We start from the raw sequence: 57,671 nt of genomic DNA on the forward strand, positions 1-57,671 counted from the left end.
TGGATTCTCTTGTTTTTTTTTGCAACACTAAGATAAGTGAAAATTCTGACATGGCAAAATCCTGAGCAACTTTTTGTTGCTCAGGTACTTAAAAAGTTTAATTTATAATAGTGTTGCGGAATTAAGGGTATTTAAACAATGAGGATAATTAATGATAATTAACCAAAAAGACCTTTGTAAGCTATGTGGAGAGCTTTTAATTCTTAGTTTAAGCACATGTGGTTGCCTTAGAGAATGTATTAAGAAATTATCTAACAATTAATGACTAATATAACGCTAAAATCTCCCCTCTTTTATATCCAATATACAGGGTCAATGAAAGAAAGGTTTAAGAAAGAGTAAAATTACGCTTATTTTAATAGTAAATACTTGTTTATATGAATGATGATGATTATCTTTGCAGCCGGTTCAAAGGTTACTTTACTTCTGAATTATATGTACGAATGAATGATATAAACTGATTAAAGAAAGATAAATAAGGATAAATTCAAATACAACAGATATAAGAACAAAGTTAGTCAGTCTGTTTAATTGTGATATAAACAAAGGCAGTGTAGTAGCAAGAAAAGCGCAAGTAGTTATTGCTAATCACGCTTTAAGATATACAGGTTAGTTTTTTTAAAGGTAAAGGATAACACACTTGTTCTGGTTTTATGACGATTAATAAAATATGACCAGAAGCTTACAGTCCATCCTGATTCCATGTGAGTGGAATCAGGATTTTTGCTTTCTTCCTCTCTCCTACCCCTCTTCTCATTTTTCTTCTTTGCTTACAAGCAATGAAATAGTATATACTTTTTTATATTGGAGATGGTTTTTTTTCGTGAAAAGTTTGGAGATTTACGTTTAAGTCTATACTTTTGCAATCCGTCTGAAGGGCTTTTATCCATGCAGATATGCCAAAAAAACAAATTGATAGAGTAACATATATATGAAGCGACAAGGACAATCATTATCATTAAAGAATCTTACGAAGAGTAATGTTTGGGACATTCAGGAAAGCGATGTCTTCCGCCTTTGGGCGCAAGCAGAACGTGATGCAGACTTAAAGGATAACGAGCATCACTATATTGACGTGCTTAAAAGTGCCTTCACTATAGAAGAGGTAAAGGTAGATAAGCCTGAAGTTATAAAGAAGTATGAGGCTCGTGGCTGTCAAGTAGGTACGATAAGACTTGATGAAGGTACTGTTGTGAAGTGGGCATTGAAGAAGAAACCAATCCTTCGAATCACTGATTTGACATGGGAGAATATACATCATATATCTGCCCAAAAGCTCATTGAGGTGTTAGAACGTAATTTTGGTGGTGGTTGGGAAAGTCTCCCTCAAAGTGTACAAGACATAATTCAAAGTGGATTTGATATTAGTACAACTACCCTTCCTACTGATCGTTTAAAGAAGCCAGGAGGTCTGTATGATAAAAAGACTGCTGATGGTTTTGAAGTATTGGAAATATCAAAGGGTTCATGGACTGAGGCTATCTTTGCAAAAGAAAAGCCTATGGCAGCTGTTAATCACATTAAGTTCTCTCAAGCAGACGAACTAGAGAGTGATGAGGAGGAATTTGATAATTATGATGAAGATGAGGACTTATCAAAGGATATAAAGTCATCAGATGAAGAGGATGATAACGACTTTGACGATGATAAATTGACGGAAGAAAGTTATCGTACAACATTCGATACGAATCCTGAAGAGCTGGAAATACAAGCAGAAGAAGTTGGAGAAGAAGATGACTTTTAAGTTCTCTCCACCTTATTTATATAATGATAAAACAAAAGAAGACCTTATTGAAGCGAATTCAATAAGGTCTTCTTTCTTTCTGTTTGTAATATTCTACCTTAATCTTGTTGGCATTTACATTAACTTCAAACCTGCTTCTGTAATGCCCAAATCACATGTCTAGACTCTATTAGCTACGTTTAATCTTACGAGCAAGAGCCTCACGACGTGCATTCTGAATCTGTAGGAAACGAGCATCCATGCTGCTATCGAATTCCTTGTTCATTGCAATAAGCTTGTCCATAATCTATTTGTTATCTTAAACACAACGTGCTGCAAAGATACACTCTTTCAATCAATTAGCAATAAACAAACCTCATTTTTTATCGACCAAGATTATATTTTTGATGATTGTCAATCATCTTGATTAAAATCAATAATACTGGATTAAATCTATAAATCAAGTAATATTATACCAATATGTAGGCTAATTGTCGTACCTTTGCAATGAATTTCGAGTTAAAATAAGTAATAACAGCAGAGCCAAAGGGGCTTCTGCACAAAGAAGAAAGGAAAATATTATGTTAACATTTGGTATTGTAACAATCGTTGCAGCACTACTTGCTGAGGTTTTAATTGTTTCTAAGAAGATTAATCTTGACTAGCAAGAGTAAAGGAGGAAGAAATCAAGTAAATAGTCATATACCGCTACATTATAGTGAGCTGGTTGATGATAATAAGTTTAAGAGCCGATACATTAATTAATGTGTCGGCTCTCTTTTTATTAAAGTTATATGAAATATCAAAGAATATCAAGGTCAGCTAGTGCCTTCTTTGCTATCATCTCCATCTCATTACCTAATTCGCAGAAACTTAAAACACAATTAAATGCAGCGTGCTTCAGTGCTATATTTTCTCCAGCAAGAGTTGTATGAGCTTGATCGAGGAACTCATTAATACCTCTCTCATTTGGTTCCATGCCCTTTGCAAATAGTCTTGCTAATAATTGATAACCACAGAGTTGATACATATCCTTGTCTGATGCTATCCATTGATAAGCCAAAGCTGGAGCAAAGTTGAGGTGTTGAAGAAGGTTGAAAGCCAATAGTTCTGCCATTTCTTGTGTTCGTAAGCGCTCCATCCACACGTCTACTAAATCTTCCGACATACGTTCTGCAGGCATAATTAGCGTTGCTAGTACTTGACACTCACGTATATCTTCTTTCCAAAGTTCAATGGCAAGCTCATAATCCTTACCATATTCCAGAGCCATCTTTTGTAGTTCCGGTACTGGTACGCCCCAGTTTATTTTATATGATAGTCCTTTCTCACGCATTGATTGTGATGCTACACCATTCATCAATAGGCGGAAGGATTGTTTAATTTGCATTAGTTTCTCGTGTGTCTGATCAGTCATCATTGTCTTATTATATAATATGTATCGGATTAAACTTTTGTTCACTTCATTGGATATAGATATCCAATCTCAAATTAAAGCTCTACAAATTTACAAGAAAAAAAGCAATTATTAATTATTTCTTCTTCGTTTTTCTCATAGTAGATTCAGTTCCTATTGTTCTCTAAAAAGCCCAATATAGTTTTAAAAGTGGTTGCTGTCACTTTTAATATATGCATCAACTGTATTATAATCAACACCTTATGAATGTAAATGGTGTGACAGGGATGACAGCAAAAATAAAGCTCTTAATTTGCACCCAACGTTTATTTCTATTTATCTAGTCCTAGATTGAGCATATTCATGTTACTTTATCGCACTTGTGTTTATGCCTAGCACCATACGTGTTTACCATCAACACGATCTCATTGAATGCTCTTCTCAATCGTAAGTATAGGTAAAGGGTGTAACAAATAATTGTTACACCCTTTACCTACTCACCTTTCAATGAGTGATTGAGCTTGACTTTTGGGTTGCCGCCTCACGGCGTCACCCAATCATCTTGCGTCGTTGTTATCCTTTAATCAATCTTATTTATTACCTTAACTAAACCTATCAACTATAATCCTGAACAATCTCTTTTGCTCTACCTTAATACTAAATAACTAAAAACCTAAATCTATTATTACTAACCTAAACAATCTATTTTATTTCTTTTGACGATGCAAAGGTACAATTGTTTGCGTACACAACAAAATAAATCGACGTTTTTTCTTTAAGAACTTGCATTTATTGATATGAATCAATAGGTTTTACATGAATATTAAAGAATGATACCTTGAAAGCAACAAATATCCATTTCCCATGAAGCCTAGTAGAACCTCACTTCTGTAATAATCATAGAACCAACTGCTGCGTTGAGTTTCTTCACCAGTTCTGACTGCATCATACTAAGATCAGCACGTAAGGCTGGGTTGATAATCTTCACGAATAAGGTTTGATTGCGTATGAATTTCTCTTGTGTATAACGTGCGACAGTCTTACCCGCAACCTCCTCCCATGCATCAATAAGGCGTTTTTGTAAGAGAGGTGCTTCGAGTCCTTCCTTCCTTAAGACCTGATTAAGTAAGGTGTCCAAAGTCTGTACTTTCCGTCTGAACATAGCTTTATTCCTTCTTCTCTTTTATTTCTCCCCCTTCAACGGAGAATAATTTATAACTAAAACTACTTCCATGAAGAATCTTATCAAGGTGGTCACGATTGGTATCAGTGATGAATATCTGACCGAAATCGTCGCCTGAAACCAAGCGAACAATTTGCTCCACCCTGCTGCTATCAAGCTTATCAAAGATGTCATCAAGCAATAATAAAGGTGTATTATTTCCTGATGTACGACGTAAGAAGTCAAATTGTGCCAGTTTTAAAGCTAACACATAAGTCTTATTCTGCCCTTGACTACCCTCTCTTCGAATAGGATAATCTCCTAACTTCATTACCAAATCATCCTTATGCACACCATGTAGTGAATAGCCCATAATGCGATCCTTTGCTCGATCACGCTGTATAACATCTAATAATGAGCCACGTTGGCAATGCGAAACGTACTCTAATGACACCTTTTCTCGGTTCTCACATATAGTTTGATAAATGCGTTGAAATACTGGAGTAAGCTCTTCCACAAATGCAGCTCGCTTCTTATAAATAGCTTCCCCATACTCTGCCATTTGCATTTCAAGCAATTCCATGAGTGTTGCATCAGGCTCCTCCTCTTGTTTTAAGAGTTTGTTACGTTGTTGTAAAGCTTTATTGTATCTGTTAAGGTCTTCTATGTAAGGTGTATCATATTGAGAGATAACAACATCCATAAGCCTTCTTCGTTCTTCACTTCCACCATCTATTAAGGTTGCATCAGCTGGTGAAACGAATATAAGAGGAACCAAACCGATGTGCATCGAGAGGCGTTTATATTCCTTTTTATTACGTTTGAAATGCTTCTTCGAGCCACGTTTCATACCACAATAAACCTGTTCTTTGTCTTCACTATCAGTGGTGTAATCACCTTCCAATACGAAGTAATCGGCCTCATGACGCATCACTTCAGAGTCCTTCGGATTAAAGGCACTCCTGCAAAAGGATAAGTAATAAACAGCATCCAATAGGTTGGTTTTACCCTCACCATTATGCCCTATGAAACAATTAAGCTTTGCCGACAAGTCTAAGGTGGCTGCTTCTATATTCTTATAGTTTATGATAGAAAGTTTGTTTAATTGCATCTCCTTTGTCTTTAATCACACTCTTCTTTCCTCTTATCAATCATCTGCAAAGTTACCCCTTTTCGTATCAATAAAAGAAAAAAGTCGTTGATAAATTTCAATATATCCGACTTTTTCCGTACTTTTGCGACGCTATTATGCACACATATAATATATAAGAAAGAAACAAAACATCATAACTTAAAATGGCAAACAACAAAGAACAGGGTACTTATGAAAATACCCTTAACAATTCTGAAGCCGCATTCTTGAAGTATAAGAAGCAGATTGCTATTGCAGTCATCGCTATTATTGTAATCATTGCGGGTGTTATCCTTTATAAGAATTACATCTCTGCTCCACGCGAGGCAGAGGCTAGTACTGAGCTTGCAAAGAGTCAGACATTCTTCAATGCACAGCAGTATGACAAGGCATTGACTGGTTTTCAGAAGGTACAAAGCGACTACAGTAACACTGATGCAGGTAATCTTGCTAACCTTTATGTGGCTCTTTGCTATGCACATCAGGCTCAACCAAACTGGGCAAAGGCTTTGGAAAATGCAGAGAAGTTTGATACTTCTAATGATGAGATGATTAGCCCAGCATCACAGATGGCTCTAGGAGACATCTATGCAAACAATAATCAGCTTGACAAAGCTGTTGATTGTTTCAAGAAAGCTGCTGACATGGCTAACGCTCAGGCTGAAGACAACATCAACCTTACCATTGCTCCACTAGCACTCCGTAAGGCTGGTATCCTATTGGAAAGCCAAGGTAAGAAGGCAGAAGCACTTGATATCTATAAGAACATCAAGAAGACTTATGTCAACTCTCCTATCTTCCAGGATATTGACAAGTACATTGAACGTGCTTCTAATTAATCTGTAGCCATGTCAACAGAACTTCATCATCTATCAGACTACAACGAGCAGAATGTTCCAGACGCTAGTAATATGTGCTTTGGAGTTGTCGTTGCAGAGTGGAATCCAGAGATTACTGGAGCATTGCTTGATGGTACTGTACGTACGTTGGAGAAGCATGGTGCTATCCCAGAGAACATTCACATCAAGACAGTCCCTGGTAGTTTTGAGCTTATCTATGGTGCACAACAGATGACAAAGAACGATGGCTTTGATGCTATCATTATCCTCGGAAGTGTCATCAAGGGTGAGACTCCTCACTTCGATTACATCTGTCAGGGGGTTACTTATGGTATTGCACGTTTGAATGCATCGCAGAATATTCCTGTTATCTATGGTCTTCTCACCACAAACGACTTACAACAAGCAAAGGACAGAAGTGGCGGCAGACTTGGTAATAAAGGTGACGAATGTGCTATTGATGCTATTAAAATGGCTAAGTTCTAGGTATTTTAGTTAATAAGAAATATTGGTTTAAAGGCAACGGAACGTGGGATTACACCACTATCTGTTGCCTTTTTTATTTGTGTTGAGGTCTACTCATTATATTCTCATTGCTCTTTTTGTGGGGAGTGAGATATTTTTTTGTATATTTGTAATCGATATTCACTCTTGTTGATTACCGACTTTTTATTTCTAAGTAGCGTATAATTCTAATTACCCCAATTAAAAACCTATATATGAAAAAGCTGTTGTTTATTACGCTTGCAGTGCTATCTTGCATTACGAATATCGATGCTCTGGTCGTAAAGAATCCCGTTGATTATGTTAATCCATTGGTAGGCACTGCTTCAAAAAGCGAACTATCAACGGGCAACACCTATCCCGCTATAGCATTACCATGGGCAATGAACTTTTGGACAGCACAAACAGGAAAGATGGGGGACGGCTGGACTTACGTTTACGGAGCCGACAAGATACGTGGTATTAAGCAAACGCACCAACCCAGTCCATGGATAAATGACTATGGGCAGTTCGCTTTCATGCCCATAACAGGCAAGAAAGTGTTCGACGAGGAAGGGCGAGCTAGCTGGTTCTCACATAAGGCGGAGACTGCTACACCTTATTATTATAAGGTCTATCTAGCCGATTATGACGCAACGGTAGAGCTTTCTCCGACTAGCAGAGCAGCCTCTGTTCGTGTCACCTACCCCACTACTAGCGAGGCTTACTTCCTTGTCGATGCTTTCGATAAGGGCTCTTCTGTGACGATACTACCTGACAAACGCACCATTGTGGGCTATACTACAAAGAACAGTGGTGGTGTTCCTGATAACTTTAAGAACTACTTTGTTCTCCGTTTCGACCATGATTTCGTTTATAAAGGATGCCTTTCTGATGGTAAACTAATCGATAATCAGCTTTCTGCAAGATGCAATCATGCGATGGCTTTTGTAGGTTTCCAGACCAAGAGGGGCGAACAGGTAAATGTGCAAGTAGCCTCTTCTTTCATCAGTGAAGAGCAAGCCTTTCGTAACTTAAAGGAGGTAGAAGGAAAGTCTTTCGAGCAAGTAAAGGCTGAAGGGAAAGCTGAATGGAACAAGGTGCTAGGGCGCATTGAGGTGGAAGACAATAATGTGGATCACCTCCGCACATTCTATAGTTGTCTTTATCGTTCCGTACTTTTCCCTCGTTCCTTCTATGAATTTGATGCCGACGGAAAGCCCATTCATTATAGTCCTTATAATGGAAAAGTACTCGAAGGATACCTCTTCACCGATACAGGATATTGGGATACTTTCCGTTCATTGTTCCCCTTGCTCAACCTTATCTACCCTTCTATGAATGAGAAGATACAGGCAGGTTTAGTCAATGCTTATCGTGAGAGTGGATTCTTACCAGAGTGGGCTAGCCCTGGACATCGAGACTGTATGGTGGGCAATAATTCTGCTTCTGTGGTGGCAGATGCCTATATCAAGGGACTTCGGGGTTATGACATTGAAACGTTATGGAAGGCGGTTGTGCATGGAGCTAACGCCGTTCACCCCACTATCAGTTCGACTGGGCGCAAGGGATTTGAGTATTACAATCGTTTGGGATATGTGCCTTATGATGTTGGTATCAACGAGAGTGTAGCACGCACCTTGGAGTATGCTTATGACGATTGGTGTATCTATCAGTTGGGATTAAAGCTAGGGAAGAGTGCCAAGGTACTGCAACCTTTCAAGGAGCGAGCCATGAACTATAAGAATGTATTTGATAAAGAGACTTGCTTAATGCGTGGTCGTAATGCGGACGGGAGCTTTCAGAAGCCCTTTAACCCATATAAGTGGGGAGACGCATTCACGGAAGGTAATAGTTGGCACTACACCTGGAGCGTGTTTCATGACCCGTCTGGTTTGGCACAACTGATGGGTGGTTACGATAAGTTCAACACGATGTTGGATAGTGTATTTAACCTACCGCCTGTATTCGACGATACCTATTATGGCTTCACTATTCATGAGATTCGTGAGATGCAGATAATGCACATGGGCAACTATGCACATGGTAATCAACCTATCCAACACATGATTTACTTGTATGATTATAGCGGTCAACCATGGAAGACACAGTACTGGATTCGTGAGGTTATGAATCGATTATATACAGCACAGCCTGATGGTTATTGCGGTGATGAAGACAATGGTCAGACTTCTGCCTGGTATGTTTTCTCGGCCTTAGGATTCTATCCAGTATGCCCTGGAAGTACGCAGTATATGATAGGAACACCCTATTTTCACAAGGCAAAAATACATCTAGAAAATGGTAAAATAATCACCATCAATACGGATAAAAACGATGATAATAATCGCTTCATACAGCGTATAATGATGAATGGTCAGCCTTATCAGCATTATTATTTGGAGCACAATAAACTAAAAGATGGTGTTTCTATCGATTTCATGATGGGTGATAAACCTTGTAAGTAATGTGCTGGTGAGAGAAAGAACCTAACTACATTCAAAAGACAAGAGCCTCCTCTGTATAGCAAAGGAGGCTCTTCTTGTATAAAGGAGAGCCTTGCTTCACAGCAAGGAAACGCCTTCTTTGTTTCAGATAAAAGTCTAATTTTGCTATGACAGATAGATTCATGTAGATGATGATACCCTTGTTTGTTCGCTCATACAGCCCTACTTCTTAACCAAATTCTTGTTTCTCTGAAGTTTTGTAGCTGTCCACACATTCGTAAAATTTGTGTGTTTTGTTATCAACATAAAACTTTTCTCATAAACAAAAAAGCCTTCCCTAATGTTAGGGAAGGCTTCTGGTTCTTTACTTAAATTAGATGATTAATTTATCCAACCATGCTTTTGAGATCCTCATCAACAGTTGTGATACCACCGAGTCCGAAGTTCTCAACAAGTACATTTAGTACGTTTGGAGATACAAAAGCAGGGAGCGTAGGGCCGATATGGATGTTCTTAATGCCAAGATAAAGTAGTGCCAAGAGAACGATAACAGCCTTCTGCTCATACCATGCGATGTTAAACTCGATAGGAAGATCATTGATGTCGTTAGCACCAAAGATCTCTTTTAGCTTCATAGCTACCACTGCCCATGAGTATGAGTCATTACATTGACCAGCATCCAATACACGTGGTATACCATTAATATCACCAAGGTTTAGTTTGTTATACTTGAACTTTGCGCAACCACTTGTTAGTATAACAGTATCCTTTGGGAGGCGACTTGCAAAGTCACAATAGTAGTCACGGCTCTTCATTCTACCATCACAACCACTCATCACAACGAACTTACGGATAGCACCAGACTTTACTGCGTCAACGACCTTATCGGCAAGTGCGAATACTTGTGCATGTGCGAATCCACCAATAATCTCGCCTTGCTCGATAGCAGTTGGTGCTTTGCAGGTCTTAGCAATCTCAATTACTTCAGAGAAGTCTTTGTGTCCGTTTGCATCAGCTGTAATGTGTTTCCATCCTGGGAAACCTGTTGCATTAGTGGTGAATACACGATCCTTGTAGCTTGCCTTTGGTGAAGGAGGTACGATACAGTTGGTAGTAAATACGATAGGACCATTGAATGTCTCGAACTCCTCCTTCTGTTTCCACCATGCATTACCATAGTTTCCAACAAGGTGCTTATACTTCTTTAATTGTGGATAGTAGTGTGCTGGTAACATTTCACCATGGGTATATACATCGATACCAGTACCTTCTGTCTGTTCCAATAATTGCTCAATATCCTTGAGATCATGACCTGAGATAAGGATTCCAGGGCGATTACCTACACCGATGTTAACCTTTGTCAGCTCTGGATTACCATATGTTGTTGTGTTTGCTTTATCGAGTAGTGCCATTGCATCAACACCATACTTTCCAGTCTCCATAACGGTTGCAAGTAGGGTTTCCATATTAGCATTAGGATTAGAGATAGTCGCTAAGGCCTTCTCTATAAAAGCGATGATTTCATCTTTGCGTTCGTTTAATCGGGATGCATGCTCATAATATGCTGCCATTCCTTTCAAGCCTAGAATGGTTAATTCCTTTAGTGAACGTAGATCTTCATTCTCGGTTCGTAGCACACCTTCTCGGTTACCTTCTGCCTCGTAATCAGCCTTTTCTCCACCCCATTTAACTTCTGGGTAGTCAGGAAGAGTGATGTTTTTTGATGCCGCAAGTTCGAGAAGCTCTCGTTTTAATTGTACTCCTTTATCTACCTTTGCCAATATTGCTTGATCATCAAAGTTTGCATTGGTGATAGTCACGAAGAGAGAGTCAACAATGTAATCACCCACCTCTTGGCTTGTTTCTATACCTGAATTACGAAGCGAATCAGCGATAGTTCCAATGCCACGAGTCACTGCTAGTAATAAATCTTGCCAACGACTTGTGTCTGCCTTCTTGCCACATACACCTTGAATAGTACATCCTGTACCCTTTGCTGTTTCCTGACATTGGAAACAAAACATCTTGTTCTCTGCCATTTTAAATTATTCCTTTGTAATGTTTTAATTTCGTTTTCGGTGGCAAAATTATAGACTAATTCATTCCTATTAGGTAACATTTGTGACTTTACAAGGTTAAAGTATATTAAATGTTAATCGTTCCTAATATCCCATATAAGACTTTTTAAGTGTAAAGAAGTACAATGAATGAAATAAAGGGGAACTCCCTATCACACAAAGATATGAGTTCTTATCATGTAAATATTTTATTCCTAAGCATGGAGAAAAGTTTTATAATAGTCAGAAAATGAACAACTAAGAGATGTTAAAAATTATACTTTGCACTTGACAATATTAATTAAATATACTATATTTGCATTGTAATAACATATTTGGTAACTAAAAATCCACGGATTATGGCTAAGTACAACTTAACTGAAAAAAAGGAGAAGATGGCCGCGTACCGTAGTTTGGTAAGTCCGCAATTGATGGATGAACTTAAGGAGAAAATTCTGAATATCATTCTAATCCAGCAGCGTTATAAAGACAAGAATTATTCTGCGAAACAGCTTGCTGAGGACTTAGGAACTAATACACGCTACATTTCTGCAGTAGTGAATGTAAGGTTTCACATGAACTATACATCGTTCGTTAACAAATTCAGAATAGAGGAAGCTATGGCTTTACTGGTTGACAAACGATATCAGGATCTCAACATGGAAGATATAAGTGACATGGTAGGATTTTCTAATAGACAGTCTTTCTATGCCTCGTTCTATCGTATTAATGGTGTTACTCCTCGTGACTACAAGATGCGTCATCTAGCCCAGCACCCCTCTGAAGAGATGCGATTAAAGAAACCGCTAAAGAAGTAAAAGGCGGTAAGTATATAATTAAGTCTATGATAAAAGCAGTTGAAGAAGAATTTAATTATCTAGATGAACGTTTTGCCGATATACAAATGTTAAGGTATCGGCTACCCGAGTTTAGCAAGCTGACACTTGATCAGAAGCAACTCATATATTGCCTTTCTAAGGCGACATTATATGGACGTGACATAACGTTTGACCAATTTGGAAAGTATAATCTCCGCATTAGAAAAATGTTGGAGACTATTTACGTATATGTTCAAAGGGATAGATTCTCTGATCAGAAAATCCTTTTTTCTGACCAGAGAGGTAATAATAATAGTCAAAGAAACAAACTTGAGGATGAGTATAATGGCTTAGAACAATATTTAAAGCAGGTTTGGTTTGCAAGCGGAATATATCATCATTATGCTTGTGACAAGTTTGCTCCTTTGTTCTCAGAGACTTTTTTGCGTGAAGTAACAATGAAGATTGATCCGAAGTTACTTCCACTTAAAGAAGGAGAAAGTGTTGAAGCAATGCTTGATGAGCTTTGCCCGATTATCTTCAACCCAACAATTCAACCCAAACGTGTTAATAAGTCGGATGGTATTGACATCGTTCGTGAGTCTGCATGTAACTTCTATGATGGTGTAGAGCAGCATGAAGTTGAGGCTTTCTATGCCCAGATGAAGCTGGATGATGTTAATAAGAAGCTGTCTGTTAGTGATAGTTCGTCAGTTGAACAGAGTCCAATACAGCAATATGGTGCACCCTCTTATGGGCTAAATTCAACCCTAATAAAAGAGAATGGTATTATTCGTGAAGACGTTTGGAGGCTCAATGGCAAGTATGGTGCAGCCATAGAGAAGATTGTCTATTGGTTAGAGCAAGCAAAGAAATATGCTGAGAACGACCAACAACGTCATGTGATTAGCCTGCTTATAAAGTATTATACCTCAGGAGACCTGCGTGACTTTGATGTTTATTCGATAGAGTGGCTTAAGGAGCAAGATGCTCGCATTGATTTTATCAATGGTTTCATAGAAGTCTATGGAGACCCCATGGGCTTAAAAGGATCATGGGAAGGCATTGTTGAATACAAGGATCTCGATGCGACGCATCGTACACAAACAATTTCAACTAACGCTCAATGGTTTGAAGATCACTCTCCGGTCAATCCTATGTTTCGCAAGGAAAAGGTGAAGGGAGTCACTGCGAATGTTATTTGTGCAGCCATGCTTGGTGGCGATGAATACCCTGCTTCGGCTATTGGTATTAATCTTCCTAATGCCGATTGGATACGTGCAGAGTACGGATCTAAGAGTGTCACGATCTCTAATCTGACGCATGCTTATGACATGGCAGCGAAGGGTAACGGCTTTAGAGAAGAATTTGTTATCGATAAAGAAACGTGCCTATTGATGGATAAATATGCTGATATAACAGACAACTTACATACAGACTTGCACGAATGTCTTGGTCATGGAAGTGGTAGATTACTCCCTGAAACCGATCCTGATGCGCTGAAGAACTATGGAAATACCATTGAAGAAGCCCGTGCCGACCTCTTTGGTCTTTATTATATAGCTGATGATAAGCTTCTTGAACTTGGTTTGCTCGCTGACAAGGAGGCATACAAAGCCCAATATTATGGCTATATGATGAATGGATTACTCACTCAGCAGGTACGTATCAAGCCTGGTAAACAAATCGAAGAGTCCCACATGCAGAACCGAGCTCTTATTGCTCAATGGGCAATGGAACTAGGTAAAGAGGACAAGGTTGTCGAACTCATTAAGCGTATGGATACTACAACTGGCAAGGAGAAAACCTATGTTCGTATTAATGACTATGCTGCCTTGCGTCGTATCTTTGCACAAGAACTAGCGGAGATACAGCGTATCAAGAGCGAAGGCGACTTTGAGTCAGCACGAAAACTGGTAGAACGTTATGCCATCCAATTGGATTCTAATATCCATGAAGAGGTTCTTTGTCGTTACAATCGCTTAAATATTGCTCCTTACAAAGGCTTTGTCAACCCCGTTTTGAAGCCTGTTCATAATGGGAAAGGAGATGTTGTTGATATAATAGTAGATTATTCTGAGACCTATACAGAGCAAATGCTCCGTTATTCAAGAGAATATCAAACATTATAAAAAACGTGAGGGATGAAAACAAATGATGTTTTCATCCCTTTTTCGTAGACATTATTTTCTATATAATTCATGGATAGTACTCTTAAAAGAAATGCTATCCTCTATTTGACAAGGGCGTTTCTTTGAGACAAGGAAGGGCTCTTCTCCCTATCAAGAAAGGCTCTCCTTGATGGAAGAAGAGCCTCTCCTTAATAGCTACAGTAACTTAATTCTAAAACTGCTAACGCTTAATTATAAAGAATATGTGCCTTAATACGTTGATTATTAATAATAATTTGTATCTTTGTACATTCGTATGTGATGACATAACGACTTATAACAAAATAACAGATAAAAACTAGAAACAATGAAGAAAACAGCTCTTATCACTGGTATCACGGGGCAAGATGGTTCCTATTTGGCTGAGTTATTACTCGAGAAAGGATATGATGTTCATGGTACTATACGCCGTTCATCAGTAGACTTCCGTGAGCGTATCGCCCATTTAGAGGGGCGTCCTCATTTCCACTTACACTATGCTGACCTTGGAGACTCTATGAGTATTCTTGGCGTTATAAGTAAGGTTCGCCCCAACGAGATCTATAATCTCGCCGCACAAAGCCATGTTCAAGTGAGCTTCGACTCGCCTGAGTTCACTGCAGATGTTGATGCTGTTGGTGTGTTGCGAATCTTAGAAGCAGTTCGCCAGTTGAATTTGACAGATACATGTCGTATCTATCAAGCTTCAACTTCAGAGTTATATGGTAAGGTTGAGGAGGTTCCACAGAACGAGAATACGCCTTTCCACCCTTATAGTCCATACGCTGTTGCAAAGCAATACGGCTTCTGGATAGTGAAAGAATATCGTGAGGCTTATAACATGTATTGCTGCTCTGGCATCCTTTTCAACCATGAGAGTGAACGTCGCGGAGAGACTTTTGTAACTCGAAAGATTACTCTCGCAGCAGCAAGAATAAAGCAAGGTAAACAAGAGAAACTCTATTTGGGCAACCTGAGTTCATTACGTGACTGGGGTTATGCAAAGGACTATGTCGAGTGTATGTGGCTTATCTTGCAACAGGAACAACCAGAGGACTTTGTTATCGCAACAGGCGTTCAACACAGTGTTCGTGAGTTCTGTTATTATGCTTTTAAACGCGTTGGTATCGAATTGGAGTTTAAGGGTGAAGGTATGAATGAGAAGGGTATTGACAAGGCAACTGGTAATGTCTTGATTGAAGTTAGCCCTGACTTCTATCGTCCAACAGACGTTGTTAATCTTTGGGGTGACCCAACGAAGGCTAAAGCAAAGCTAGGTTGGAATCCTAATAGTACGACCTTTGAAGAGCTAGTTAACATCATGGTTGACAATGATATGGCAAAGGTTGCATCTGAAGGAGCTGCTGAGAAGGTGAGAACGAACCTAGAAGAATATCTTGAGAAGGGTATTGTGAAATAAAGCAAGGATACGGAAGTATGAATAAAGATAGTAAGATCTATGTAGCTGGACACCATGGTTTGGTGGGTTCAGCTATATGGAATAACCTTGAAAAAAGAGGTTACAAGAATCTTGTGGGTAGGTCACATAAAGAGTTGGACTTAACCGATCAGCTTGCTGTAAAGCGATTCTTTGATGAGGAGAAACCCGATGCAGTTGTATTGGCTGCAGCCTTCGTTGGTGGTATCATGGCGAACTCTTTGTATCGTGCAGACTTCATTATGCAGAACATGAAGATGCAATGCAATGTCATAGAACAGAGCTATCTTCATGGCGTGGAGAAGTTACTTTTCCTAGGAAGTACTTGTATCTATCCTAAGAATGCACCACAACCAATGAAGGAGGAAGCGCTTCTCACTTCTCCTCTTGAATATACAAATGAGGAATACGCTATCGCTAAGATAGCTGGACTAAAGATGTGCGAGAGTTACAACCTACAATATGGAACGAATTACATAGCCGTTATGCCAACCAATCTCTATGGTCCTAACGACAACTTCCACTTAGAGAACTCACATGTAATGCCAGCCATGATGCGTAAGATCTACTTGTCTAAACTCATCCACGAGGGCAACTGGAATGCTATACGCAACGACATGGATAAACGCCCCATCAACCCAACTGACCAGTTGAGGGCACTCATTGGCGAAGGAAATGTTGATGGAAAGAACACTAAGGAACGCATTTTAAAGGCATTATCATTCTATGGTATCGAGAGCAATAAAGTGACACTCTGGGGGGATGGTAGTCCACTTCGTGAGTTCCTTTGGAGCGAAGATATGGCTGATGCCAGCGTGCATGTCCTCTTGAATGTAGACTTCAAAGACATCATCGGAATCGATAAGTATTCAAGTGTTTTCTATGGTGCTAAGATTGATGGAGCCGTCGATCGCAACAATTCAGAGGGTCGTGGAGGTGCTATCCCATCGTTAGGTGAGATTCGAAACTGCCACATTAATGTTGGTACAGGCAAAGAATTGACTATTAAAGAACTAGCGGAACTCGTAAAGAAAACCGTTCATTTCGAGGGAGAAATTGTCTGGGATGCTGATAAACCCAATGGTACTCCACGCAAACTCATCGATGTTGAGAAGCTCCATAGACTTGGTTGGACACATAAAGTAGAGATAGATCAAGGTGTAGAGAAGCTCTATGAGTGGTATCAAGAAAGCCTAAGATAATTCATTTTAACCTTTTACCATATGAAGAAGCAAGTATTATTAACAGCGGCAGTAATGTCCGTAACGAGTGTAATGGCACAGAAGATTAACTATCCGCAAGCGCCTAAAGACAATACAGTTGACACCTATTTCGGTGTAAAAGTGGCTGACCCTTATCGCCCATTAGAGAATGATAGCTCTAAAGCAACAGCCGAGTGGGTGAAGAAGGAGAATGAGGTAACACAACAGTACCTTGCTCGCATTCCTTTCCGAAGCAAACTCTTCCAACGCATGAAAGAGTTAGCTAATTACGAGAAGTTATCTGCACCTTCTTATAATAAGGTTATCGGGAAGTGGTTGTTCTATAAGAACAATGGTCTACAGAACCAAAGCGTCCTTTACGTAATGGACCATCTTGGTGATGAGAAGAACGCTCGCATCCTCCTTGACCCTAATAAGTTATCAGAGGACGGAACGGTTGCTTTGAAAAGTATTAGCTTCTCTCATAATGGTAAATACGCGGCTTATGCCATATCACGTAGTGGTAGTGACTGGGAGGAGTTCTATGTTATGAACCCTCAAACAGGTGAACTCCTTGATGATCATATCATGTGGGCTAAGTTCTCAGGTACCGCTTGGCAGGGGGATGGATTCTACTATAGTGCCTACGATGCACCCGTTAAAGGACATGAATATAGTAATGTGAATGCAGTGCAGAAGATCTATTATCACAAGATTGGAACACCGCAGTCTGAAGACCAGTTGTTCTATCAGAACCCAGCCAATCCAATGCGTTTCTACTCCGTATCTACCAATGAGGACGAGACAATGATGTTCCTTTACGAAAGCGGTGCAGGCTCTGGTAATTGCGTATATGTACGTGATTTACGCAAACCCAATAGTCAGTTCATTCAGATGACATCAAATCTTGACTTGCAATATAGCCTTGTGCAGACTATAGGTGATAAGATGTACTTCCTTACAAATGATGGTGCTCCTAAGAACCGATTGATGGTTACGGATATAGAACACCCTGGATTCAATGAGTGGAAAACACTTGTCCCTGAAAGTAAAGATATGTTGGAAGATGTTACCTTCGTAGATGGTAAGATGATACTAAACTATATGAAGGATGCGTCCAATCATGCTTTTGTCTATGACTTAGACGGTAAGCAACTGGCTGAAATCAAGTTACCTACAGTGGGAAGTGCCGCTTTCTATGGTAAAAAAGACCGCAAGGAAGTATTCTATTCATTCTCTTCCTTCACCATTCCAAGCTCTATTTATCAGTATGATATAGCGTCAAATGAAAGCAAAGTATATGCTACTCCGAAGGTTAAGTTTCGGTCTTCTGACTACGTAACAGAGCAAGTCTTCTATCCAAGTAAGGATGGTACACGTGTCCCACTATTCATTACTTATAAGAAAGGACTCAAACGCAACGGTAAGAATCCAGTCTATCTTTATGGTTACGGAGGCTTTAACATTGCCATGCCACCCTACTTCGCATCTAACAGAATACCGTTCCTTGAGAATGGAGGTATCTATGCACAAGCATGCTTGAGAGGCGGTAGTGAGTATGGAGAAGAGTGGCATCTCGCTGGTACGAAACTGCATAAACAGAACGTGTTTGACGACTTTATCTCTGCTGGGGAATGGTTGATTACAAACAAATATACCAGTAAGGACTATCTCGCCATAGTGGGTGGTTCAAACGGCGGACTGCTTGTTGGCGCTTGTATGACGCAACGCCCTGACCTCTTTAAGGTATGTATTCCACAGGTGGGAGTAATGGATATGTTACGTTACCACAAGTTTACTATTGGTTGGAACTGGGCTCCTGACTATGGAACAAGTGCCGATTCAAAGGAGATGTTTGAGTATCTTCGTTCGTATTCTCCGCTTCATAACCTTCGTCCTGGCACTCATTATCCAGCCACACTCATAACAACTGCCGACCACGATGACCGTGTTGTACCTGCACACTCATTCAAGTTTGCTGCCACTTTACAAGCTTGTAATGCTGGCGACACACCTGTTTTGATTCGTATTGATACTAAGGCGGGACATGGAAGTGGTAAGCCTCTATCTAAACAACTAGAGGAACAAGCCGATATCTATGGTTTCATCCTTTATAATATGGGGTTGAAGTATTAGGAGATAAACTTCAGTAGGAGTGAAAGAAGTAAAGGAGTGAATGGAGTTAAGACATCCCTTCTGTTGCTTGTAGTCGTATGAAAGCAATGCAATCAATGGCAGTATTGTCTTTACTTCATTAACTCCTATAACCTCATTAACTCCTGCAAAGCCCCCAATAAGCACTAAATATGCAAATACTACTTGCTTCGGCAAAGATAATGAATAGCACTACTTCGGTGCAAGTGCCCTTCACGCATGAACCACACTTCGGTAAGGAAGTGGGGAGAATGGCGTTAGAACTGGGCGAGATGTCCGTTGATGTCCTATCCAAGGAACTACATTGCAATGAGAAGATAGCCCTGGAAAACAAGCTACGTTATCAGGACTTCTTCAATCGGGAGGCGCTTCTTCCGGCTCTCCTAGCCTATTATGGACAGGCTTATAAGTGCTTGAAAGCACAGCAATATAGTCTCGATGACTTCCGTTTTGCCGATGATCATCTATGGATAACGAGCTTTCTTTATGGACTCTTGCGCCCCTTGGATCTCATTCATCCTTATCGTCTTGAGGGCAAAACAAAACTCACATCGAACGAAGGAAAAAATATGTTTGCATATTGGAAGCCCTTACTAACCGATATGCTCATCAATGCGGTGCAAGATGATGACGGCGTTCTTGTACACTTGGCAACGGCAGAGTTTCAGCAACTCTTCGACTGGAAGCGACTGCAAAAGGCTGTTCGTATTATCCAACCGCAGTTTATGGTAGATCAAGGTAGCCGTCTAAAGGCTGTGAGTGTATATGCCAAGAGCTGTCGAGGAGCGATGACGAGCTATATTCTTCGCAATCGTCTCGCAAAGTCAAGCGACCTCCTTTCATTTGAATATGAGGGCTTTACTTATCAAGCCAACTATGGAGATGAGGCGCACCCACACTTTATTTTAATGCAAAACGTATAATCTTTTTGCTCCAAACAATAACTTATTAATATTATGTCAATAGAAGAATTCCGCAAAGAAATACTATCAGCTCTCCTCGAAAAGACCAACACAAAGGGAGAACCACGCTTTGATGAGGCATCCGCAAAAGAGCTTCTTAATCAGTTATCAGATAATGAGTTGGAAGAAGGTATCCTATTCAATACACCCGAAGATGTGGCTGATGTACTGTCAGAAATCGGTCGGTTATAAATTAATAGAAGCCTTTTCTTTCTTATTCTAACCCACCACTAAGGACAAAAATTAGCCCTATTATAAGAAAAGGGAGTAAAAGCCAAAAGATAGAAAACAGCAGTTTCATATACCATTTAGCCCATTTTGTCTCATTAAAATGTGCTTTGACAAGTATTGATCTGTAGTTCCTCTTGTACAGCTTACTGACGAGAATGTAGAAAGAAGCCGTTAGTAAGACGAAGATAATTAGTGGAATTGTATCGCCCGAAATGCCTAATACACCATCACAAAAGCTCGGTAAGAGAAGCGCGATGACCATCATAAGAGGATAAATAACCACTGCATTCCCATCCAACCAAGGGAGTATGAAGCTTCGTCCTACATAGTAGGCGTAATCGAAAAGGTTGTATTTTATCGTCTTATCAGGAGTTTCCATTGTTTTAATCAGACATCTATTCTTTTCGACAAAGATAAAGATTTATTAGGATATAAGCCTCTTTGGCAATTTGAAATCATCCTCTTTACAAGTTGAGGAGTTCGTGCGTTGACAAGTTTACGAGTTTTTATCCTCTTGGACATAATATCCTCTATGGTCTTTGCCATTACCACAGTCCAGTCATTGAACATAGATTTAAAGAGAGAATTAACGCTTGTAAGTATTAATGTAGCACATCTTTAAACAACTTCACACGTGCTAATAACTCTCTAATATGCGTCAGTTGAGCAAAGAAGTTATGCACATCTTCGGCATTGTAACCCACTGCATATATACCTAAATGGTCTGCCAAATAGATGGAACGTTGGTTATGCCACTTCTGCGAGATGATGATAATAGAGTCAGCATGATAATCTTTTTGAATGTTACGCATAGATAAGAAGGTTCGATGACCACTACCATCCATGTGAATGATGTTGGCTGGTACGCCTCTTTCTGTGAGACATCTCTTCATTGCGGAAGGCTCATCATAACCCGTACGCTTCTCTCCGCTAATGATTAACTGCTTGTATTTATGGTGCTTATACAGCTCTACTGCAGCATTAATGCGGGCTTGGAAGAACTGATTAGGACCTCCTGTATATCGGCTTTTGGGGCTTGTTCCAAGCAAAACTGCTGTTTTCATTGCTGGAACATCTGCTGGATTATCGAAGACTCGTCCCTTAGCATTGTTATTGACAATGATGTTGCACGTTGCAATAACAGCTATGACGATTACCAGAATACCGATGATGGTATAGCTTACTTTCCGCTTCATACTGTCTGAGATATATGTTACTTGTGCAAAGATACAAATCTTTTTAGACAGACGAAACATAATGATAGAATACCTAACGAGGCTTTTTCATGACAGGGTTACTGCTTTATATCATCTTAGGGATACATCTTTGCTGAATTAAAGAATTGACTCTCTATTTGACGGAGGCGTTTCCTTGATAGGAGAAGAGCCTCTCCTTGGCGTAAGAAGGGCGTTTCTTCAATGTAAAGAGAGGCTTTCTTCAATAGGAGAAGAAGCCTCGTCCCCATCTTCTCTCCTAATGGAGAGGAGCGTGAAGACTACTATTTGCAAATGAAGGGTGCGTCAACTTCTGTGGATTCCCATGTTCCTTTAGGAACTCTGTGTCCTTTTTAGGCTCCGTGCCATCAGTGTATTACGTGTTGAAGATGCCCCAGCAAAGAACTTCTTAATGCTTTTCAACAATAGAAGTTATCATAACTTTGGATTTATAATTATGCCTTTTGAGAGTAAGGAAAGCCATGAGACTAAACCTGTTAATAGGTTGGAACTATCGGAAGTATGGATAAATTGGATGAGAAGAAAGGTGCATTTTTTTACAAGAAAACGAAAAATTACATGATAATATTTTGAGGAATAAAATAAAAACACTAACTTTGCAACCGCATTTGAGATGGTGCTTAGTAATTCAGCTAACATACTTTTAAGGAAGGATGGGTGAGTGGCTGAAACCAGCAGTTTGCTAAACTGCCGTGCGCGTAAGCGTACCGGGGGTTCGAATCCCCCTCCTTCCGCATTACTCAGTAGCCTCAGATGCAACCCTGGTCGATTCATCTAACGGTTAGGATACAAGATTCTCAATCTTGGCATAGGGGTTCGATTCCCCTATCGACTACCATCCCTTTTATTTGAGATAAGCTACTTTTCCGGTCGATTCATCTAACGGTTAGGATACAAGATTCTCAATCTTGGCATAGGGGTTCGATTCCCCTATCGACTACAAGAAGGCTCTGCTTTTAGCAGAGCTTTTGTTTGTTTTAAGGAGAATAAGAGTTATTTTCCTATTTAAATAAGGGGTTGGTGCTTTTTTATTAGCTATTTAATCCGTTGATATAACACCATTTAATCATGTAAAACTGACGTTTTTTCTGCTTGAAAGAATATCTAATAATAGTCTATGTGGCTTCTAATTGCTGTTTAAACAATATCTAACAGCGGGGACAGACGCTCTCGCCTGTCCCCCATGAGATAACTTTATAAGATTCTATTAGGTTACATCAATATCCTTCGAAAGGGCTTAGATGTATAAAAGATGCCCCTTTTATTCTTGGATTGTAATCTCTCCTGCAATGGAGTGATTCATGTAGTAACGCACCTTATCAGCATCTTTATATCGTGCTTGAAGGTACATTAACTTGGTTACCGCAGCCTCAACAGTACTATCATAACCACTGATAACCCCTGCATCTTTGAGTTGGTAACCTGTATCATAGCGACTCATCTCAACCTGTCCACTAATACATTGACTGATATTAACAACTATCACTCCTCGTTCCGACGCCTGTTTCAACAGCTTCATCAGCCAAGGTCGCTGTGGCGCATTGCCACTTCCATAAGAACGCATTACTATACTGCGTAATTCTGGAGCATCAAAAAGATGGTGCATAAGCCCCTCCTCCATTCCAGGAAAGAGTGAGAAGATAATCACATTATTATCTAGCTGTGTGTGTGTAACTAGTGGTTTGGAATAATCAGGGACAAGTATTCTATGCTCATCAAAGGTAAAGTTAACCCCAGCCTCGCATAGATGAGGATAGTTAAAGGAGTCGAAAGCATTGAACTCATCGGCATTTTGCTTCGTAGAACGGTTGCCCCTTAATAAGTGACCACTGAAATAGATACACACTTCAGGCACCATTGGCGTGCCGTCCTTATGGTGTGCTGATGCTAATTCAATACTCGTCATCAAGTTCTCCTTACCATCAGTTCGCAACTGACCAATAGGTAGTTGAGACCCCGTAAGGATGATTGGTTTAGTTAAGTTCTCGAACATAAACGATAAAGCAGATGCTGTATAAGCCATCGTATCAGTGCCATGTAATATCACAAACCCATCATAGGCATCATAGCAATCAGATACTATCTGCACTAGTTGTGCCCAACGATGTGGAGTCATATCAGACGAGTCGATGGGGGGATCAAACTGGTAGGTATCCACCTTCGTAGGCACTAGTTTGAACTCAGGAACATTCTCTACAAGATGGCTAAAGTCTAATGGTTCTAATGCTCCTGTACGTTTGTTATGCCCCATACCGATGGTACCACCGGTATAAATGAGTAATACTTTATTCGTTCTCTTCATCGTATATTCGTTGATTAATGAATGTCAAGTAGTAGAGATGAACATTTTGAAAGCACTACTCCACATTGTTACTTATATTTCAATCAGATGAAGATAATAGAAGAGGTAAAGCTCTTCTTATGCTTTCATATTGTCATTTTGCACTCGATACTGCAAAGATAAGAAAAACTTTTAAGTATTACCTCGCTTACACAACATTATATTTATAATGGAAGATAAAGTTGTGTTGTACTGCTGAATATCGACCTTCTCGTTTACAAATAAGTGTTTCTAAACTCGATATATGCCTTGAATAAACTAGCATTGGCATCGGCTATCACCTTCACAATCTCCGCATAGATGAATAGACAAAGGAGTACTGATAAGATGAAGAGAAGGCTGAATCCAAAGAATATCCATAGGTCGCCATCCTCGTACTTCTCCTGAAACTTACGTAGACGAGAGGATGATTTCGACATAAACTCGGTGGCATTATCAGTTGCATTACGCAAAGTTTCACCTGCATGTAATGATGCTTGAAGAGCTTTATGAGACGCTTCTGCCAGCTTCTCACGCATCTCTGCCAACTTTTCCTTCGATGGTGTGTTGAGGACATTGGGCTCAACTGTAGGCAACTTTGCCGCTTTCTTCACTTCAACGGGAGTAGCATCAGCCAAGGGTAATACCGAACGGGCACGGGTGCGGAAGGCTGTCGGTGCATCGAAACGACAGGTCAATACATTACCACAATAGGGGCAACGATACTTCATTGTCCCATACTTCTCCGTCTCAGCCACAAACTCGCGGCCACATTCATTACATTTAACTGTGTACCTCATTACGCCGACAAAATTATAAAAAATACTTGAATCGAAGGACAGATTATCGATATTTTAAACTGCAGAAAGCACTTTCTTCACATTCTGTGAGGTGGCTTTCGCTATCGAAGAAAATGGTAGAACGAATATTGGATGATATTCTTTAGGTTAGAAGGAATAGAAGTTGTGGATTCTAAATGAGAGATTACAAGCATAAAGGTTAGATGGTTTTAACATTGAATATACGGATGGCACGAAGCCTGAAAGGCGCTCAGTATTCCTCACGAGGTAAGGTAATGCACTGAAGCAAATGCCCATGAATATTCAAAATGACGATTAGTTCCGTTGGAAATCATACTTAACAACTGACGGCGAATAAGTCCTTTCAAATTAACCAACATAACTTGTGCATTTCAAGGAACGCCCTTTTGCATTGAAAGAGGGCGTTCCTTCAATAGGAAGAGAGCCTCCCTTTGTTTCAAAGAAAGGCTCTCGTTCAATCCAACAATTATAATCTACGACTTCAAATGATAATAGGTTCTATTTGAAGTAATATTCTATTTGTTTATTACTAGGTTTTCTTATCATGGATAACACATCTTTAGTATAGATTAAACGAGCCTTCAGATAGTTCTTATTGAAGCTATTTATGTCTATAACTAGAAGCTATACCCTAGCCCAACGATGAGTCCATTAATACCATAATGCTTAAAGGCTTGACGATAAGCAATGTCTAGTTTGAAGCCTGCCCATTGTCCTCCAGCACCAAAGGTAAACGCATCTGAACCTTTGTCAGCATACTGATAGCCTACACGTGCAGACACTATACGGTTGTAAGTGTACTCCAGACCAGTGCCAACGAGCGTTTCATGCCCATCTTTCGGTGTGAAATAACGATAAGAAAGTGCGTAGGTAAGAGCATGCTTAGGTGCTATTCTCACGTTCCAATCGCCTCCCACGACAAGAGAAGTGGGCAGACTTTGAGGAATACCAGTGTTATCAAACTTCACATCCTTGCCGAAGTCCATCAATCGTGCGCCCACTGTCAATGTCGTTGGAACATCCTTTGTGAGATTAAAGTCCGTTTGATATGCTGCTCCAACACTAAAGGCTAATGCGTTAGTACTCGTTTCAGCATGGCTTCGAGCATAGGTAGCAGTGGCATAAACAGCAATCTCCTTTGTTACAGGAAACGAATAACCGAGGTCGAGAGCCACGTCATAAGGCTTTATTTCTTTCGTCTCTCCCACTGCAGCTATCGGTTGTATGGTTAGTCCGCCCATATAACGTACACCCGCCATAAGTGCCGAATGATTCTTAAATTGGTATCCCGTTGCGAGGTTATATTGCATGAGTCGCCCCTCATCTGTCTTTGGCTGTCCTGTAATTGACGCATCAATGGAGAACTGTTTATCGCCATAAGTGAAGGCTGCAGGGTTTGTATAAATGTGCATCTGGCTTGTGTTGCCAAGCAATGTACCACCCATTGCCTCCGTGCGAGCGTCTGGATTAGACTCAAGGACAGGTATAATCCTACTTTGTGCGGCTGTCTTCATCGTCGAACCCATAGCCAAGACGAGAAGAGCTATCGTTATCTTCTTCATAAATTACCGATTATTTCTTTATAAATACGTGTTTACTAGTGAGGCGATCTGTCGTTAGCAAGAGGTAATAAGTACCTGGTGCAAGGCGGTCGATACCTAATGTGACCTCATGTGTTCGACTATCGGGTGTCATCGACTGATCAATGAGTTTTTGTCCATGAAGTGATGTTATGATAGCTCTGACCTTTGTGACATTACTGCGCATAAGGGCTTTGATGTAGCTATGTGCAGGATTTGGATAAATGACATGAACGTCAGGTGCATTCTTATCTGTCACTCGGACGATAGCCGAAGTGGTTGTTCGTCTACTGCCATCAATGGCTGTTATGGTGAGTTTCGTAAGTCCTTTTTGTCCTGGAGTAACGATTAACTTGGTTCCTTCAACAGCCACCTTTGCCACTTGTTCATTATTAGAAGTTACCGTGTAATGCATTGTCTTTCCACTAGAAGCAGTGAAGACGTGAGCGAGATTGACCTCGATTGCTTCCCCATTTGCGAACAGTGAGATGTCACCTATTGGACTCGTGAGTTCCGGAGCGGTATGAGGAATAACCTCATAAGCTATTGTCTGCGTTGTTTTACCACCCAGTTGATCAGTGAGTGTGATATCGAATTGATATGTACCCTGCGCCCCCACCTTAATGAGTAAGTCGAAAGTATCACCGATACGCTTTAGTTCTACGCCTTGAGGAAGTTCTGTTGTTGAGTATGTCCAACTATGTCCATCCTCATCTTTCACTGGTAATATCTTATGATAGTAAGGCTGTGTATCAAGTAATCGAAGATTCTTCTCTATCATATCTGTGAATATAGGAGCATGGTTCAGACGCGTTTTAAAGTTGGTTGAAACCTCTTGCGAGCGATTGTTGAAGCGGTCGCGAGCAACCATCTTAACGACATACTCCATGTCAGTCTCTAGTCCGGTAAACTCTTGTTGCATCTCTGTTCCGACAGACATGTTATAAGAGAAGCGTGTAAAAGATTGTACGGGAGTACTTAAATCAGACTTCTTGAAGAGTTGAATGTCATAGGCAAAAGCTGTGTGTTCATCGTTTAGAGCATCATTATCAGCCGTCACATTCCATGTGATGTTAGCATCGTAATAACCCTTTGTTGCATGTGAAGAATAGTCGGTGATAGTGATAGTTGGAGCTTCAGGAGCCTCTGTCTCAGGGTCAGAAAGCGCATAGAGGGCATCGATATAACCGAGTCCCATCTTGCCAGCTAGGTTCTCATCTGTTTTAACTTCATAGGGATTCTTGTCTTTAAGAGCACCTAGAATGCGACGGCGAAGATCCTCATTTGTGAAGTTAGGATTCGTCTTTCCAAACTTAGACACTACAAGAGCTGCAATGCCTGTAACGTGTGGTGTTGCCATAGAAGTACCTTGTGCAAAGGCATAATGAGAGTCTGATGGCAACGTAAAGTCTGTATTGGGATAGGGTCCAGTCATGCCATATTCATAGTCACTAGGCACTGTACTCAATACGCCTTGATTGACAGATCCAGTCTCAGTAGTACCACCTGGAGCAAGTACATCTACCCATGGTCCCTTGTTCATATAGGCTGTTGGCACACCGAGACTATTGATAGCTCCAACTGCTACTACACGATTATAAGAGGCCGGAATCATATCTATGTCATATTGAGAGTCATTACCCGAAGCAAAGAAGATGAGTCCACCTTTCATATAAGCATCAGGTTTCTTCTTACCATCTTTGTCGCATCCAGCAACGTCAGTAAAGTAGTCTATGCCATCTTTTAGTAGGTCGAACTGACTCTTGAAAATGCTTTGGAAATTCTCATTATTAAGGTATTTCTTGCGGTCGAAAGCGTATCCCCACGAGCAGTTCATTACTGATGCACCATTCTCGGCAGCAAATTCAAAGGCCTTAACAATGTACTTTGTCGTTGCAGTCTCAGTCGTTCCATCATGTCCATAGATCTCACAACTCATTAAGCGAACGCCCGAGTTGGCATCACCATTACCACCAGCAATACCGCAAACACCTATTCCGTTGTTGTTGCGGGCAGCGATGGTACCAGCCACGTGGGTACCATGAGCACCTGCAATGATATGATTCGGATCGTCTTGACCAGTCTCTTCTGCCCAGAAGTTACGCCCATGGATGGTCTCACCAGTCTTAGGATCTTTACCTTCCCATGCCGCTCCTTCAAGGTCTTCATGTGTGAAGTCTATACCTGAATCCATTACAGCTACGACTACATGTGGGTCTCCAGTCTCTTTCTGCCAAGCAGGGAATAAATCAATATCAGCCCCAGGTTGGAACGTCATATATTGTTCTATCGTTGTGGTGTAATGCCATTGATACTTTAAATAGGGGTCACTAAAAGAGAGAGGTCCTTGTCCATCATTAGCGTCTCTAAGTCTTCTTGGATTGATAGGAGCACGTGTGGTTGGTGTATAAGTCACTTCAGAAGGAACAATCTGAACACTTCCGTGCACCTTTTCAATTGCTGGATCACGCTTAAGTTCATTGATAACCTCGCCTACATCTTTAGCCTTGTCGAACTTGACAACAAACCATCTATCTAAGCCACGAGCCCTCTTGAGGTTGGCATACTCATTCGTCATGTCAAACACTTGTTCGACTTTCACGGTTGCATCATCAAGTATTGTGGCACGAGAAACAGTCTGTGTTGCTGCGCGCGTAGTAGGTGATACGCTTGCTTTCAACTTGATATAAGCCATTCCAGGTTCCCATGGAAAGCTCTCGTAGGAAGGCTTTGTTGTGGTTTGTTGATTGCTTGACTCGAGCATATCATCATTACAGGACGTACAGAGCCCAGCGATGAGTGCCACGCTAATAAGCGATAAATATATGTTTCTAAACTTTTTCATCATGCTTAAAATCTAGTAGTTAAGGTTCTTCTTTATTAAGTCAACGTAGTGCTTACTCTTGTAGTAAGTGATGACGGTACGGCTCTCTTGTGGGCGAAGGTCTATCAGATTCTCACTGCCGCGATAGAATGTTGCGAATCCACCACTAGCCTCTCTGAATAGACTATAGCCCTTATCTTCTATTGCACGACGTGTACTAAAGGGTAGAGAATATTCATACCATGAGTAGACACCAGGCGTTCCTTGTTCCTCACGAGTGTAGAAAACGTCACCTCCCTGATAGAACACTTGACATGATCCCACTGTACCACTAAGGTCCTTATCTTGCACTAGTCCAGCATCAATATCTTCTTCCGTGATACCTTGCCAGTTGAAGAAGTAGATAACATACGCTAGTGTTCCAGGCTCATAACTCTCGTTCTCTGGTACAAATATTAAGCGTGAGTAATGACAGAGAGGATCCTCTGTTGTGGCTGTGACATTCTCTGAGTTAAACTGGTTATAATAGTCCGGCTTCATACCACGTTGGCGTTCGAATGCAACTACTTGATCGAGTTTGAAAGCCTTATTATGTAGGTAATCTGAAGGGAACACAGGGAATGTCTCTGCCTTTCCATCACTATTCAGTTTTAAACTATTAGACGTTTCCAAGTACTTCATGCAAGCACTTCTAAAGATGCCACCAGCCATCTTGAAATTGTCAACAGAGTTGTATATTGTCAGTAAACGAGTTCTGTCTTTCTCCTCATTATAATATTGTGACTCCGTATCAAGTCGTTGCTTATTACCTAGTTTGAAGTTGTTTTGGTTCAGCCAAGGCTCATACGACTCTTGTTGGAATAGTTTTCCTTTGGGTGCTTTAAGCCATGCGCAATACATATCTGTACCATAGTTCTTCTGTTGATAGAGGATGTGTGGAGCCTGTTCTCCTGGTGAATGGAACACAGTAAACACCTTCTTTTGATCCTGATGATAAGGTAAGAGCGAGTCAATCTCAAATGCTTTATCACGAAGATTATGCCTTTCTGCCTCCATTGCTATTACCTTATTAATATCGAAGTTATCGAAATCCCACACTGGTAACTGGAACTGAACAAAGCCATTCTGCATAATAGTTAGCTCGTAATGTCTATTGCCATTAGATAGGAAGAGCTTCTCACTTCGACTGGTCTGTGCCCATGGGCTATTGCGTTCGATAGCGGTGAGATTGAGTGTTAACTTGCGTTGTTTGAGATCAACGGCATAACTAAGCCAGTTGTTATTGGCTGTGTCTAATTGTTCAACTGTCCAGTTATCAGAGTTTGAAATAATCTTTAATTCAACGCCAGTATGTGCCTCGTGATTAAGAATAAGCGTACCATTACTTCCATCAACAGCGATTGTTGGCTCTGTTCCGAATTGTGTAATTGTAATCGTCTGTTTGCTCGTTGGAGTTGCAATAGTAACCTCTGTACGACGTTCGTCAGCATCATTATTAGTCGTAGCGGTTAACTCTAGAGTTGTTCCTCTTCGAATTGCTGTGAGCCAGGTATTGTGTGTGTCATTCTCAATTTGCCATTCATCACCTAAAGAAGAGACGTCTACAAGTTTCGTTTCACCCTCTTGCACAAGCGTTACTGCCGTCGATTCACCTAAGACAATGTGGTCAGTTCCTCCTAATACAAGATCTTTTTGGCATGCAACAACTAGTACAGCTATAGCCAAGCCCATCCATATTTTAAATCTCTTATACATAGTGTTTCGTTTTTAATAAAGCATTATCTATTTGTCTCCCCATCCTGGATTAGGTAAGAGATTAGTATTGATTAATGTTTCGTTCATAGGCAATGGCCATACGAACATATAGTTGTCTGGTTGAATATCAACCTTATATCCACCTGCATAGAATGCTGAAGGAACCATGTAATAATTCTCTCTTCCCTGGAAAGTACGCTTCTTTACGCCTTGTTTCCATCGTCTTAAATCCCAAAGACGGAAGCCTTCATAAGCCAACTCACGTGCTCGTTCATTCTTTATCTCTTGATATAAAGCGTCGCCAGTGAGGTCTGTTGGATCTAAACCACGCGATCTACGCAATAGGTTAAGATAGTTTTGTGCATCATTGATGTTGCCTAAGTCGTATGCAGCTTCAGCTACAATCAGATATTGTTCAGCGATACGGAAAGGCTTAGGAGCTTGATTCCCATTAGGCACATAACCACCCCAATGCGTGCTATTGAGTGTTGCGTAGTTAGGATTACCTTTGAACTTCGATATGACATAGAGCTGAGTTGAGGCATTCATATCATTGACTGTCGTATGGACGAACTCGAATAGAACCTGTGCACGATGGTCGTTCTCACCAGAGAATAAATCGTTGATAACTTCTCTAGTTGGTACATATGCAGGCTTGTTATAATCGCCTATTTTACTTGCATCATGTTGATTATCCCAATAGGTGGCAGTAGATAAGTCTGCCCCGTAGAAACCTGTTGTTGTTGCGATCTCATTCTCCTTGTCCACGAAAGGTTGCCATATTTGTTCTTTCCCATCATCGTAGAACCACATCTGCGCAAAGGCATCTTCACGTGCATCTACCCTATTGTTCGCATCTAATCTACCATAATAAGGCTCAATGAGAGGATATGTCCCATGGTCAATCAGTTGCTTAGCTTCGTTATAAGCCTTTGCCATGTCTCCCATATAAAGGTATACTCTTGCTCTCAGAGCCTTTACTGCATCTGCATTAATCTCAGTGTTCCCGGGCTTTACTGGCACATCCTTTAGTAGCGAATCAGCCTTTCCTAAATCTGCAAGAATGAGCTTATAGGTATCTGCATTGGTTGCTCTTTTCGGTTTATCAATCGATCCAGGTTCTGTTTCCAATACCACTCCAAGATCCTTGTCAGCTGTATTCTTATCATAAATCATGCCCCAACGTAAGGCTAAATTGAAGTGATAAAAGGCACGAGCAAAGTAGGCATCACCAAGAAAATGATTCCTTTGTACCTGTTCATCACTGCTCACCTCCATTTTTGGTAACAGCTTCAATACAACGTTTGCATCGATGAGTGCTGCATAATAAGAGTGGTATAACTCCTGCAAAACGGCACTTTCTGGCTTAATAGTCCAGCCATGGAACTCACCATAAAGGTTGCCGAAAGCAGCGTGTGCATTGAGCATGTCTGCTTGAGCCTCTTGTGGAATAACATACGCACCACCGAACTTTCCACGTAAAGTTGAGTATATTCCATTATCCCACTTCTTGGCATCCTGCATGTTACGATACGACTTTTCATAGTCTATGTAGTTAGCAGGATCACGATCCAAGTCGCATGCTTGCAGTGTAAACAAGAGTGCGCATGCCCAGAATAATATCTTTGTTGTTTTCATATAGATATCCATTTGTTGTATAATTGTTAAAGACCTAATTCCACGCCAACGCTCATCTGTTTTGTATTAGGGTTCACTCCATAAGAGACGTTACGGTTTACTTCAGGATCAATACCACGGAACTTCGTAAATGTTAATAGGTTACGACCTGTGAAGAATACCTTTGCTGAACGTATAACCTTTTGCTGTCCAAGCATTCTGCGAGGTAATTCATAGCCCAGAGTGAAGTTCTTTAAGCGCATAAAAGAAGCGTTTTCCAGCATCTTCGAGTCTAAGTATGTACTCTGGTGAGAAGGGTCACGAACCCATGCAAGAGATGGGAATTCCGTCTTATCTCCTGGTTGTTTCCAATAATCGAAAAGTCTTCTTGAGCCATTGAAGTTATCTTTCTTGTCACGAACAAAGTAGTCATTCTCATAGAACTGCTTATCCATTGATATCATGTGTTTGCCTATTGCAAAGAAGAAATCAGCGTTTAGATAGAAGCCTTTCCAGTATGCCGAGATACCCCAACCACCAGTGAATGGAGTGTAAGCATCAACTCCTGTGTTCTGACTCAGCGAACTTGACCACTCGTTGACCACATCTTTATCATCACGATGAGGCTTGTTTTTGTCTGCTCCTGGGCGATACCATTCAGGCACACCAGTATCAGGATTTACACCTTTATATAATGGTAAGACGAATTGAACAGGTTTTCCAACAACGTAAGAGAGCTGTCCGCCTGGTTCTTGCCACGATTGCCTACCCTCGAAGAGTTCGAGAACTTTATCCTTATTATAGTTGAGGTTCGCATTAGCAGATACTCCCCAGTCGCGTCCACGTAGGATGTCTACATTCATCTGGAGGTCGATACCCTGGTTCAGATAGCGTCCTGCATTCTCATAACGAGTAGGATAACCAGCACTACCCACCGTTAAGCCAGATGTATAAGGTTGCGGAACTTCAAAGAGCATATCGCTTGTTACACGATTATAATACTCCACATTCAAGTCTAAACGATTGAGAATACGAGTCTTCACACCTACTGTGAACTTGCTTTGATGCTCCCATCCAAGGTCGGGATTACCCATACTTATGAAGCCTAAACTCATGTCCCCCATCTTTTGACCAACCTTTCCAACATAAGCCGAAGTGCTATATGGAGGGATAGAAGAGTTACCTTGAGTACCATAGCTCGCCTTTACATCTAAATCATTTAACCATGCTATGTCTTGTAAGAACTTCTCTTTCTTAGCTTTCCATAGCAGTCCCAATGACCAGAAAAGACCATTTCTCTTATTCTTTCCAAAGCGTGAAGAAGCATCGTTACGTAGGACAAGATCAACGAAGTAACGCTCTGAGAAGTCATAAGACAACTGTGTGAAGAATGACAAGAAAGCGTATCCATTCGTGTCCTCACCGATGTTCTTATTCTTAGTTGCATTGTTAAGTAAATAGAGTCGATCGTCTAATATCCCCGAACCTTCAGCCGAGAAGCCATCGTCTTTATAGTTGGTGTATTCATGTCCGAGCAGTGTTGTCAGATGATGATCACCAAAGGTCATGTTATATGAAGCCGTATTTGTGATGGTAATATTCGATGCCATCGAGAACGAACGTTCGGAACTTCCATTGCCATAAGCACGATAATAGCTAGGAAGAGTGCGTGAACGACTATTGCCATAATCGAGTTCCAGACCTATTAAAGAGCGTAAGGTAAGGTTTTTAAGAGGTGTAATGGTGAGATTACCATTGGTAGATAAAATGAAATTATTTGTCTTCGCAGGGTTCGTTTCAATAACATGTGAAGGCGTGGCAATGTCTAATAAAGGTACACGCACTAGTTCTTTGCCAGTGTTAGGGTCGTAAGGTGAGGCGAAAGGAGCATTCATTGCTGCTAGTCCACCACCCACTGCATTGTTGTTACCAAAGGGAGATACACGTGTAGCATCGTATGATACTTGAGTGTTGATATTGGCTCTTACCCATTCATTTAACTTCGCATCGAGATTGATACGACCGAATACTTTATTATAACTAGAGCCCATTCTCAGACCATCCTGACTAAGTGCTCCACCTGAAAGATAGTATCTTACACCTGTGTTACCACCAGATACAGAGACATCTGCAGTATACATTGGTGCTGACTGATAGATGTATTTATACCATTGAAAGTCGGTTTCTTTAAAGTATCTCTCTTTAAAGGTTGCAACCTCTTGGGGCGTATATATACCTGTTTCCTCATAGTATCTTAGTAACTCAGGACCCGACATCAACTGGTCGAAATAATCGGTATTAGCAAGTGAAGAAACAGCATATTGCGCACGAATATTTATACTAGGACGAGTCTCCGTGCGTCCTCGCTTCGTGGTAACATACATAACACCATTAGCAGCACGAGCACCATAAATAGAGGTTGCAGCTGCATCCTTTAGGAACTGAACACTCTCAATGTCATTGGGATTCATCGCTTGTAATACAGCCATACTGACCTGCATTCCATCCATGATAACCAATAGGCCAGTACCCGCCCCAAGCGACCCTTGCCCGTGAAGTGCCATAGATAAGCGTGCAGAAGGCTCACCAGAAGAGGAGAAGACTTGTAGTCCGCTCACCTTACCTTGCACGGCATCCAAGGGGTTAGCAACAGGTTTCATCTCAAGGTCTTTAGCACCAACTTTGATGACAGAAGCCGATGTGTTTGCCACCTTCCGTTCCATGTAACCAACGACAACAACGTCATTCATCATCTGTTCAGTGGGTTCCATCTTGACATTCATTTGCGGAGCTGCAATGCGTTCAACGCTGTTGTAGCCAACAAAACTGAATGTTAACTTCTCTCCACTACGCACGTTTAGGGTGAACGAACCATCTATGTCCGACACAATACCCGACTTAGGTGCTGACTTAGGGATAATACTTACGCCTGGTAAAGCTTCCCCATTCTCATCTACAATGTTACCTTTAACTGTTATAGACTGGGCTAAGGCGGAACCTAGTCCAGCGAACAGAAACAGGATAAACATCCACGTTCTTAGTTTCATAAATGTAATTATTCAGGTTGATTATAATCTTTTCATGGCTTGACACTGGTGTCCAGAACAAGCTCAAAAATAGTATCTAAATAAATAGTTGGTAGTTATTAGTACTCTTAAGGAGGTTTTTAACTACAGGTTATACATGTTTGCAAATATAAGTATAATATTTATTAAATGACTAACGAATAGTAACTTTTTTTCAATCAAGGTATCATTTCGATTGCTATAATTCGCTTACTCCACTACGATTTCTTATTAAAAGGAGGATTAAAAACGTGTTATTACAACGAAGAACGCTTTTTATTTATCCTCTAAAGGTAGTGAATTATAATGAAAATAAATATTACTTAAAAAGCAAAAGAATCTCTTTCCTTTATGAGAAGAGCCTCTCTTTAATTGAAAGGGGGCGTTTCTTTAATAGGAAGAGAGCCTCCCTTTGTATCAAAGAAAGGCTCTCCTTATGATGAGGAAAGCCTTTCTTAAATTTGAGAAGAATGTTGCTTCCCGCTTTGTAAATTAGAAGAAAATAGACATAGAAGCCCCTATCATACTCTTACAATCATAAATATTTCCTCTTGAAATAATGTTCTTTGAGAATGGTGCAGGTGCATAAGTCTTCCAGTAAAGGGTCATCTCAAAGTTGGGAGAAAGTACACCTATCTGTGGGTAATAAGCCATGTATGACTTGTTCATAACACCCTTGTTTTTCTCTTTCGCAATCGTTGTTACACCGAACTCGATACCTCCACCAATAAAGAAACGACTTCGTGTAGAGAGACGAGCTACATTGAAACGAACGTTCACAGGTACTCCAACAGCATAGCCCAGCACATGCCAACGCTCATCCTCACCATATCTATTGGTTCCACCGAGGTCTGGATTCACCATAAAAACCCTGAACTTTGCACCAGCAGTCATGCTCACAACTTGTTGATAACTACCGAAGCGAATCATCAAACCGCCTGAATAGAACATATCTGAACCAATGTTATCACTAAGATTGGTCTCGAAATCACCTTCAATACCCACTTGTAGGTTAGTACGCCACCACTGTTTGCGGTCAAGAATCTTTCTTCTATGCACATAAGTAGACCTCTGCGCCTTTGCAACATTTATGTAGCTTGTTACTATTGTACGTGTTGCTTCATCCTTTACATAGGATAGTGCCAACTGATAATCATAATCTACTGATGAAGACGAGAGCTGCTTTGCTAAAAGAATGGCATATAGGTTACAAGCCTTGTTATAGTAAGGACTTGAGGTTGAAAGCGCATTGAGATAATATTTCACACGGTCAATATCATTGCTCTCTGCGATTTCTTCATACTCACGTTTAGCTTGCAACTCTTTCAAATAAGTAGCAGCTTCGCCCGTAAGAGTCTCTTGCTCGTTTGCTGCCGACAAATAGGAATAAGCAGAAGAGGTGTCGCCTTGTTTGTAACAACGTATACCACGAAGAATATTCAATCGTTTCTTGATTTGGTCTAGATAGTTGGTTTGTGGATACTTCTTCATAAATTCATTTAAAGCCGACTCATCTCCAGCATCTTTGATAAGCCTCCAATCTTGTTCCATCTGCTTACGTGTTTCCTCCTCCTTTAGCTCTTTAATCTTGGTGTTTGCCGCCTGGGTGTAAGCGAAGACAGAGGTTTTACTAAGGTAACGTTGGTAAGCCTCGATGGTATTCAATGTAGTTGCTTGCTGCCAAAGAACCAAGTCTGCGAGTTGTTCCCTTGCTTCTTTGGTATATTGGCTATTAGGATATTTACGAATAAAAGACTCTAATTCCCACTTAGACTCGCTCTCGCATGCCTCGTCAAACTCGAGTTTGATTGCTTCTTGTTGCTGTTTGATGGCTGTCTCACACTCAGCATACATGTCACGTGCTAATTGACTGTTTAAGTTCCCACTCATCATCTTTTTCAATGCTGCCTTTGCTGCGGTATAGTTCCCGCGATTCATCATTGCACGTATTTGAGCCAATCGCTCACGCACACTAGTGCCTTTGTTAATCTGATAAGAACTTGTTGGACTTGCGTTCACAGGGCTTGCCAACAATGGAGCTGTCAGCAGGGCTGCCAATAAAAAACTTACTTTTACGTTCATAATAGTATTAAAAAGATGTATAAAAAACATTCATTTAGTTATTCATAAAGATTCCTTTGTGAGAGAATGATATAGTGTGTAAAACGCTGTTTCATAATCTCCTATAATGCTAAGAATAGTGATCTTGATTTAAAAATGACACTGTTAGGTGGCTATATCACTATTAATAAACATCAACAAAAGTAAATAAAAACAGCGAAGTAGGCACCTCTTTATTAGTTAAAAAACCTTATCTATGTCTTTTCACCTTATTATATATATAATAGAACAGCCTCACGACATTCGTAAGGGAGAATTGATACTTATTCAAGTGATAGATTAGAACCTCTTGTCCAGATAGTATATCGCAAAAGAGAGAACCATAAAGCACAACTACAACTAGTTCTTCTTAATCATTTATAGCACTGATATTTGCATAAATAGAAGCGCAAAATTGCACAAAAAATAAGCATTTTTAAACAGCTAAAAGTTTGTTTTTAAGAATACTTTTGGCTATCTTTGCAATCGTAGAGTTGCACAAATTGGAAAACTTCTGACGCTCATTTAGAAAGAAAGTTGTCCAAAACTAACAATAAAAGTAGTAGCATCTAGCGACGAAAGAAATAAGCTATTGTTCTGGTAATAAGCGATATATGTAATATAAATATCACTTATAAACCAGTTAAAGAAACTAAGAAACAAATTGAGAAAGTTGTCTAAAAACAAAATAACTATATAATAGAAATGAAGAACTTTACCATCACTAAGCGCAATGGAGATAAAGTGCCTTTCTCCCTTGACAAGATAATGAACGCCATAGTTAAGGCTTTCCAAAGTGTGAACGAACCAACGGATATAGGCATTGTATCGCGTATCTTGTCGGACTTAGACATTCACAACGATATAAAAGTGGAGGATATCCAGAACCAAGTAGAGTTTGCTTTGATGAAGGAAGGCTACTATAAGGTTGCAAAGAGCTTCATCGTCTATCGTCAACAGCACACAGAAGACCGCGAGACATTAGAGAAGATGAAGTTTCTCTCCGATTACTGCGAGGCGAAGAATGCTGCTACTGGATCGAAGTTCGATGCTAATGCGAATGTAGAACATAAGAACATTGCAACGTTGATAGGCGAGTTACCAAAGCAAGGATTTATCCGTTTGAATCGTCGTCTACTCGTGGAACGAATCAAAAAGATGTATGGTAAGCCACTTGCTGACGAATACATCGACCTCTTGACACACCATTTTATATATAAGAACGACGAGACGAACCTCGCAAACTATTGTGCTTCCATTACGATGTACCCATGGTTAATCGGTGGAACAACGTCTATCGGTGGTAATTCTACAGCCCCAACGAATCTGAAGAGTTTCTGTGGTGGCTTTATAAATATGGTCTTCATGGTCTCTTCTATGCTTGCCGGAGCCTGCGCCACACCAGAGTTTCTGATGTACATGAACTACTTTATTCAGAAAGAATACGGTAAGGACTATTGGAAGAGAGCGGATGAAGTGGTGGATCTAAGCGTTAAACGCCGTACAATAGATAAGATAATTACGGACGACTTCGAGCAGATTGTCTACTCACTAAATCAACCCACGGGAGCAAGGAACTACCAGGCTGTGTTCTGGAATATATCTTACTATGATCGTCCCTACTTCGAATCGCTCTTCGGGAACTTCTATTTTCCAGATGGATCGCAGCCTGATTGGGAAAGTCTCTCATGGTTGCAAAAGCGCTTCATGACGTGGTTTAACCAGGAAAGACTTAAGACTGTCCTCACGTTCCCAGTAGAGACTATGGCGTTATTAGCCGAGAATGGCGATTGTAAAGACCAAGAGTGGGGAGACTTTGCGGCACAGATGTATGCGCAAGGGCATAGCTTCTTCACTTATATGAGCGATAACGCAGACTCGTTGAGCTCGTGTTGTCGACTGAGAAATGAGATACAAGACAATGGATTCTCATATACTTTGGGAGCTGGTGGAGTGTCAACTGGTTCAAAGAGTGTGCTTACCATTAACTTAAATCGTTGTATTCAATATGCTGTAAACCATGACTTGGATTATAAGGAATACCTAACTCACATCATAGAGTTGTGCCACAAGGTGCAATTAGCCTACAATGAGAATCTTAAAGAGCTTTTGCACAACCACATGTTGCCTCTCTTTGATGCTGGATATATCAACATTGACCGCCAATACCTCACTATTGGTATCAACGGACTAGTAGAGGCTGCGGAGTTCATGGGGCTTGATATCAATCCTAATGACGATTACAAGAAGTTCGTGCAAGATGTGTTAGGATTGATAGAGACGCAGAATAAGGCATTTAGAACTAAGGAGGCAATGTTTAATTGTGAGATGATTCCTGCAGAGAATGTGGGTGTTAAGCATGCTAAATGGGATAAGGAAGATGGTTACTTTGTGCCTCGTGACTGCTACAATAGCTATTTCTATCGTGTAGAAGACAATTCTCTCACGATTCTCGATAAGTTCAAACTGCACGGGAAGCCCTATATTGAACATCTAACAGGCGGTTCTGCACTTCACATGAACCTTGAGGAACATCTCTCCGAACCGCAGTATCGACAACTTCTACGTGTTGCGGCACAAGAAGGATGTAACTACTTCACATTCAACATACCGAACACCATCTGTAATGACTGCGGTCACATCGATAAGAGATACCTGCATGAATGCCCTCATTGTCACTCTAAGAACGTTGACTATCTCACACGTATTATAGGATACATGAAGCGAGTTAGCAACTTCTCTGTACCTCGTCAAGAGGAAGCACACCGCCGTTATTACATCCACACAGACACATGCTCCGATACTGTAACACAGACATCGTATTCCAAGAGTACCCAGATGAAGTAACACTAGCTATCAACATCACGGGCTGCCCATGCCGTTGCCCGGGATGCCATAGCAGCTTCTTATGGGCAAATAAGGGTGAAGAATTAACAATCGACTCACTAACTACTCTTATAGAGGGGGTTGGTGAGCCGATTACATGTATAGGTTTTATGGGGGGAGATGCTGATCCCTCGGCTATAGATAATCTTGCATTATATGTAAAGCTGCATTACCCTAACCTTAAAATAGGCTGGTATACGGGGCGTACATCTATATCTCCAGACATACACATGGAGTATTTTGATTATATAAAGGTGGGACCTTATCTACGTCATCTTGGCGCACTTAATTCACCAAAAACCAATCAACGTATGTTGCGTAGGCGCCCAGATAACAGCTTCGAAGACATTACCTCCCGTTTTTGGAACAAATAAATAAGGTGTATAGACCGAATGAGTGAGGTGTACGTGTCAATTAAGTGAGGCATATGTGTCAATTAAGTGAGGCATACGGGTCAATTAAATGAGGCATACGGAACAAATAATATAGGACTATCAAATGATAGTCCTATATCATGAAAACCTAATCCTCTTCTCCAGTATGTAGGATAATACTTGTTGCACCGATGGTAAATAGCGTTCCATCCTCTATCACTCTACGCTCACGATCACCGAGTATCACGTTGTCAACGAACGTACCCGTATATGACGGACCATCACGAAGAACATATTGTAACTGCCCTTTCTTGTCACGCTTAACAGTAATGACACAATGTGTCATATCGACACTTGGATCAACAGTCTCTATCGGACAGTTAATTGGATTGCCCTTCATATAACGTCCAATAACGTTTTCTCCCATCTGTAAAGGGATTACTTGTCGAAAGTGGAAAACGTTTTCAATAACATGTAAAGAGCCATACTCACCCTGTTGTTCATCATCAGTTGGTTGGTTATTCTCCTCCTTCTGCGTCTTACGTAACTTCGAAACGCCTATTCTAATACCAAACTCTTTACCACATTGAGGGCATTGAAAGACTAGACGTTGCCCTGATTTATACTTTGTCTCATCGAATGTGATAAAGTTATCACACTTAGGACATCTTACACGTTTCATATATAATAAGGATATAAGAGGATTTCACTTGAATAGTTAACGACGGATTATTACTTATCAATCTCTATAATCCAAGCATTCTTAAAGAAGGTCATTCCGCTCATTGCATTTAGTTGCTTGCGTGCCTCGTGTTGGCTTGCATAATAGCCATAAAGTACTTTGAGGCTCTCAATCCCTTCATAAACACGAGCATCTTCAAGCCCTTTTTTCTGCATACGTTGTACATAAGTACGTGCATTCAGTTCGGTTACGTGACTTGCAACTACAATCGCCCAGTAGTGTGAAGGATTATCTGTTACATCCTTAGTGGGTGTATTATCTGTTGTAGCAATAGCTCGGAGCGGTTTGAAATGTACGGATGTTTTAGAAGTATCACTAGAGTCGAAAAGATTATAAAGTACCCCACTCTTAATCTGGCGTTCGGACATTCCATTCTTCGTGGAGCCTGGGAAGGCAACTAAGAATACTGCCGTTAGGAATACAGCGGCAGCTGCAACACTACGAACAGCGTGCAAACTAATACTCAAACGTTTATTTTCTTTATCCGAATTATCAATGTATATAAGCTTAGACTTACGTTCTTGTGCATCAGAAATAGCTAGGTCTGCATGATTATCATCACCTAACTCCATAATTTGTGATGCTTCAAAACTACTTAAACCATAATACATTGGGGTCAAGATACCGCTTTCATAAGGCTCGAACTCTAGTTTCCCTTCACTATTTGTAGCTAGTTTTCCAAGATCGGAAAGCTCTACAAAGCCTTCATTCTCTAGCGTGTGATAAATCTCATTGACTTCATTCTCTATCTGACGAAGCGCCTCGGGATAACTCATATCATACGCATCTACATATGATTGAGCCAATAAGGAGTCGTTCATTGTGAGCTGTGCATTGAAGCCAAGGGTGCGATATGGCGGCAGAAATAAGCTGTCTTGCTCATCGTATCTAGCTGATACATGATGAGCAACAAAGCCACCTAGCCCTGGAACAATAACACAATCATTCTCCAAGAGAAGTATTTCTATATGTCTGTCGAGTTTTGTCACGTTTGCAAAATTAGCTATTTTATTCTAAAGTGGCAAGTCTCTTCAATTAAAATATACCATCATAGCGGAAAAAGTTAGTAAATCTTCTCCTTATCAATAATTATCTTTATCTTTGCGAAAGGTAAGTATCTTTAATTGCTTAGAACATATAACAAAGTAAGAAATGGAATATATAAAGACTGACATTGAGGGTGTATGGGTGATTGAACCAAAGGTTTTTAACGATCAAAGAGGCTATTTTTTTGAAGCATTCAAACAGGCAGAATTTGATGAACATATCGGTTATCACGTGGATTTCATACAAGATAATGAGTCTAAATCTAGCTTTGGCGTGTTACGAGGACTGCATTACCAGAAGGGTGAGAACTCACAAGCTAAATTGGTAAGAGTCATCAAGGGGAAGGTAATTGATGTTGCTGTCGATCTCCGCAAGAGCTCTCCTACCTTCGGGAAGTATGTTTTAGTAGAGTTATCTGAGGATAATAAGCGTCAGTTCTTCATCCCTCGTGGCTTCGCACATGGCTTCCTCGTATTGTCTGATGAGGCTATCTTTACTTATAAGGTGGATAATGTTTATGCACCACAAAGCGAAGCCAGTATTCGATGGAATGATGAGTTCGTTGATATTAAATGGCCTGTTGAAGCAAAGGATGTTCTACTTTCTGAGAAAGATGATGCTAAGTCATTAGCATGGGAAGATGCTGAGAAATTTGAATAAACGCCTCTCTATCTAGAAAACAAGAGATGAAACAAACGATAATCGCATGTGTTGTGTTTGCCTCGTTACTAATCTTCTCTGCTTGTAGAGACCGAAGTGCTGACTATCAGAAAACGCATGAGGACAAACAAGCAAAGGAGATGTTGCAGGGCTTATGGATAAATGGTGACAGTGGAGATCCTGCTGTGTTGGTCAAAGGTGATAGTATTTTCTATCCAGACTCGGCTAGTATGCCTGTGCGATTTTGGGTTTATCAAGATACGCTCTACCTACAAGGTCAGAACGTAAATGGCTATAAGATAGATAAACAAGCGCCTCATGTATTGAAGTTTATCAACCAGAATGGTGAAGAGGTAAAGCTCGTGAAGAGTACAGATAAGGCGTTATATCCTTCTTTTGGGTATCATGTTTATGCGATGAATACCTTCGATGAGCAAACACAAGATACAACGATCCGTACTGATTTAGGCTATTTTGAAAGCAAAATACATGTGCAAACAACATCAGATAAGGTAATAAAATCAACTTATAACGGCGATGGTGTAGAGGTTGATAACATGTATTTGGACAATGTTGCATCCTTGCGTCTCTTCAACCATGGTACTCCTGTCTTTGCACATGACTTCCGTAAGCAGGAGTTCCAGCCCTTAATAACAAAAGACTTCCTCAATAAGAGTATCCTTCGTAAGCTCTACTTCACACGTGCTGATGCAAAGGCTCTTTATTATGATGCCCTTATTGGAATCCCAGATGCCTCTACTACGTATGTTGTCGAACTAAGAATTACGCCAGACGGGAGGATGTCTAAGAAGTTAAGATAAGCCGTAGAACACTTAAAAGTATAGGCTTTTATTATTCTGTTAATATCTTACGCGCATGGAGTATATTCTCTTCTGTAGGTGGTTTAACCTCTGATAATGCGTAAGGTAAGCCCAGCTGTTCCCATTTATATACGCCCAAATCATGATATGGTAGCACCTCTACACGTTCGATATTACCTAATGAATCAAGGAAATTACGAAGTTTATGTAAGGAATCATCGTCATCATTGATTCCAGGAACTAGCACATGTCTTATCCAAACAGGCTTTTTAATATCAGAAAGATAACGTGCGCAGTCTAGAATATTCTCATTCTTCCAACCTGTAAGTTGCTTATGTGCATTGTTGTCAATGTGCTTTATGTCTAGAAGTATTAAATCTGTATAGTTCATTAATTCCTCAAAAGCAGAGAAATTAGTTGTATCCCGACTGAATGGTTGTGCTGATGTATCAAGACAAGTACTGATTCCTAACGCCTTAGCTTTGCGGAATAACTCTGTAAGTGAGCGTATTTGTAACAAGGCTTCACCACCACTAACAGTGATACCACCCTTCTCTCCCCAATAACTTTGGTATCTTAGTGCTTGTGCAAGAACCTCATCAACAGAGCGGAGGTTACCCCCCGCCCTATCCCAAGTATCTGGATTGTGACAGTACTGACACCTCATTGCACATCCTTTAAGGAATATTACAAAGCGAATACCAGGTCCGTCAACCGATCCGAACGACTCTACAGAGTGTATCCGAAGCATTGTCTCGGGAGCTGATAAATGTGAGATATCTGTCTGCAAACTATCCATTTTACATTGATCCATGTGCCCGACGAGCAATAACATCCATCTGCTGTTCGCGTGTGAGGTCTATAAACTTCACTGCGTAACCACTTACACGAATGGTGAAGTTAGCATACTCTTCCTTTTCTGGATGTTCCATACAGTCAATCAGTTTGTCAACACCAAATACATTAACGTTCAAATGGTGTGCACCACGGTCGAAGTAGCCATCCATAACACCAACGAGTGTGCTGATACGTTCCTCTTCGTTGTGTCCAAGAGCATCTGGGCTGATGGTCTGAGTGTTTGAGATTCCATCGAGAGCATACTCGTATGGGAGCTTAGCAGTTGAGTTCAATGATGCTAACAAGCCATTTTGCTCTGCTCCATAAGATGGATTAGCACCAGGAGCAAGTGGCGCACCTGCAGGACGACCATCAGGCATATTCCCAGTAAATTTACCATATACAACGTTCGAAGTGATGGTAAGAATACTTGTTGTAGGCTCTGAATTACGATAGGTGTGGTGCTTTCGTATCATGTTCATGAAGGTCTTTAACAACCATACAGCGATATCATCTGCACGGTCATCATCATTACCATAACGTGGGAAGTCACCCTCTGTTTTGAACTCTATAGGGAATCCTGTTTCATCACGGATGATGTTAACTTTAGCATACTTGATAGCTGAAATAGAATCTACCACATGGCTAAAACCTGCAATACCTGTTGCGAAAGTACGACGCACATCAGTATCAATAAGTGCAAGTTCTGCCGCCTCATAGAAGTATTTGTCATGCATATAATGAATCAAGTTCAGTGTATTTACATAAACACCAGCTAGCCATTCCATCATATCCATGAAGCGAGGCATGAACTCATCATAGGTTACTACGTCCCCTTCTATTGGTCGGTAAGCAGGTCCACACTGCTCTCTTGTCTTACTATCAACGCCTCCGCTGATAGCATAAGTCAGACATTTAGCAAGGTTTGCACGTGCTCCAAAGAATTGCATCTCCTTTCCCGTCTGTGTCGCAGAGACGCAACAACAGATAGAATAGTCGTCTCCCCAGATTGGACGCATTACATCATCGTTCTCGTATTGGATAGAGCTTGTTGATATAGATATCTTTGCGGCATAGTCCTTAAAGTGCTTTGGAAGACGTGAACTATACAATACTGTAAGGTTTGGTTCGGGCGATGGTCCCATATTCTCAAGCGTATGGAGGAAACGAAAATCATTCTTCGTAACCATGGATCGACCATCCATTCCCATTCCAGCAACCTCTAACGTTGCCCATACTGGATCGCCTGAGAAGAGTTGATTATATGATGGTATACGTGCGAATTTTACCATGCGGAACTTCATAACTAAGTGGTCGATAAGTTCCTGTGCGTCCTTTTCTGTAAGTGTACCTTCGTTGAGATCACGTTGAATATAGATGTCGAGGAAGGTTGAGATACGCCCTACTGACATGGCAGCACCATTCTGTGTCTTTATAGCAGCGAGATATCCAAAGTAAAGCCACTGTACTGCTTCATGTGCATTGGTTGCTGGCTTTGAAATATCATAACCATAGATTGCAGCCATCTCTTTCATCTCCTTCAATGCTTTCATTTGCATAGAGATTTCTTCACGTAGGCGAATAACATCTTCAGTCATCGTTCCGTCGCCACAATTTCGTAGGTCTTTTGCTTTCTCATTGATGAGGAAATCAACGCCATAAAGCGCCACACGGCGATAGTCACCAACGATACGTCCACGTCCATAAGTATCTGGAAGCCCAGTAAGGATATGGTTATGTCTGACGAGTTTCATCTCATCTGTATAAGCATCAAAGACCCCATCATTGTGCGTCTTACAGTATTTTGTGAAGATTTCATGCAGTTTCTTCGATGGTTCATAACCATAGGTTGTACATGCTTGTTCTGCCATCTTGATACCACCATAAGGCATGAAAGCACGTTTCAGAGGCTTGTCTGTCTGCAAACCTACAATTTTCTCCATTTCCTTTGTCCCTTCACCGATATATCCGGGACCGTAAGCTGTCATACTAGATACGACCTCCGTCTCCATATCTAATACTCCTCCCTTAGCGCGTTCCTGCTTTTGAAGTTCTTTAAGCATGCCCCAGAGTTTATTAGTTGCAGCTGTTGGTTCTTCAAGGAATGAAGCATCACCATCATAACTATTGTAATTGTCTTGGATAAATTGACGCACATTGACTTCATTGAGCCACTTTGTACCAGTAAATCCTCTCCATGCTTTGTCCATAATTGGCAATTCTTTAATTATATAAAACATTTAGTGAATATGTTGGTAAATGGTTATACCAACATGACATTATTAACTTACAATGGACAAAGATAGGCAAAAAAACGTAATATCAAGTGGTTAGATTAATTTTAGTTTATAAATTGCATAAAAATCATTAATGGTAGGTATTAGATGATGAGGGTTTCTCTTGGACTATACATATTTGTTCCCTCGTTGGTAGTAAGGACTAACTAAAATGTTGCCACTTGATTAATTCTTGAGCTTCTCTTCGTCTTTTCTAAAACTCCTAATCAATGACAAAGAGTGGAGAACACTACTAAGAATAGTGGTTGAGCAAGTCGGTTAAATCTGTAATATGGTTTGTTTTAGAGCGTAAACGCTTTAATTTAAAAGAGAATAAGAATCTATCAAGACTTCAATAAGGTATTCTTACAATAATAGGGAAGCCTTATCAAAGCCTTGATAAGTATTAGTTTTAGCCCAAATTAGCTAAGTTTTTTATCCTCCTCCATTGCCTTTAGGCATGTAGGACAGATACCTTTATAATATAATTGAGTATCGTCAATTCGGAAGCCTTTGCCAATCTCACCCGTATAACGAGGCATTTCCATTGCTTCAAAGTCGTACACCTTTTCGCAACGTTTGCAGAAGAAGTGAGCATGAGGCTCGGTAACTCCATCATAACAAACACGATGTTCATCGATGGTAATCATCGATGCAGCGTGATGTTCGGAAAGCATACGAAGAGTATTATAAACCGTCGTGCGACTTACTGTTGGGAGCTGCTTCTTCAACGCTAAATACACATCCTCTACTGTAGGATGGGTGTGATGAGCTTGCAAATACTTCATGATTGCAACGCGTTGGATAGATGGGCGAATGCCCAAAGCGATAAGTTTATTATAGGCAGAATCCACTTTCTTCTCTTTTATTAAATATTATTTAAGTATGAGGTAATACATCAGAAACAATCTTTCTCATCGTCTCTTAATATCCTCTTAACACGTGCGCAAAGGTAATAAAATTCTCAGAACTAGCGAACAAGGATATTGGAAAAAATCTAAAATATAGTTTTATATAACACATTCTATTGCTAATATCCTTTCTAATTAACGCTTATTTCCTATAGAAACAAACTTTTCATCAAACTCTAGAAGCATAATTCTGAATTTGATTTTATGGTTAATTTGCTTGGAGATTATGCCTTATCACGTTTAAAGAATCACTGCATTACAATCCATATACAATATTTTACATGGTGACAAAAACTCTTCTCTTCTTATTCTAGCTTACTCCATTTAAATAAGGAAGACATATTGTAGAAATCAAAAGATTGTATTCTAATTAACATCTGTCGGACATTCTTTCCCTTTACAGAGACTGACAGGAGGGCTAGAATAATGCTATGTGAAGGAAAGGGGAACGTTTGTTAAGTTTTAACGAAGGCGTTTCTTTGAAGGTAAGAAAGGCTCTCTTTATATCAAAGAAACGCCCTTCTCAAATAGAGAAAGGCGTTTCCTTCAATTCTAGGTGTCCAACTTTTCCCACTAGAATATGTTTACCTCTGTAGGAAAGCGCACCTAATTATGAGCAAAACAATTATTTAATTGTAAGGACATTCCCCTCGTTTGTCCTTATAATGCATGTTACTCCCCGTCATTCAGAGCTTTAGAAGTACTCTTCCTGAATACCATTTACGTTGATGGTATCGGCTACTTTACATGGATCGAACTTAGCAGGAATAGCGAACTTAGCATCCTTTCGATACCCAAGTCGCTTATCGGCATATACACTCTGCATGAAGTATGCCCATACAGGAAGCGCCATAGAAGCACCCTGCCCCATACTGGTATTATCAAAGTGGATGTCTCTATCTTCGCCACCAACCCAACAACCGCTAACGAGGTTAGGCGTTATAGCCATAAACCAACCATCTGCATTGTTATTTGTTGTACCTGTTTTACCTCCCATGTCGATGTTAATATTATACGCAGAACGCAATCGGCTGGCAGTACCTCCTTGTACAACGGCACGTAGCATATCAATCATTTGATAAGAACTAACCTCTGATATAACTTCAGTCATTAGTGGTTGGAACTTCGCAATAACGTTACCATGGCTGTCTTCTATCTTTGTTACGAAGAGAGGAGCACAACGAATACCACCATTGGCAAAGGTTGTGTAGGCACTAGTCATCTCACCAACAGATGCCTCACTAGGACCTAGGCAGAGTACAGGACTGGCATATTTATCAATGTCAGGGTTATTCAATCCGAAGTCATGAAGTATGTTTACGAATTGAGAAGGACCTAAGAGGTTGATGAGATAAGCAGATATCCAGTTGTTAGACTGCTGTAAACCCCATCTCAAAGGAACCTCTTGTCCATAACGTGCATGCGATCCGTTACGAGGAGTCCATCCTCCATACGTGCGTTGAACGTTAGGTGCCAATGAACAAGGAGTCATACCATTCTGCATTGCAAGGGCGTAGAGGAAAGGCTTGATAGTCGAACCTACCTGGCGTCGACCACCCATGACAACATCGTATTTAAAGTGTTGGTAATCAATACCACCCACGTATGTTTTCACCGCACCAGTGTGTGGATCCATACTCATGAAGGCTGAACGCAAGAATGACTTGTAGTATCTTACAGAGTCAATAGGCGTCATCACCGTATCAACATCACCATGATAAGTGAAGATGGTCATCTCATGTGGTGTACGGAAACTACGCTTTATTTCTTCAGGAGTAGCGCCTTGTTCCTTCATTTTGCGGTAACGCATGCTAAGGCGACAAGACCTATTAATAATCTCTTTGATAGTCTTTCGAGAGATATTAGATGAGAATGGCGCATTCTTCTTGTACCTACTTGCTGCATTGAATTGTGCTTGTAAGTAGCCTCCCACGTGTTTACGGATAGCTTCTTCGGCATAGGTTTGCATGCGAGTGTCAATCGTTGTATAGATACGTAACCCATCCGTGTTTACGTTATAAGGCTCGCCATTGCGCTTGAGATTCTTGTTACACCATCCATAAAGAGGGTCTTGCTCCCATGCAATAGAGTCGAGAACAAATTGACGATTCTGCCATGTTTGATAGTTCTTACGCTCTGGTTTATTCGCCATCATATACTGTCTGAGGAATGCCTGGAAGTAGTCTGCAGCTCCATCAACAGGTTTTGCCTTAGTAAAATGGATACCTAATGGGCGTTGAGAAAGCTCTTCGTATTCATCTTTTGTTACATAACCAGACTTCACCATCTGCATGAGTACGACATTACGACGCTGTCGGCAACGTTCAGGATAACGAAGAGGATTAAACATGGAAGGGTTCTTGCACAAACCAACTAACAAAGCCGCCTCAGTGACATTGAGGTTACGAGGTTCCTTATTAAAGTACACGTTGGCTGCACGTTTTATACCAACAGCATTGTGCAAGAAGTCGAAGTAATTGAAATACATTGCTAGAATCTCCTCCTTCGTAAAGTGACGTTCTAGCTTAACAGCGATGATCCACTCGATAGGTTTTTGTAGCAAGCGTTCCATCGTACTATGTGCTTTCTCTGAAAAAAGCTGTTTGGCTAACTGTTGAGTGATAGTAGATCCACCTCCAGCACTAGCCTGTCTCATCACGCCGCGCTTAATGATTGCACGTCCTAAAGCGATGAAGTCAATACCAGAATGCTCATAGAAGCGTTCGTCTTCAGTGGCAACAAGCGCATGAACAAGGTGTGGAGATAATCCATTATAATCAATCGCAATGCGATTATTATTATCTTGGTTCCATGTTCCTATTAGCTTTTGATCGGAAGAGTAAACCTGTGAAGCAAACTTATCAATAGGGTTTGATAACTCGTCCATATCGGGCATATAGCCTATCCAACCATTCCATACAGAGATGAAGAATAGGCTTGTAAAACCTAAAATAGCTAACAATGTCCCCCAGAGGAAATGTACAAAGTGTCTTCTCATATGCCGTGAAAATATTGTGCAAAGGTAATGTAAATCAATGGATAAGCAAAATAATTAAAACTTTTTTTATCGTCTGTGTGTATTTCTATTCAAGCCCTTTGATAGAAAAGAAAATAATCATTACCTTTACAAACAGAAATCAATCAAATCATCACAAGATAGAGATGGGAAGACAGAACTTTGTGAATATTGAAGGATTGGATCGCCAACAACTGCTGTATCTTATTGATATGGCGAAAGAATTTGAGGCTCATCCTAATCGTGAATTACTTAAAGGTAAGGTCGTTGCAACACTTTTTTATGAACCTTCAACACGTACCCGACTTAGTTTTGAAACAGCAGCCAATCGCCTAGGAGCGCGTGTTATCGGCTTTACCGATGCGAAGGTTTCGAGTGTCAGTAAGGGTGAAACGCTGAAAGATACCATCCTCATGGTTTCTAATTATGCGGATGCTATCGTTATGCGACATTATATTGAAGGAGCTGCACAATATGCCTCTGAAGTGGCACCTGTGCCTATTATTAATGCAGGAGATGGTGCGCACCAACATCCCTCACAATGTTTATTGGACTTATACACCATCTATCAGACACAGGGAACGCTTGAGAACCTCAATATCTACCTTGTTGGAGACTTGAAGTATGGGCGTACTGTACATTCACTTATTATGGCAATGCGCCATTTCAACCCTACTTTCCACTTCATTGCACCAAAGGAATTAGCTATGCCTGAGGAGTATAAACTCTATTGCAAAGAGCATGGTATCCGCTTTGAAGAGCATGAGGAGTTTACTCCTGATGTAATAGCTCATGCAGACATATTATATATGACGCGTGTACAAAAGGAACGTTTTTCTGACTTGATGGAGTATGAACGGGTGAAGAATGTTTATATTCTCCGTCGGGATATGCTCTCTCAAGCACGTCCAAATATGAAGATTTTGCATCCTCTCCCACGTGTGAATGAGATTGCATACGATGTTGATGATAGCGAACATGCTTATTACATTCAGCAAGCACGCAATGGTCTTTTTGCTCGAGAAGCTATCTTCTGCCATTGTCTAGGTATATCGTTAGAAGAGGTGAAAGCCGATAAGACGATATTAGAATAAACTTTTATAGAGATAAAAACCAATCTGTAAGTCTATGAATAAAGTTGGTAGAATAATGGTAATGGCACTGATAGTTGGGTTTTTCACAACTCTTGTCAGTTGCAGTAAGAATGAACTTGATGGAAATTGGGAGCCTATGAAGTGGGAGGCTGACTATCCTGGTAATCCAAAGAGTATTGTTGTTCCAGCTGAAGGAGGTACCTATACATTGAGATGCAAGAACTATCAAAATCCATGGCTAAGTAATGTTTCAACAGAGCATACAGTTATTTATGCAGGATTAGAGTCTCAGAACTTCCATCATATAGAGCATGACTGGTATAATATAATGGTAGAACGGAATGCATATCGTATCATCATTAAACCCAATACAAGTGGGAAAGTTCGTAAACTTCTCATACATGTAACTGCAGGAGACATTTTTGATGGTATTGAAGTTACGCAAGCAAAATAAGAAGAAACCTATTATGTCAAAGAAAGAACGTTTGGTTGCCGCTATTGAGAACGGCACAGTTATTGATCATATACCATCTGAGAAGACTTTTCAGGTGGTCAATTTGTTACAGCTCCAGAAGCTCTCTACACCTGTTACCATCGGTTATAACTTCTCATCGAAGATGGTAGGCACTAAGGGAATCATCAAAGTTAGTGATAAATTCTTCACTGATGACGAGATCTCCCGTTTGTCGGTTGTAGCACCGAACGTGGTGTTGAACATCATTAAGGACTATGAAGTGGTAGAGAAGAAGAAGGTGGAAACACCAGATGAGCTTCGGAGCATTGTAAGATGCAACAACCCTAAATGTATCACAAATAACGAACCAATGAACACCATCTTCCATGTTGTTGATAAAGCAAGAGGTATTCTTAAATGCCATTATTGTGATAAAGAACAAGATATGGATAAGGTAGAACTGGTTTAAGAACATATCCCTTATCAGGTAAAACATTATCTATAAGGATGTATAAAACTGATATTTACTTGAGATAAAAGGTGAATATCAGTTTTTTTTCGTACTTTTGCAACATAGTGAAGTTGATATATTAATAAGGTAGGTAATTCTTGTTTAATGACTTGTAAATACCTTTTTTATGTATGTATGTCGACTATTTCACGAGTAAGAATCACTCATTTCTTTTAAAGGGAATGGTTTAAAGAGATGTAATAAAGCCCTAATGGATAATAAGAAAGCAACGTTAGAGTTAGGTACGAAACCTGTTGGCAAGTTATTGATACAATACGCCTTGCCAGCAATGGTTGCTATGACAGCAGCTTCTCTCTATAATATCATTGATCGAGTTTTTATAGGTCAAGTGGTAGGTCCGATGGCTATTTCGGGGCTTGCCATTACATTCCCTTTCATGAACCTTGCGACAGCTTTCGGTGCAGGTGTTGGAATAGGTGCATCCACAGCTATTAGTGTGAAGCTTGGTCAAAGAGACTATACTGCAGCCGAGAATATCTTAGGGAACACAGTGACGTTGAACCTAATTATTGGTGTTACCTTTAGTGTTCTTTGTCTTATCTTCCTAGATCCTATCCTTCGATTCTTTGGTGCTAGCGATGCAACAATCCCTTATGCACGTAGTTTCATGCAGGTTATTTTGGCAGGAAATGTTATCTCACAGATGTACTTCGGGATGAATGCTGTGTTACGTGCAGCCTCTAAGCCACGTCATGCAATGGCCGCAACCATCTTCACAGTACTAATGAATGTCCTGTTAGATATCATCTTTATATGGTGGTGGCATTGGGGTATTAGGGGGGCAGCATTAGCCACTATCATCTCTCAGGCATTAGCACTCTGTTGGCAAATGAAACTATTCTCCAATCAAAAGGAACTGTTACATCTGAAGAAGGGAATCTATAGATTGAAGCGAAACTTAGTGAATAATATCATTTCAATAGGTATCTCTCCTTTCTTAATGAATGTATGTGCTTGTGTCGTGGTCATATTCATCAACAACCAATTGGTTCGATATGGAGGTGACATTGCTGTGGGTGCTTATGGTATTGCTAATAGTATTGCCATGATTTTCGTGATGTTTGTTATCGGTTTAAACCAGGGTATGCAACCTATTGCGGGGTATAACTATGGTTCGCAACAAACCGACCGACTCATGCGTGTTGTGAAGTATGCTGCCTTTGCTGCGACAGCTATTATGGTAACAGGATGGCTTATTGCACACTTGGCTCCCTACTATTGTGCACGTATGTTTACTAACGATGCAGAATTAATAAAACAGGCAATTAAAGCCATACAAATCAATATGATGATGTATCCATTCATAGGATATCAGATGGTAGTGACCAACTTCTTCCAGTGTATAGGTAAGGTGAAGATTAGTATCTTCTTGTCTCTTTCACGCCAGTTGTTGTTCCTTCTCCCTCTACTTGTAGCCCTTCCTCACTTCTTCGGATTGAATGGTGTGTGGGCAGCATTGCCTTCGAGTGACTTTACAGCATCCTTCATTGCTGCCATTATCATGCTTATTTTTGTACGTAGAATTAAACGACAGACTAGTTAAGTGTGATGTATTGGTTCGTAAATAACTATCTATAATATGGGAAAAAAGCTAATCATAAACGTCGGTAGACAGATAGGAAGTGGTGGTCGAATTATAGCTAAACTACTGTCAGAGGAGTTCGATTGTAAGTTTTATGATCGTGAGATACTTAACCTTGCAGCCAAAGAAAGTGGCTTTTCAGAGAAGTTCTTTGAACAGAATGATGAGCAGAAAGGTTTCTTGAAGACGCATTTCAATATTCGTCTCCCACTATTAGCTGATAGTGACTTCTATAAGAGTAACTTCTCGCAAGAGAGCCTTTATCAGTTTCAGAGTGATGCTATCCGTGAGGTTGCTAAGCAGAATGATCGTTGCGTTTTTGTAGGTAGAACGGCAGATTACATACTTCGTGACAATCCAAACTGCGTGAATGTATTCATCACATCATCTATGCAGACTCGCATAGCTAATGTCTGTGAGCGTCGTGGATGTACGGAGGATGAAGCCCGCAAACTCATTGAGAATGGTGAAAGTGAGCGTGCTAAGTATTACAACTATTACACTGCTAAGACATGGGGACATGCCGAAAGCTATGATCTTTGTATAGATGCAAGCATCTTAGGATTGGAAGGAACGAAAGACGTAATAGCCGATTTTATAAGGAAAAGGGCGTGAAACGGATAGGTATAATCTCAGATACTCATGGCTACTGGGACGATAAGTACGAGTATTATCTAGGCGAGTGTGATGAGATATGGCATGCTGGTGACATTGGATCTATGGAGGTTGCAGACAAGTTCGAAGCAATGAAACCTATCTTCCGAGCCGTCTGTGGCAATATTGATGACTATGAGATGCGAGCACGTTATCGCGACATTCTCCGCTTTAAATGTGAGGATGCTGATGTCCTACTAAAGCATATTGGCGGTTATCCTGGTCGATATGATCGTTCGGTGCAGAGCATGCTTTATGCATCACCACCCAATCTCTTCGTTGATGGACACTCACATATTTTAAAGATACAATTCGATAAGACGCTTAACATGTTACATATCAATCCAGGTGCAGCTGGTATGCGTGGATGGCATAAAGAGCGTACATTAGTTCGACTAACAATCGATGGGGATAGATTTGCCGATTGTGAAGTTATAACATTAAGTGATAATAAATTAAAGTATAACAAATAATAGTTTTGAATATGAAGACCTATCTTGTAACTGGTGCAGCAGGCTTTATTGGTGCAAATTACATCAAGTATCTGCTTCATAAGAAGTATGTTAATGAGGATATCAAGGTGATAATTCTCGATGCACTAACTTATGCAGGAAACCTTGGAACAATCAAAGATGACATTGATGACAAGCGTTGTATTTTTGTGAAAGGAGATATTCGTGACCGCGAATTAGTTGATCGTCTCTTTGCAGAGAATGATATTGATTACCTTGTGAACTTTGCTGCAGAGAGTCATGTAGACCGCTCTATTGAAGATCCACAGTTATTCCTTTCTGTTAATATTCTTGGTACACAGAACCTCATGGACGCAGCTCGTCGAGCATGGGTGACTGGTAAGGACGAGCATGGTTACCCTACTTGGAAGACAGGAAAACGTTATCACCAAGTATCAACCGATGAGGTTTATGGATCGCTCGGAGCCGAAGGATATTTCACAGAGGAAACTCCTCTTTGCCCTCATAGTCCCTATTCTGCTAGTAAGACAAGTGCTGATCACTTTGTAATGGCGTATCGTGACACTTACCACATGCCTGTAAGTATCACGCGTTGTTCTAACAATTATGGTCCTTATCACTTCCCTGAAAAGCTCATCCCATTAATTATCAACAATATACTTGAGGGCAAGAAACTCCCTGTTTATGGTGAGGGACTGAATGTAAGAGACTGGCTTTATGTTGAAGATCATTGTAAAGCAATAGATATGGTGGTACGTGAAGGACGTGAGGGAGAAGTCTATAACGTTGGTGGACACAATGAGATGAAGAATATCGACATTGTGAAACTTACTATCAAGACCATTCATGACATGATGACTGAGGATAAGAACCTACGTACCATACTAAAGAAACAAGTAAAGGATGCCAATGGTGACATTGATATCAGTTGGATTAATAATGATTTGATAACACATGTTCCAGATCGTCTCGGGCATGATGCACGTTATGCCATAGATCCAACAAAGATAAAGGAAGAGCTTGGCTGGTATCCAGAAACTATGTTCGCTGATGGTATTGTAAAGACTATTCGTTGGAACTTAGAGCACCAGAACTGGATACAAGAGGTTACTTCTGGTGATTACCAGAAGTATTATGACATGATGTACACTAAGAAAGGAAGGTAATGGAGTGCGATTTTGCACTCCCCTTTACACCTTATTATATATAAGGACATCCTATTTTATAATTAACAATCCCCTAAACTACACATGAAAAAGATTTTGTTATTAGGCTCAGGAGAGCTGGGTAAGGAGTTTGCTATTGCTGCCAAACGTGCAGGACAGTATGTTGTGGCATGTGATAGTTACGATAACGCCCCAGCTATGCAGGTTGCTGATGAGTCGGAAGTAATCAATATGCTTGATGGTACGTCACTTGATGCTGTTGTCGACTTCCATAATCCCGACATCATCGTTCCAGAGATAGAAGCAATCCGAACAGAGCGTTTGTTTGACTATGAACAGCGTGGTATTCAGATTGCCCCATCTGCTCGTGCAGTCAACTTCACGATGAATAGGCGTGCTATTCGTGACCTTGCTGCTCGTGAACTCGGTCTGCGAACTGCAAAATACTTCTATGCTAAGACTTATGAAGAGTTCAAGTCTGCTGCTGACGAGATTGGTTTTCCATGTGTAGTAAAGCCTTTGATGAGTTCAAGTGGGCATGGACAAAGTTATGTCCATAATGATGCAGAGCTTGAAGAAGCATTCAAGAATGCAATGGAAGGAGCTCGTGGGGATGTAAAAGAGGTAATTATAGA

Annotated in this window: 42 protein-coding genes and 3 tRNA genes (1 of these 45 running past the window's edge); 26 read left to right on the forward strand and 19 right to left on the reverse strand. The window is 40.5% G+C overall.

The window, feature by feature from the left end; all coding sequences use genetic code 11:
- Positions 1–931: 931 nt before the first annotated feature.
- On the forward strand, positions 932–1,744 hold the full coding sequence (locus F0475_RS01475) for a hypothetical protein (RefSeq protein WP_155715084.1): 813 nt from the start codon (positions 932–934) through the stop codon (positions 1,742–1,744).
- A 781-nt stretch (positions 1,745–2,525) separates the two neighbouring features.
- On the opposite strand, the gene F0475_RS01480 is transcribed toward F0475_RS01475, so the two are convergent.
- From F0475_RS01480 to recF, 3 genes are all read right to left on the reverse strand, one after another.
- On the reverse strand, positions 2,526–3,140 hold the full coding sequence (locus F0475_RS01480; RefSeq protein WP_155715335.1) for a DNA alkylation repair protein: 615 nt from the start codon (positions 3,138–3,140) through the stop codon (positions 2,526–2,528).
- An 850-nt stretch (positions 3,141–3,990) separates the two neighbouring features.
- Complete coding sequence (locus F0475_RS01485) at positions 3,991–4,281, reverse strand: DUF721 domain-containing protein (protein ID WP_009435895.1); 291 nt, start codon at positions 4,279–4,281, stop codon at positions 3,991–3,993.
- Between the two features lie 4 nt (positions 4,282–4,285).
- A complete protein-coding gene (gene recF / locus F0475_RS01490; protein WP_155715085.1) occupies positions 4,286–5,392 on the reverse strand; it encodes a DNA replication/repair protein RecF in 1,107 nt (368 codons plus the stop codon).
- A gap of 185 nt (positions 5,393–5,577) precedes the next feature.
- Here recF and F0475_RS01495 point away from each other — a divergent pair, with 185 nt between their 5' ends.
- The 3 genes from F0475_RS01495 (at position 5,578) to F0475_RS01505 (ending at position 9,203) form a co-directional block, all read left to right on the forward strand.
- Entirely contained in the window at positions 5,578–6,252 is a 675-nt protein-coding gene (locus F0475_RS01495) for a tetratricopeptide repeat protein (protein WP_009435904.1), read from the forward strand.
- A gap of 9 nt (positions 6,253–6,261) precedes the next feature.
- Positions 6,262–6,738: a 6,7-dimethyl-8-ribityllumazine synthase gene (gene ribH / locus F0475_RS01500; protein ID WP_009435971.1), complete on the forward strand. Its 477-nt coding sequence runs from the start codon at positions 6,262–6,264 to the stop codon at positions 6,736–6,738.
- 233 nt (positions 6,739–6,971) lie between these two features.
- On the forward strand, positions 6,972–9,203 hold the full coding sequence (locus F0475_RS01505; protein WP_155715086.1) for a GH92 family glycosyl hydrolase: 2,232 nt from the start codon (positions 6,972–6,974) through the stop codon (positions 9,201–9,203).
- A gap of 365 nt (positions 9,204–9,568) precedes the next feature.
- Here the strand turns inward: F0475_RS01505 and hcp are convergent, their stop codons facing one another.
- Entirely contained in the window at positions 9,569–11,221 is a 1,653-nt protein-coding gene (hcp, locus tag F0475_RS01510) for a hydroxylamine reductase (protein ID WP_155715087.1), read from the reverse strand.
- 377 nt (positions 11,222–11,598) lie between these two features.
- Here hcp and F0475_RS01515 point away from each other — a divergent pair, with 377 nt between their 5' ends.
- The 7 genes from F0475_RS01515 to F0475_RS01545 all read left to right on the forward strand — a co-directional run bounded on the left by F0475_RS01515 (position 11,599) and on the right by F0475_RS01545 (position 20,155).
- Positions 11,599–12,057, forward strand: a complete 459-nt coding sequence (locus tag F0475_RS01515) for a helix-turn-helix domain-containing protein (protein WP_155715088.1) — start codon at positions 11,599–11,601, stop codon at positions 12,055–12,057.
- A gap of 26 nt (positions 12,058–12,083) precedes the next feature.
- Positions 12,084–14,189, forward strand: coding sequence for a dipeptidyl-peptidase 3 family protein (locus F0475_RS01520; RefSeq protein ID WP_155715089.1), 2,106 nt, complete (start codon positions 12,084–12,086; stop codon positions 14,187–14,189).
- 346 nt (positions 14,190–14,535) lie between these two features.
- Positions 14,536–15,627 carry a GDP-mannose 4,6-dehydratase gene (gene gmd, locus F0475_RS01525; protein WP_155715090.1) on the forward strand — a complete coding sequence of 364 codons (1,092 nt, stop codon included), beginning with the start codon at positions 14,536–14,538 and terminating at the stop codon, positions 15,625–15,627.
- 17 nt (positions 15,628–15,644) lie between these two features.
- Positions 15,645–16,847, forward strand: coding sequence for a GDP-L-fucose synthase family protein (locus F0475_RS01530; RefSeq protein WP_009435906.1), 1,203 nt, complete (start codon positions 15,645–15,647; stop codon positions 16,845–16,847).
- A 21-nt stretch (positions 16,848–16,868) separates the two neighbouring features.
- The gene (locus F0475_RS01535; RefSeq protein WP_155715091.1) at positions 16,869–18,983 is read left to right on the forward strand and encodes a prolyl oligopeptidase family serine peptidase; all 2,115 of its coding nucleotides are present in this window, start codon (positions 16,869–16,871) and stop codon (positions 18,981–18,983) included.
- Positions 18,984–19,153: 170 nt separating this feature from the next.
- Positions 19,154–19,924, forward strand: coding sequence for a YaaA family protein (locus F0475_RS01540; RefSeq protein ID WP_155715092.1), 771 nt, complete (start codon positions 19,154–19,156; stop codon positions 19,922–19,924).
- 33 nt (positions 19,925–19,957) lie between these two features.
- Entirely contained in the window at positions 19,958–20,155 is a 198-nt protein-coding gene (locus tag F0475_RS01545) for a hypothetical protein (protein ID WP_155715093.1), read from the forward strand.
- 641 nt (positions 20,156–20,796) lie between these two features.
- On the opposite strand, the gene F0475_RS01550 is transcribed toward F0475_RS01545, so the two are convergent.
- The gene (locus F0475_RS01550; RefSeq protein WP_155715094.1) at positions 20,797–21,390 is read right to left on the reverse strand and encodes a SanA/YdcF family protein; all 594 of its coding nucleotides are present in this window, start codon (positions 21,388–21,390) and stop codon (positions 20,797–20,799) included.
- A gap of 686 nt (positions 21,391–22,076) precedes the next feature.
- Here F0475_RS01550 and F0475_RS01555 point away from each other — a divergent pair.
- The 3 genes from F0475_RS01555 to F0475_RS01565 all read left to right on the forward strand — a co-directional run bounded on the left by F0475_RS01555 (position 22,077) and on the right by F0475_RS01565 (position 22,369).
- A tRNA-Ser gene (locus tag F0475_RS01555) sits at positions 22,077–22,163 on the forward strand.
- Positions 22,164–22,192: 29 nt separating this feature from the next.
- Positions 22,193–22,267: transfer RNA gene (locus F0475_RS01560), tRNA-Glu, on the forward strand.
- A gap of 30 nt (positions 22,268–22,297) precedes the next feature.
- Positions 22,298–22,369 (forward strand) — tRNA-Glu (locus F0475_RS01565).
- Positions 22,370–22,690: 321 nt separating this feature from the next.
- On the opposite strand, the gene F0475_RS01570 is transcribed toward F0475_RS01565, so the two are convergent.
- The 8 genes from F0475_RS01570 to bamD form a co-directional block, all read right to left on the reverse strand.
- On the reverse strand, positions 22,691–23,731 hold the full coding sequence (locus F0475_RS01570; RefSeq protein ID WP_009435831.1) for an asparaginase: 1,041 nt from the start codon (positions 23,729–23,731) through the stop codon (positions 22,691–22,693).
- Positions 23,732–23,985: 254 nt separating this feature from the next.
- On the reverse strand, positions 23,986–24,549 hold the full coding sequence (locus F0475_RS01575; protein WP_155715095.1) for a hypothetical protein: 564 nt from the start codon (positions 24,547–24,549) through the stop codon (positions 23,986–23,988).
- Between the two features lie 638 nt (positions 24,550–25,187).
- Positions 25,188–26,132: a PorV/PorQ family protein gene (locus tag F0475_RS01580; RefSeq protein ID WP_155715096.1), complete on the reverse strand. Its 945-nt coding sequence runs from the start codon at positions 26,130–26,132 to the stop codon at positions 25,188–25,190.
- A 10-nt stretch (positions 26,133–26,142) separates the two neighbouring features.
- On the reverse strand, positions 26,143–28,995 hold the full coding sequence (locus F0475_RS11955) for a S8 family serine peptidase (protein WP_155715097.1): 2,853 nt from the start codon (positions 28,993–28,995) through the stop codon (positions 26,143–26,145).
- A gap of 12 nt (positions 28,996–29,007) precedes the next feature.
- Positions 29,008–30,729, reverse strand: a complete 1,722-nt coding sequence (locus tag F0475_RS01590; protein ID WP_155715098.1) for a BACON domain-containing protein — start codon at positions 30,727–30,729, stop codon at positions 29,008–29,010.
- Between the two features lie 27 nt (positions 30,730–30,756).
- On the reverse strand, positions 30,757–32,379 hold the full coding sequence (locus F0475_RS01595) for a RagB/SusD family nutrient uptake outer membrane protein (protein WP_155715099.1): 1,623 nt from the start codon (positions 32,377–32,379) through the stop codon (positions 30,757–30,759).
- 14 nt (positions 32,380–32,393) lie between these two features.
- Positions 32,394–35,393, reverse strand: a complete 3,000-nt coding sequence (locus tag F0475_RS01600; RefSeq protein WP_155715100.1) for a SusC/RagA family TonB-linked outer membrane protein — start codon at positions 35,391–35,393, stop codon at positions 32,394–32,396.
- A gap of 510 nt (positions 35,394–35,903) precedes the next feature.
- Positions 35,904–37,493, reverse strand: coding sequence for an outer membrane protein assembly factor BamD (gene bamD / locus F0475_RS01605; RefSeq protein WP_199879766.1), 1,590 nt, complete (start codon positions 37,491–37,493; stop codon positions 35,904–35,906).
- Between the two features lie 723 nt (positions 37,494–38,216).
- Between bamD and nrdD the strand changes: the two genes are divergently transcribed.
- Entirely contained in the window at positions 38,217–40,358 is a 2,142-nt protein-coding gene (gene nrdD, locus F0475_RS01610; RefSeq protein ID WP_155715102.1) for an anaerobic ribonucleoside-triphosphate reductase, read from the forward strand.
- Positions 40,304–40,771: an anaerobic ribonucleoside-triphosphate reductase activating protein gene (gene nrdG, locus F0475_RS01615; RefSeq protein ID WP_155715103.1), complete on the forward strand. Its 468-nt coding sequence runs from the start codon at positions 40,304–40,306 to the stop codon at positions 40,769–40,771. Before nrdD ends, nrdG begins: the two co-directional genes overlap by 55 nt.
- A 148-nt stretch (positions 40,772–40,919) precedes the next feature.
- Here nrdG and F0475_RS01620 read toward each other — a convergent pair whose 3' ends face one another.
- Positions 40,920–41,453 (reverse strand): FHA domain-containing protein, encoded by a 534-nt coding sequence (locus F0475_RS01620; protein WP_155715104.1) that lies wholly within the window; start codon positions 41,451–41,453, stop codon positions 40,920–40,922.
- A 50-nt stretch (positions 41,454–41,503) separates the two neighbouring features.
- Positions 41,504–42,502: an HU domain-containing protein gene (locus tag F0475_RS01625; protein ID WP_394349990.1), complete on the reverse strand. Its 999-nt coding sequence runs from the start codon at positions 42,500–42,502 to the stop codon at positions 41,504–41,506.
- A gap of 163 nt (positions 42,503–42,665) precedes the next feature.
- Between F0475_RS01625 and rfbC the strand changes: the two genes are divergently transcribed.
- The gene (gene rfbC, locus F0475_RS01630; RefSeq protein WP_155715105.1) at positions 42,666–43,220 is read left to right on the forward strand and encodes a dTDP-4-dehydrorhamnose 3,5-epimerase; all 555 of its coding nucleotides are present in this window, start codon (positions 42,666–42,668) and stop codon (positions 43,218–43,220) included.
- A gap of 26 nt (positions 43,221–43,246) precedes the next feature.
- Complete coding sequence (locus tag F0475_RS01635) at positions 43,247–44,041, forward strand: DUF4738 domain-containing protein (protein ID WP_155715106.1); 795 nt, start codon at positions 43,247–43,249, stop codon at positions 44,039–44,041.
- Between the two features lie 31 nt (positions 44,042–44,072).
- Here F0475_RS01635 and pflA read toward each other — a convergent pair whose 3' ends face one another.
- The 4 genes from pflA to F0475_RS01655 all read right to left on the reverse strand — a co-directional run bounded on the left by pflA (position 44,073) and on the right by F0475_RS01655 (position 51,063).
- Entirely contained in the window at positions 44,073–44,855 is a 783-nt protein-coding gene (pflA, locus tag F0475_RS01640; RefSeq protein ID WP_234422929.1) for a pyruvate formate-lyase-activating protein, read from the reverse strand.
- Positions 44,842–47,088: a formate C-acetyltransferase gene (gene pflB, locus F0475_RS01645; RefSeq protein WP_155715107.1), complete on the reverse strand. Its 2,247-nt coding sequence runs from the start codon at positions 47,086–47,088 to the stop codon at positions 44,842–44,844. Before pflB ends, pflA begins: the two co-directional genes overlap by 14 nt.
- A gap of 488 nt (positions 47,089–47,576) precedes the next feature.
- Positions 47,577–48,008 (reverse strand): Fur family transcriptional regulator, encoded by a 432-nt coding sequence (locus F0475_RS01650; protein WP_009435926.1) that lies wholly within the window; start codon positions 48,006–48,008, stop codon positions 47,577–47,579.
- 751 nt (positions 48,009–48,759) lie between these two features.
- Positions 48,760–51,063 (reverse strand): transglycosylase domain-containing protein, encoded by a 2,304-nt coding sequence (locus tag F0475_RS01655; RefSeq protein WP_155715108.1) that lies wholly within the window; start codon positions 51,061–51,063, stop codon positions 48,760–48,762.
- A 164-nt stretch (positions 51,064–51,227) separates the two neighbouring features.
- Between F0475_RS01655 and pyrB the strand changes: the two genes are divergently transcribed.
- The 8 genes from pyrB to purT all read left to right on the forward strand — a co-directional run.
- The gene (gene pyrB / locus F0475_RS01660) at positions 51,228–52,175 is read left to right on the forward strand and encodes an aspartate carbamoyltransferase (RefSeq protein ID WP_009435814.1); all 948 of its coding nucleotides are present in this window, start codon (positions 51,228–51,230) and stop codon (positions 52,173–52,175) included.
- A gap of 34 nt (positions 52,176–52,209) precedes the next feature.
- A complete protein-coding gene (locus tag F0475_RS01665) occupies positions 52,210–52,629 on the forward strand; it encodes a hypothetical protein (RefSeq protein ID WP_155715109.1) in 420 nt (139 codons plus the stop codon).
- Between the two features lie 13 nt (positions 52,630–52,642).
- A complete protein-coding gene (gene pyrI, locus F0475_RS01670; protein ID WP_155715110.1) occupies positions 52,643–53,098 on the forward strand; it encodes an aspartate carbamoyltransferase regulatory subunit in 456 nt (151 codons plus the stop codon).
- 253 nt (positions 53,099–53,351) lie between these two features.
- Positions 53,352–54,704, forward strand: a complete 1,353-nt coding sequence (locus F0475_RS01675; RefSeq protein ID WP_155715111.1) for an MATE family efflux transporter — start codon at positions 53,352–53,354, stop codon at positions 54,702–54,704.
- Positions 54,705–54,740: 36 nt separating this feature from the next.
- A complete protein-coding gene (locus tag F0475_RS01680) occupies positions 54,741–55,358 on the forward strand; it encodes a cytidylate kinase-like family protein (protein WP_009435934.1) in 618 nt (205 codons plus the stop codon).
- A complete protein-coding gene (locus F0475_RS01685; RefSeq protein ID WP_314866457.1) occupies positions 55,355–55,870 on the forward strand; it encodes a metallophosphoesterase family protein in 516 nt (171 codons plus the stop codon). The genes F0475_RS01680 and F0475_RS01685 overlap by 4 nt, the downstream gene beginning before the upstream one ends.
- Positions 55,871–55,881: 11 nt before the next feature.
- Complete coding sequence (rfbB, locus tag F0475_RS01690; protein WP_155715112.1) at positions 55,882–57,036, forward strand: dTDP-glucose 4,6-dehydratase; 1,155 nt, start codon at positions 55,882–55,884, stop codon at positions 57,034–57,036.
- 84 nt (positions 57,037–57,120) lie between these two features.
- A protein-coding gene (gene purT / locus F0475_RS01695; RefSeq protein ID WP_155715113.1) for a formate-dependent phosphoribosylglycinamide formyltransferase crosses the window boundary here: on the forward strand, positions 57,121–57,671 show its 5' end (the start). The gene runs 634 nt beyond the window's last position; only the first 551 of its 1,185 coding nucleotides appear in the window; the start codon lies at positions 57,121–57,123; the stop codon falls past the right edge of the window.

The sequence above is a fragment of the Prevotella vespertina genome, assembly GCF_009728485.1.
In the GTDB taxonomy this organism is placed as follows: Bacteria; Bacteroidota; Bacteroidia; order Bacteroidales; family Bacteroidaceae; genus Prevotella; species Prevotella vespertina.

Excerpts from the sequence above, each read along its gene's own strand:
- F0475_RS01475 (WP_155715084.1), top strand. The coding sequence starts at position 932 with ATGAAGCGACAAGGACAATCATTATCATTAAAGAATCTTACGAAGAGT.
- F0475_RS01480 (WP_155715335.1), bottom strand. The coding sequence starts at position 3,140 with ATGACTGATCAGACACACGAGAAACTAATGCAAATTAAACAATCCTTC.
- F0475_RS01485 (WP_009435895.1), bottom strand. The coding sequence starts at position 4,281 with ATGTTCAGACGGAAAGTACAGACTTTGGACACCTTACTTAATCAGGTC.
- recF (WP_155715085.1), bottom strand. The coding sequence starts at position 5,392 with ATGCAATTAAACAAACTTTCTATCATAAACTATAAGAATATAGAAGCA.
- F0475_RS01495 (WP_009435904.1), top strand. The coding sequence starts at position 5,578 with ATGGCAAACAACAAAGAACAGGGTACTTATGAAAATACCCTTAACAAT.
- ribH (WP_009435971.1), top strand. The coding sequence starts at position 6,262 with ATGTCAACAGAACTTCATCATCTATCAGACTACAACGAGCAGAATGTT.
- F0475_RS01505 (WP_155715086.1), top strand. The coding sequence starts at position 6,972 with ATGAAAAAGCTGTTGTTTATTACGCTTGCAGTGCTATCTTGCATTACG.
- hcp (WP_155715087.1), bottom strand. The coding sequence starts at position 11,221 with ATGGCAGAGAACAAGATGTTTTGTTTCCAATGTCAGGAAACAGCAAAG.
- F0475_RS01515 (WP_155715088.1), top strand. The coding sequence starts at position 11,599 with ATGGCTAAGTACAACTTAACTGAAAAAAAGGAGAAGATGGCCGCGTAC.
- F0475_RS01520 (WP_155715089.1), top strand. The coding sequence starts at position 12,084 with ATGATAAAAGCAGTTGAAGAAGAATTTAATTATCTAGATGAACGTTTT.
- gmd (WP_155715090.1), top strand. The coding sequence starts at position 14,536 with ATGAAGAAAACAGCTCTTATCACTGGTATCACGGGGCAAGATGGTTCC.
- F0475_RS01530 (WP_009435906.1), top strand. The coding sequence starts at position 15,645 with ATGAATAAAGATAGTAAGATCTATGTAGCTGGACACCATGGTTTGGTG.
- F0475_RS01535 (WP_155715091.1), top strand. The coding sequence starts at position 16,869 with ATGAAGAAGCAAGTATTATTAACAGCGGCAGTAATGTCCGTAACGAGT.
- F0475_RS01540 (WP_155715092.1), top strand. The coding sequence starts at position 19,154 with ATGCAAATACTACTTGCTTCGGCAAAGATAATGAATAGCACTACTTCG.
- F0475_RS01545 (WP_155715093.1), top strand. The coding sequence starts at position 19,958 with ATGTCAATAGAAGAATTCCGCAAAGAAATACTATCAGCTCTCCTCGAA.
- F0475_RS01550 (WP_155715094.1), bottom strand. The coding sequence starts at position 21,390 with ATGAAGCGGAAAGTAAGCTATACCATCATCGGTATTCTGGTAATCGTC.
- F0475_RS01570 (WP_009435831.1), bottom strand. The coding sequence starts at position 23,731 with ATGAAGAGAACGAATAAAGTATTACTCATTTATACCGGTGGTACCATC.
- F0475_RS01575 (WP_155715095.1), bottom strand. The coding sequence starts at position 24,549 with ATGAGGTACACAGTTAAATGTAATGAATGTGGCCGCGAGTTTGTGGCT.
- F0475_RS01580 (WP_155715096.1), bottom strand. The coding sequence starts at position 26,132 with ATGAAGAAGATAACGATAGCTCTTCTCGTCTTGGCTATGGGTTCGACG.
- F0475_RS11955 (WP_155715097.1), bottom strand. The coding sequence starts at position 28,995 with ATGAAAAAGTTTAGAAACATATATTTATCGCTTATTAGCGTGGCACTC.
- F0475_RS01590 (WP_155715098.1), bottom strand. The coding sequence starts at position 30,729 with ATGTATAAGAGATTTAAAATATGGATGGGCTTGGCTATAGCTGTACTA.
- F0475_RS01595 (WP_155715099.1), bottom strand. The coding sequence starts at position 32,379 with ATGGATATCTATATGAAAACAACAAAGATATTATTCTGGGCATGCGCA.
- F0475_RS01600 (WP_155715100.1), bottom strand. The coding sequence starts at position 35,393 with ATGAAACTAAGAACGTGGATGTTTATCCTGTTTCTGTTCGCTGGACTA.
- bamD (WP_199879766.1), bottom strand. The coding sequence starts at position 37,493 with ATGAACGTAAAAGTAAGTTTTTTATTGGCAGCCCTGCTGACAGCTCCA.
- nrdD (WP_155715102.1), top strand. The coding sequence starts at position 38,217 with ATGAAGAACTTTACCATCACTAAGCGCAATGGAGATAAAGTGCCTTTC.
- nrdG (WP_155715103.1), top strand. The coding sequence starts at position 40,304 with ATGCTCCGATACTGTAACACAGACATCGTATTCCAAGAGTACCCAGAT.
- F0475_RS01620 (WP_155715104.1), bottom strand. The coding sequence starts at position 41,453 with ATGAAACGTGTAAGATGTCCTAAGTGTGATAACTTTATCACATTCGAT.
- rfbC (WP_155715105.1), top strand. The coding sequence starts at position 42,666 with ATGGAATATATAAAGACTGACATTGAGGGTGTATGGGTGATTGAACCA.
- F0475_RS01635 (WP_155715106.1), top strand. The coding sequence starts at position 43,247 with ATGAAACAAACGATAATCGCATGTGTTGTGTTTGCCTCGTTACTAATC.
- pflA (WP_234422929.1), bottom strand. The coding sequence starts at position 44,855 with ATGGATCAATGTAAAATGGATAGTTTGCAGACAGATATCTCACATTTA.
- pflB (WP_155715107.1), bottom strand. The coding sequence starts at position 47,088 with ATGGACAAAGCATGGAGAGGATTTACTGGTACAAAGTGGCTCAATGAA.
- F0475_RS01655 (WP_155715108.1), bottom strand. The coding sequence starts at position 51,063 with ATGAGAAGACACTTTGTACATTTCCTCTGGGGGACATTGTTAGCTATT.
- pyrB (WP_009435814.1), top strand. The coding sequence starts at position 51,228 with ATGGGAAGACAGAACTTTGTGAATATTGAAGGATTGGATCGCCAACAA.
- F0475_RS01665 (WP_155715109.1), top strand. The coding sequence starts at position 52,210 with ATGAATAAAGTTGGTAGAATAATGGTAATGGCACTGATAGTTGGGTTT.
- pyrI (WP_155715110.1), top strand. The coding sequence starts at position 52,643 with ATGTCAAAGAAAGAACGTTTGGTTGCCGCTATTGAGAACGGCACAGTT.
- F0475_RS01675 (WP_155715111.1), top strand. The coding sequence starts at position 53,352 with ATGGATAATAAGAAAGCAACGTTAGAGTTAGGTACGAAACCTGTTGGC.
- F0475_RS01680 (WP_009435934.1), top strand. The coding sequence starts at position 54,741 with ATGGGAAAAAAGCTAATCATAAACGTCGGTAGACAGATAGGAAGTGGT.
- rfbB (WP_155715112.1), top strand. The coding sequence starts at position 55,882 with ATGAAGACCTATCTTGTAACTGGTGCAGCAGGCTTTATTGGTGCAAAT.